We start from the raw sequence: 57,671 nt of genomic DNA, 5'->3' as shown, positions 1-57,671 counted from the left end.
AGCAGGATGACGACCAGGGCGGCCATCGAGAACAGCAGCTGCTGGAGCTGCTGCAGGGCGAAGGAGATGGGCAGCGCGGCCCGCGGGAAGTGCAGGGCGCGGACGAGGCCGAGGTTCCCCGAGATCGCGCGGGTGCCCGCCATGATCGAGCTCTGCGTGAACGTCCAGACGAACACACCCGTCACCAGGAACGGGATGTAGTCCTGCACGCCGTGGCTGGTGCCCAGCAGCATGCCGAAGATGAAGTAGTAGACCGCCGCGTTCAGCAGCGGGTTCATCACCTGCCACACCTGGCCCAGCTTCGCCTGGCTGTACTGCGCGGTGAGCTTGGCGGTGGCGAACGCGCTGATGAAGTGGCGGCGCGCCCACAGCTGGCGGACGTACGCGGGCAGCGAGGGGCGGGCACCGCTGACCGAGAGGCCGTGCCGGGCGGCCAGGGCCGCGAGGTCGGCTTCGGGTGGGGCCTGGGTGGTGCTGGGCGGTGTGTGGAGGGCCTGGGTCACATCCGCTGCTTTCGTTCGGGGGGGGGGGAGGAGGGGGTGGGGTGAGGCGTTGGGGTGCCGGTGCCGGTGCCGGTGCCGGTGCCGGTGCCGGTGCCAGTGCTGGTTCCGGTTCCGGTTCCGGGCTGGGGCCGCTGGCTGGGCTGGTGCCGGTCGGTCGGTCATGGCATTGGCCCGGGCGTGGCTCGGCGGTTCCTTACGCTTCTCTTCACGTTTTCTTACGTCGGGACGGGACCGTATCGTCGCAACGTGAGCGTAGGTCGAATGGGCGTCGGAACGCAACCGTTTCGTCGTGACGTGAGCGACGTAACGACGGGACGGTGGCGTTCCGACGCATTGCGTGGGGACGGGACCGTATCGTCGTAACGCCCTATGCTGGTCCGCATGACGACCAACCCCGACCAGCCGCAGACGCGTCCGCGCCGCCGGACCCCCGCCGGTGCGGCGGTACTCCGCGAGGACGTGACGGAGGCCATCCGGGCGGCCGTCTTCGAGGAACTGGCGGCCGTCGGCTACGCGCGGATGTCGATAGAGGGCATCGCGCGCCGCGCCGGCGTCGGCAAGACGGCGGTGTACCGGCGCTGGCGTTCCAAGCTGCACCTGGTGCTGGACGTGGTGTCGGCGGTCGCGGTGATGGGGTTGCCCACGCCGAACACGGGCTCCCTCGAGGGTGACCTGCGGATGCTGTACGAGGTGACCTCGCGCGCCCTGCGTCACCCCGTGGTCTCGCAGATCATCCCCGACCTGCAGGCCGAGGCGGCCCGCAACCCCGAGATCGCCGAGGCGCTGCAGAAGGCGTTGGAGCAGGGGCAGGAGGGAGTCGCCAGCAAGATCCTGGTCGGGGCGGAGCAGCGCGGCGAGGTGCGTGCGGGCCTCGACGACGAGCTGGCGCTCGACCTGATCTCGGGCCCGCTGTACTGGCGCACGGTGGTGGCGGCACGCGGCCGGAAGCTGCCCAAGGGCTATCTGGACTCCCTGGCCCGGGCCACGACGGAGGCGCTCAAAGCGCTGTGAGTAGGCTGCGCGCAGCGACCGCCGTTCGATCGGGGCGGCGTGGCGTCATCGCGCGCGTGCGGTGACCGGAGCAGAGACGGAACTGCCGTGAGAGTCGTGATCGCCGAGGACAACGCGCTGCTGCGCGAGGGCCTGGTCCTGCTGCTGACGTCGGCCGGACACGAGGTCGTGGCGGTCGCCGGCACCGGCCCCGAGATCCTGCCCGCCCTGCTGGAGCACCGCCCCGACGCCGCCGTCCTCGACGTACGGATGCCGCCGGACTTCCGCGACGAGGGACTGCGCGCCGCCCTCGCCGCGCGCAAGGAGATGCCCGGGCTGCCGGTGCTGGTGCTCTCCCAGTACGTCGAGGAGTCGTACGCCGCGGAACTGCTCGGCGGCGGCGCGAGCGGCCTCGGCTACCTGCTCAAGGACCGGGTCGGCCGGGTGGACGAGTTCCTCGACGCGCTGGAGCGGGTGGCGGCCGGCGGCACCGCGCTCGACCCCGAGGTCGTCACCGAACTGCTGACCCGGCGCCGCGACTCCCCGCTCGACTCCCTCACCCCGCGCGAGCGCGAGGTGCTGTCCCTCATGGCCGAGGGCCACGAGAACGCGACCATCGCCAATTCGCTCGTCGTCACGGAACGAGCCGTCCACAAGCACATCGGCAACGTCTTCCTCAAGCTCGGCCTGCCGCAGAGCGACAGTGGGCATCGGAGGGTGCTGGCCGTGCTGGCGTACCTGAACAGCACGCAGCGCGCTTAGTAGTGCTTCGTTACGTTGAGTGATCTCGGCTGATCGGGGGCAGCTTCCCGGAGTGAGGTTGGGGGAAGTGGAACGGCTCCGGGGCGAGTTGGCGGAGTTCGTTGCCGATGTGTTCGGGTCGTTTCCGCGGCGGGATCAGCGGCGGTGGGGCGAGTGTTATCTGCGGGGCCTGATGCTCGACGGCCGGCGCAAGTCGATCCAGCCGATGGCCGAGCGTCTGCCGGACGGGAACATGCAGGCCCTGCAGCAGTTCGTGAACCAGTCGCCGTGGGATCCGCTGCCGGTCAGGCAGCGGATCGCCGAGCGGCTGTCCGGAGTTGTCAGGCCCGAGGTGTGGGTGATCGACGATGTGTCGTTCCCCAAGTGCGGCAAGGCGTCGGTCGGGGTGGCCCGCCAGTACTGCGGAGCGGTCGGCAAGCGGGCGAACTGCCAGGTCGCGGTCAGTGTCCATGCCGCCACCGACACTGCCTCGTGCCCGTTGGAGTGGCAGTTGTATCTGCCGCGTGAGTGGACGGACGAGCCGGACCGATGCCGCAGGGCAGGAGTCCCCGACGACGTGGTGCACCGGGAGAAGTGGCGTCTGGCGCTCGGTCTCCTGGACACACTCGCCGAGTGGCAGTTGAAGGCGCCGGTCGTGGTCGCCGACGCCGGCTACGGCGTCAGCACCCCCTTCCGGCTCGGTCTCCAGGAGCGAGGGCTGTCCTATGTCCTGGCCCTGAACGGGAAGGAAGTCGCCCACCCGGAGGATGCTGAGCCGCACCAGCCTGCGTATGGCGGGCTCGGACCGCCCACCCTTGCCCGCTACCGCACCCCACCGCGAGCCGTCTGCGTCCTCGCCGGGGAGGCGGGTGCGGAGCGGTTCACCGAGGTGACCTGGAGGCAGGGCAGCAAAGGCGCGATGACTTCGCGGTTCGCGGTGCTGACAGTGCGGCCCGCGGGCAAGCAGTCCCTGGCCGCAGCGCAGGAGGCGGGCGGCGGCCGCAACCGGTGGGACGGCGTCCTGCCCGTCCAGACACTCCTCGTCGAATGGCCGGACGGCCAGGACACTCCGACGGACTACTGGATATCGAACCTGCCTGCCGCCACACCGGCCGCTGACCTGGTGCGGTGGGCCAAGATGCGCTGGCGGATCGAGCACGATTACCGCGAGCTCAAGCATGGCCTCGGACTGGACCACTTCGAGGGCCGCACCTGGCGCGGCCGGCACCACCACGTCACCCTCGTCACCGCCGCCCAGGCATTCCTCACCCTCAGGCGGCTCGACCCAAAAGTCCGCACACCGGCCTGACCCTCTACCAGGTCCTCGACGTTCTTCAGGACCTGCTGAGGTGCTGGACCGGTACCTGCACCACCTGCGGACGCCCCCTGCCCAGCCCTCGGAGCAGCCACAGACAGCCCACAACCTAACGAAGCACTACTAGCCGCTCAACCGCCGCGCGAGCTCCGCCAACTCCCCGACTCGCAGCACCCGTTCGCCGAACCCCGGCAACGGCACGTGCAGGGCCGCGGTCCACCGCTCCGGCACCCCGGCGATGCCGTACACCGCCCCGGCCAGCCCGCCGGTCACGGCCGCGACGGTGTCCGTGTCGCCGCCGAGGTCGATCGCGGCGCGTACGGCGGTCTCGTAGGAGGACGTGGTGCGCAGGGCCCAGACGGCGGAGCCGAGGCAGGGCCAGACGGCGCCGTTGAACTCGGTGGCCCGGTCGGGATGCCAGTCGGGGGCGAGGACGTCGGCATACCGCTTCCGGTGATCCGGATGGACCGCCGCGAGGGTGGCCGGGAGGGCAGCGAGCGGGTCGCCGCCTTCCATGGCGACGCGCACCAACTCGTGGAAGACGGCGGTGCCTTCCCAGGCCGCCCGGTCCCCGTGGGTGAGGGCGGCGATGCGGCGGCCCGCGTCCATGGTGGCGGCACGATCGCCGCTGCCGCTGCCGCTGCCGCTGCCGCTGCCGCTGCCGCTGCCGTCACGGTCGACGCGGGCGAAGTACACGGCGGAGGGAGCAGCGCGCATCAACGCCCCGTTCCCCGCCGCCCGTTGGTTCACCTGGAAGTGCAGTGCGGCGGCCATGTCCCAGGGATCGCCGCTGCTCAGGACGGCTTCCGTCTGCAGGCCGATGTCCTTCGGGTCGGCGGCCGCCCACCGCTGGAACCGTCCGAAGACGTCCGCGAGTTCGAGCCCGCCGCACTCCAGCAGGGACTCGCCGACGAGTACGGCCATCTGCGTGTCGTCGGTAGCCTCGCCCGGCTCCCAGCCGCCGCCCCCGCACATCTCGCCGCCATGGCCGGGGTCCGGGAAGCGAGCGGAGAAGGCTCCTTCGGGGCCGAACTCGAAGGGGGCACCCAGGGCGTCGCCCACCGCGGAGCCGATGACGGCGCCCAGGGCGCGCGCTGTGCGAAGGGACTCGGTCACCCCGCGAGGCTAACCGGCCGGGTAAGTGACGTTGCCGCCCCCGGCGTTCATCGGATCGGCCACGCCGAGCGTGACCGTGAGAGCTACCATCCGAACCGCGTAGGCACCTCCGCACACGCCGAGGCATTCCGCCGTGCGGTGAACAACCCCTGGGTATCGATGGCATCCCATCAGGTCGGACGGAGCGCCCCTTGGGCCAAGGCCCTCGGGGCGGTTCTCCTTGCTTTCCTCGCGGTCGTCATCGTGGCCTACGCCGTCGGTGAATCCCGTGAAGCGGACCGCGAGCGCTCGGCCTTCGAGGCGACCCGGGCCGACGCACAGCGATTCGCGGATGCCGTCATCGACGAGAACGGCGGCCCGCCGTACGACCGGCGGGACGCTGAGCGGGCCCTGGACTCCGTCGTCGGGAAGGGGCAGGGCCTGCTGTACGCGATGCGCTCCACCGAGGGGCGGACGCGCACTGTGCTCCAGTTCTCCCACACCTTCGAGCGCTCGCTGACGTTCCTGGGGCCGGCCCAGGCGACGGTCGACCGCTGCTTCACGGTGGTGTTCCAAGGGGCGGCCGCGCGGACCGAGGCAGAGATCATCGCGCACGACGCCGACGAGCCCTGCTCGGAAGTGGCCCAGTAACAGAGGCGCCTTGGAGGTACCGGAGGCACCGGAGACCGCAGTCCCGCGCCGCCTCCGGAAGCCCTCAGTCCCGCGCCGCGTCCGGATGCGACCGCACCCACCCCTCCCAAGCCGACGTGATCATGTCCTGTACATCGTGCCTGGCCTTCCAGCCCAGCTCGGTGGCGATGCGGTCGGCGGAGGCGACGACGCGGGCCGGGTCGCCGGGGCGGCGGGGTGTGACGGTCGGGGGCCGGTCGTAGCCGGTGATGGCATTGATCGTGTCGATCATCTCGCGGACCGAAACGCCTTCTCCGCGGCCGATGTTGAGGGTGAGGTCGCGGCCCGGCGAGGCCTGGAGGGCGCGGGCCGCGGCCACGTGGGCCTCGGCCAGGTCGACGACGTGGATGTAGTCACGGACGCAGGTGCCGTCGGGGGTCGGGTAGTCGTCACCGAAGATGCGCGGGGGCGCGTCCTCCGTGAGCTTCTCGAAGACCATCGGGACGAGGTTGAAGACACCGGTGTCGGCCAGCTCGGGCGTGGCCGCACCCGCCACGTTGAAGTAGCGCAGCGAGGCCGTCGACAGGCCCGTCGCGCGCCCCGTGGCCCGGACCAGCCACTCGCCGGCCAGCTTCGTCTCCCCGTACGGCGACATCGGCGCGCACGGCGTCTCCTCCGTCACCAGGTCGACGTCCGGCATGCCGTACACCGCCGCCGAGGACGAGAAGACGAAGGACCGTACGCGGGCGGCCCCGGTCACCGCTTCCAGTAGGACGCGCAGGCCCTCGACGTTCTCCCGGTAGTAGTGCAGCGGCAGGTCGACGGACTCGCCGACCTGCTTCTTCGCCGCGAGATGGACGACACCGGTGATGCGGTGCGCCGTCAGGGCGCGGGCGACGCGCTCGCCGTCCAGGGTCGAGCCGACCACCAGCGGCACGCCGTCGGGCACGCGCTCGATGATGCCGGTCGACAGGTCGTCGTACACCACGGCGGGTTCGCCCGCCTCGGTCATCGCGCGTACGACGTGCGCTCCGATATAACCGGCACCGCCGGTGATCAGCCAGGTCATGTTGCGGCCGTCCCCTTCGTCAGTAGGCCTGTGGTCGTCCGTGGTCGTCAGTGGTCGGTGTCAGTGACAGTGAAGCAGGCGGTGGAGTCTGGCGCGGATCACTGCCGTAACTCCGCGTAAACCTGGGGCCACGCGTAGTGCCAGCGCCCCTGAGTGTGTGGCGTACGGCTGTACGAGCACTACGGCGTGCCGGGTGCTGAACACGGTGCGACGGCGCAGCAGACCGGCGCCCGTGGTGGCGTGCGCCGTGACCTCGCGGTACGCACCGCCTCGGAAGCGCACGCGCAGGCGAAGATCCCACGTGCTCGTCCCGGGCATCCCGGGCACCCCGGCTATCCCGGGCACCTCGGATCGCCTGGGCACTCCGGACACCCCGGTCACTCCGGGCGCCCCGGAAAACGCCGTCCAGCAGACCGTCGTCTCGGCGGACCACACCCCGTCGGCCTCGCCTGCCCCGTCGGCCCCGCCCCCCGATGCCGTGAGCCCCACCGTCCTCGGCCCCGCCGCCCGCCCCGTCTCCCGGCACCGCCACTCCACCTCCAACGCCTCGGGGGCCGCCTGTGCCACCCGGCCGTACAGCTCGTGCAGGCGGAGCCGGAGGTGGGCGGCACGCGCGCGTGGGCGCAGTTCCGCGTCCACGGCGAGGGGGAGGAGACCTACGGGGCGGGTCAGCAGGGGCTCCAGGGTGACCTGGGGGAGGTCGGCGGACCAGGCGGGGGTGCCGTCGGGGGTGTGGGCGTAGGGAGGGAGGAGGCGGGCGGGGCGGGCGGCGAGGTCCCTGAGGCGGGGCAGGTCGCGGGGCTCGGGGGAGGCCAGGACGACGCGGCCGATGAGGCGGCCGGGTGCGGTGGGGTGGTAGGCCCAGTCGGACGCGTCGTACTCGGCGAGGTACGCCCGGGTGTGTGCCCACCACGTGTGTTGGTACTCGGCGTCGTGCAGGCCCAACTCGCGTACGTACATCCGCAGTTCGTGGTCGAGGAACTTGCCGCGCGCCGCCCGTGCCAGCTCCTTCTGGCCGGCGCCCAGCAGGATCTCGTACGCCAGCCGGCATGCCTCCGTGCGCGCCCGCCAGTTGGTGATGCCGGCGCGGTCCAGGGAGATCGACAGCCGGTCGGCGGAGCGGCGTACGTGCCAGACGTACACCTGGTTCGGGACGAGGGCGATGCGTGGCCCGGCGGCCAGTACGCGCGCGGTGAAGACGAAGTCCTCGTAGGGGAAGCGGCCTTCGGGGAAGCGGATGCCGTGGTCGCGCAGGAAGTCCGTGCGGTAGAGCTTGTTGACGCAGAGCGTGTCGTGGACCAGGCGAGGGCGCTGCGAGGGCCGCTCGTACACGGCGTGCGCGGCGTACAGGGACGCCTGCCACGGCACCGTGCGCCCCTCGGGCAGCTCCCGCCGCACGCACAGCCCACCCGCCACCTCCGCCGACGCCTCTTTCGCCGCCGCGAGCAGCGAGTCCACCGCGCCCGGCGGCAGGACGTCGTCGCTGTCCAGGAACATCACGTACGGCGATGTCACCCGGTCCAGCCCGGTGTTGCGCGGGCTGCCGCAGCCGCCGCTGTTGACCCGGCGCCGGACCACCTTCACGCGCGGTTCGGTCGCGGCGAGGCGGGCGAGAAGCTCCGCGCTGTCGTCGGTCGAGCAGTCGTCGACGGCGACGACCTCCCGGACGGCGGGCCCCTGCGCCAGTGCCGAGCGGACGGCCGCCGTCACGTGCGCGGCGTCGTTGTAGCCGATGACGACGACGCCGACCTGCGGCTCGCGCTCGGCGCGCCCGGCGTGTGCGGCGGGAGGGTGCATGGGGCCCGTTCTGGAATCAAGGGAATGGTGGGTTGTCGCCCGTGGGGCGGGACTTGGGGCCCGCTCCGGAAGACGGCCGGAACCGACGTCCGGTTCACTGTTCATCACGGCGGATCGTAAGCCGGGCGAACGCCATATTTGTGGTGATACGCCGTCAATGAATAATAAGAGTCTGCTAATAGCACAAAATCGGCCCTGTGAGGAACGTCGAACCGGGGCGGAAAACCGCCGAACAGAGGCGCAGGAAGCAGGGGAGGAGCGGCCGCGCGGCCTGCGCCGCAACCGGCGCCGGTGCCGCCGTCGCCCTCGCCGTCACCGTCCCCATGACCGTCACGCTCGGGATCGGGCTGTGGGGGCTCGACCGTGAGGGCATGTGGCGGGACGAGGGAGTGACGTTCCAGGTCGCCCGGCGGTCGGTGCCGGAGATCTGGCGGCTGGTGCAAGGCGTGGATGCCGTGCACGGTCTGTACTACCTGCTCATGCACGCCGTCCTCGCTCTTCACCCCGGCGAGGTCGCCCTCAGGCTGCCGTCGGTGCTCGGCGCGACCGCGGCGGCGGGGCTGGTCGCGGCGCTCGGGGTGCGGCTGGCGCGGCCGAGGGTGGGGCTCTGGGCCGGACTGCTGTTCGCGGTGACGCCGATGGTCGGGCACTACGCGCAGGAGGGGCGGTCGTACGCGCTGGTGACGGCCGGGGTGGCGGGCGCGACGCTGCTGCTGGTGCGGCGGGTGTGGTGGGCGTACGGCGTCGTCCTCGGGGCCGCCTGTCTGCTGCACGAACTGGCCGTCCTGGCGGTGTGCGCCCATGCGGTGACCCTGGCGGCGGGCCGTGCGCCGAGGCGGGTGTGGTTCGGGTGGGCACGCGCGGTGGCCGGGGCGGGCGTCGCCCTGCTGCCGTTGGTGGCCGTGTCCCGGGCGCAGGCCGGGCAGGTGGAGTGGCTGGCGGAGCCGGGGTGGGGGACTGCGGAACGCCTGCTCCGGGGCTTCGTCGCCGGGCCCACGGGGGTGGTGTGCGGGGCGTGTGTCCTGCTGATGGTGGTGGGGCTGCGGGCGGGGCGGGTCACGGAGGTCGCGTTGCCGCTGATGGCGGTCCCGCCGGTGCTCCTCGCCGCCGTGTCGCAGGTGCGGCCCGTGTACGACGACCGTTACGTGCTGTACGCGCTTGCGGGGGCGCCGCTGCTGGTGGCGGCGGGGGCGGACCGGGTGGCCGGGCTCGTGGCTCGCGCACACCCGTACGGCGGCCGGCTCCTGAGGCCGCTGACCCCCCTGGCCGGCACCCTCGCCATCACCCTCGCCTTCCTCCACCACCTCCCCCTCCACCGTCAGGACCGCTCCCCGGCGCACCGCCCCGACAACCTCGCCGCCACCTCCGCGTTCGCCGCCCGGCATCTGCGCCCCGGCGAGCCGGTGCTGTTCCTGCCGTCCATCGGGCGGCGTTCGGCGCTGGCATATCCGCGGGGGTTCCGGTCGGCCTGGGACGTCGCGTTGCGCCAGTCCGGACCGAGGTCGGGAACGTTGTACGGCCGTGAGGTCGGCGCCGGGGAACTGCGGCGCAGGCTGGACGCGGTCGACCGGGTCTGGGTCGTCGCCGAGCCGTACGCCCTGAACTCGCCCTGGTATCCACGCAACCCGACCGAGCGCGCCAAGCTGGACATCGTCGGCGAGGAATTCCGGCCCCTGACCGCCGGACAGCCCCGCGGCCCCCTACGGCTCTACGTCCGCCGCGCGTCGTCTCCGCACCCCGCCCCGGCCGCGCACCATTCCCGACACCCGTTCCGGCATCAGCCCCGACCCCACTCCCGGCCCGCGCATGACGCTCCGCCTGAGCACGCCCCGCTTACGCGCCCCGCCCCGCCTGCACACCCCGCCCCGCCTACGCACCCTGCCCCGGCGTCTCCTCCACCGCCGCCGCGTCCAGAGCCTCGGTGAGCTGGTCCAGTCGTGCCCGCAGCTCGCGGATCTCGTCCACGTCGAAGCCCGTCGCCGTGGCGATCCGGCGCGGCACCTGCAGGGCCCGCTCGCGCAGGGCGGTGCCCTCCTCGGTCAGCCGCACCTCCACCGAGCGCTCGTCACGCGCGCTGCGCTCCCGGAGCACCAGACCGGCCGCCTCCAGCCGCTTGAGCAGCGGAGACAGCGTGCCGGAGTCGAGACGCAGGTGTTCGCCGAGCTTCTTCACGGGCAGGTCGCCGTGCTCCCACAGCACCAGCATCACCAGGTACTGCGGATAGGTGAGCCCCAGGTCCTTCAGGACGACGCGGTAGACGCCGCCGAAGGCGCGCGAGGCGGCGTTCAGGGAGAAGCAGATCTGCTGGTCGAGGCGGAGCCAGTCGGCCGTGGGCGTGGTCGTCATGCCTCCAGGGTAGCTCGTGCCCCGTCATTTAGTTGTGTCCAATTGAATTGTGTGCTCTACTTGTCGCCGTGCGGCGGCCGCCAACGGAGCCGCCGGCACGTGACTTGAGAGGGATGGTTTCCATGGACGCGCTCTACACCGCTGTCGCCACCGCCACCCACGGCCGCGACGGTCGCGCCGTCTCCAACGACGGCAAGATCGACCTCAAGCTGGCCCCGCCGGTGGAGCTGGGCGGCAACGGCGAGGGCACGAACCCGGAGCAGCTGTTCGCCGCCGGCTACGCCGCCTGCTTCGGCAGCGCCCTCGGCCTCGTCGGCCGCCAGGCCAAGGTCGACGTGTCCGACGCCGCCGTCACCGCCGAGGTCGGCATAGGCAAGCAGGGCGAGGGCTTCGGTCTGAAGGTGACGCTGCGCGTGGAGCTGCCCGACACCCTGGACGAGGCGACCGGCCGCAAGCTCGTCGAGACCGCCCACCAGGTCTGCCCCTACTCCAACGCCACCCGCGGCAACATCGACGTCGACCTCGTCATCGAGTAATCCGCCCGGATCCGTCGAGCGACCCCGGCCGGGGTCGCCGCGTCACCCCGCCCGGAGCCGTCGGTCACCCGATCCGCGCCAGCACCTCACCCGTCTCCGGGCTCCAAGCCACGATCACGGCCTCCTCCGGCACCCGCTTCCACCGCGTCAGCAGCAGCCAGTGCGCGTGGTAGCGCCGGGCGACGGCCGTGCGCTCGGCCCGGGTCGACGTGGGGGAGAGGTAGGCGTGGACATCGGCGAGCCGGCGTTCCCGCTCCCGCTCGTCCAGGGCGGGGTCGGGCCAGATCGGCGCGGCGAGGTTCGGACCGTAGCCGGGGATCGAGCGAGGGGCGAAGTGCCCGTCGGAGATGACCACTTCGCCCTTCCCGACATGCCGTGCCGCCCACGCGTACGACGGCCAGAGCGACGGCTGCTCCAGCCCGACCGGATCCAGCACACGCGGCACCACCGCCCCGCCCTGCACGGTCAGGAACCCGACACAGGCCCCGGCGGCCGCGGCCCCGCCCAGCGCCCGGCGTGCCCTGCCCCAGGGCCGGGGCGCCGCCAGCTCCACCGCCAGCGCGAACTGCAACGGCACGAGGGTGAGCCCGAGGATCCTGCCGTAGGTGTAGTGGCCGCTGACCCAGCCGAATGCCACGAGCAGGCAGTCGAGGGCGAACAGCAGTACCAGCGGATCCCGGCGGGAGTTCCGCCACCGCAGCCACAGCGCCGGCAGCCCCAGCAGCGCCAGCCAGAACTGCCCGAAGAGCTGCTCGTACAGCCGCCGGTGCATCCAGTCCACGCTGTCGTCCGCTGCCAGCGCGAACACATCGAAGTACGGCCAGGACCAGGCGGCCAGCGCCGCCGTCCCCGCCGCCACCCCCCACCGCAGCACCACCGGACTCCGCCACTCGCGCTGCCACCCGGCGACGAACGCCACCGCCCCCAGCACGGCGGCCACCGCGGTGATCGGATGGACCAGCAGGATCAGCCCGTACAGCGCCCCGATCCCCGCGTACCCGGCAAGACCCGGCAGTCCACTCGGCCCCACGTACCGGACGAGCCCCTCCCTTCGCGCCCGCGCCCCCGTCAGTGCCCAGGCCCAGAAGGTCAGCCCGATGGCGCACGCCGACGGATAGCCGAGGTTCCCCGTCATCGACATCAGGCTCAGGTACCCGCTCCACCAGGCCCGCTCGGTTCCCCACAGCAGCGTCATCGCACCCAGCGCGAGCACCGGCGCCCACGGCCGCGGCGTCAGCACCCGCACGAAGCGGCCGATGCCGGTCAGCAGCACCAGTAGGTTCAGCGGCCCGGCCAGCCGCACCACTTCCCAGCCGCCCAGCCCGCTCAGCCGGGCGAACGCGCCCTGCGAGACGGCGTACGGCGAGTAGTACGGGCTGCCCGCGCCCGGCAGGTCCGCCATCGGGTGGCGCGGGTGGAGCAGGTTCGCCTTCAGGCGTTCCACCACCGCCGCGTGCTGGCCCGCGTCGCAGCACAGCGGCACGGCCCAGTACGCCAGCGATATCACCAGGAAGAACAGAAAGCCGAAGACCTGGTACGGCGTCGGTCGCCAGACGCGGCCGCCGCACAGCGCGGTCGCACCGCGCACCGCCCTCCGGACGAGAGTGTCGACGGCCGCCTTTCCGATGGGGGAGGTTGAGTAGGTTTGGGGCATTTGTCGTATGTTCCCGGTCGGGTCAACGACATTGCCTCACGTCACCTCATCGAGTGAGCGGCGATCGCGGGACCTAGTGAGCGTCCGTCAGCGACCTCGCGCCCGCCGGAGCGGGCACCCGCTCCGCCCCGAACGCCCCCTCCGATGCCCGCTCACCCAGCAGCACGGTCCGCACGACCCGCTCGGCGGCGTGTCCGTCGTCGAACTCGCAGAACCGCTCCCGGAATCCCGCCCGCGCCCGCGCCGACTCCCCGTCCTGCCACGTCCCGGACGCGAACAGCCACGCCAACTCCCGGTAGGAGCGCGAGACATGGCCCGGCGCGTCGGCCGTGATGTCGAAGTAGGCGCCCCGGCTCGCCGCGTACGCCCCCCAGTCGTCGGCGTGGATCACGATCGGCCGGTCCAGGTGGGCGTAGTCGAACATCAGGGCGGAATAGTCGGTGACCAGCACGTCGGCGGCGAGCATCACGTCCTCGACATGCGGCTCGTCCGTCGCGTCGATCAGCACCCCGCGCCGATGCAGATCGGCCAGCCCCATCCCGCGCGCGGTGCCCTTCGCCAGCGACGGGTGCAGGCGTACGACGAGCGTGTGGCCGGCGCCCAGATCCTCGGCGAACCGGGCGAGATCGATCCGGTCGACATGACCGCCCCGGCGGTAGTCGCGGCGGGTCGGCGCGTACAGCACGACGGTGTGCCCGGCGGGGACACCGAGCCGCGCACGAGCCGCCTCGCCGGCCTGCGGACCCGCGTTGACCAGCACGTCGTTACGCGGGCTCCCCGTCCGCAGCGACGTGAAGTGACACGGATACGCCCGCTCCCACACCAGCTCGGAGTGCCGGTTGGCCACCAGGCTGTAGTCCCAGCGGTCGGCCCGCCACAGCATTTTCGGCACGTCGAAACCGTGCCGGGCGCCGGGCTTGGTCAGCAGGTCGGCCGCCATGTACTTGAGCGGGGTGCCCTGGTGGGTGTGGAGATGGACGCTGCCGGGGCGCTTGGCCAGCGTGCCCGGCCAGTTGACGTTGTTCACCCAGTACGTGGCCCGAGCCATGACCTGGTGATAGCGCCACGAGCCCGGCGTCACGAAGTCGGTCCCCGGCGGCAGCGTGTCCACCGCGTCCTCCTGGACGACCCACACCCCCTTGATGTGCGGGGCGATCTCGCGGGCCTTGGCGTGGATCGCCGCCGGATCGCCCAGCACCCCGCGATGCGAGAACGCCGAGTAGACCGCCAGGTGCGGATCGAGCGGAAGCCTCGACTGGGCCGCGTACCAGGCGTGCCGGGCCCGCTGCGACGCCGCCCGCGTGACGCGCCGCTTGCCGCTGCCCGCCGCCCTGCGCAGATCGCGCAGCCCGCGCGCCACGGCGTACGACGCGTAGGGCGCCGTCGCCAGCAGCCGCATCTCCTTGCCGCGCCAGCCGTCCGGCGGGGTGAAGCCCTCGGGGAGGTGGCGGGCGTGGAAGGAGCGGATCTCGCGGTAGAAGTCCGGCCGGTCCGCGGGCGTCACCCGGTCCTCACGGGCCAGCACGAACAGCATGTGGTCCAGGGCCCGTTCGAACAGCAGCGGCCGCGCCCACGCCAGGTCCGGGCGCTCTTCGAGGAACGCGAACAGGCCCTCGTACTGCGGAAAGATGTCGAAGTGCCGCCGCCCCGGCGTCTTCGTGATCGCACCCTGTCGGCGCTGCCGGTACTCGACCCCGATCCGCTCCAGGCACACGATGCGGTCGGCCAGCACCATCGAGCGGTAGGTGACGGGCGCGTCCTCGTACAGGCCCGGCGCGTAGCGCAGCTCGTGCTTCAGCAGGAAGTCGCGCCGGTACGCCTTGTTCCAGGCGACCAGGAACAGATGCAGGTACTCGGGGTTCTCGCGGACGGAGAAGGTGTCCGAGCCGGCCGCTGCCAGCAGGTCCGCCGCAGTGCTGCGGCCGCCGCGGCCCCACCAGTGCGTGCGGACGTGGTCGAAGACCAGGATGTCCGGGTCGTCGCTCGCCTCCAGGCGCGCCGCCACCGCGGCCAGCAGGCCCGGCGTGTAGGAGTCGTCGCTGTCGAGGAACAGGACGAAGTCGCCGCTCGCCTCCTCGAGACCGGCGTTGCGCGCGCGTCCGAGGCCGACGTTCTCCGGCAGGTGCAGCACGCGCACGCGTGCGTCGCGCTCGGCGTAGGCGTCCAGGATGGCGGGGCAGCCGTCGGGGGAGCGGTCGTCGACGGCGATCACCTCGAAATCGCGGTACGACTGCCCGAGCACCGAGTCCAGGCACTCCCGCAGGAAGCCCTGCACCTTGAAGACGGGGACGATGATGCTGAAGCGGGGCACGTCAGTTCCTCACGAGGGTCGTCGCGGCGGGGGCGGGGATGCGCTCGGCGAGCGGGATCACCGGCGGGATCGCCTCGGGCGGCTCGCCGAGCAGCACCCGGCGTACGACCCGCTCGGCCGCCTGCCCGTCGTCGAACTGGCAGAACCGCTCCCGGAACGCGGCCCGCAGCGCCTTGGCCTCACCGTCCGCCCACGAGCCGTCGCGGAAGACCGCCGCCAGCTCGCCCGGCGTCCGCGCCACCCGCCCCGGCGGCGTCTCCATCAGGTCGAAGTAGACGCCCCGCAGCTCCCGGTAGACGTCCCAGTCGTCGGCGTACACGACGATCGGCCGGTCCAGGTTGGCGTAGTCGAACATGATCGACGAGTAGTCGGTGATCAGCGCGTCGGCGGCCAGGCACACGTCCTCGGAGGAGCGGTGCCCGGTGACGTCGATGATCCGGCCGGTGCCGCGCGCGGCGCCCTGGTCGTAGAAGTAGTGGGCGCGCAGCAGCACGACGTACTCGTCGCCGATCTCCTCGCACAGCGCCTCCAGATCGAGGCTGGTCTCGAAGCCGGTGGCGTAGTCGCGGTGCGTGGGCGCGTAGAGCAGGGCCTTCTTGCCCTCGGGGACGCCGAGTTCGCGGCGGACGCGGGCGACGTCGGCGGCGGTCGCCGTGTAGTAGACGTCGTTGCGCGGATAGCCGTACTCCAGGGGCTCGTGCGCGGACGGGTACGCGCTCTCCCACATCTCCGTGGAGTGCCGGTTGGAGGTGAGGTTGTAGTCCCAGCGGTCGACGCGGGCCAGCAGCTTGGCGAAGCTGCCGGTCGCCGCGGCCACCACGGGGTACGTCGACTGGTCGGCGCCCATCTTCTTCAGCGGGGTGCCGTGCTGGGTCGACAGGTGCACACTGCCCTCGCGCTTGACCACGGCGTCCGCGAAGTTGGCGTTGTTGATCAGGTACGTGGCCCGGGCGAGCACGTCCCAGTACGCACGGCTGCCGATGACCGCGTACTCCACGTCCTTCGGCACCGTGTGCGCCTGGTCCGCCTCGACCAGGAACACCGACCGCAGATGCGGGGCGAGTTCGCGTGCCTTGGCGTGGATCGCGGCCGGGTTGCAGACATAACCGCGGCCCCAGTACGCGCAGTACACGGCGAGGTTCGGGTCCAGGGGGCGGCGCAGCTGGAGCCGGTAGCGCAGCCGCGTGCGCAGTCCGCCACGCGGGCGTGGCACACCCGACGCCAGCCTCGCCGCCGCCTGGTTGGCCCCGCGCAGCGCCCGGAACGCCGCGTACGCCCCCTTCGCCAGCAGCCGGTGCTGCACACCGAGACTGCCGCCCGGCACCCGGAATCCGGCGGGACAATGCCGCCGGTAGAGCCCGCTCGCCCGCCGGAAGAAGGCACGCCGTCCACGCGGCAGCCGACGCGGATGCGCGGCCGTCTTCAGTACGGCGCCGAAGAGCTGCTCGAACAGCGCCGCGAACCGCTCCCCGGACAGCCCCTGCCCGGCCGCCCGCGTCAGCACCAGCTCGGCCTGGTCCAGCAGCTCGAAGTGGTGCTCGCCCGGCAGACCCAGCCGGCTGCCCTGCCGCCGCAGCAGATGCCGTACGACGACCTGGCGCAGCACCGCCATGCGCTCGGCGCTCAACGCGACCAGTCCGCCGAAGCCGATGTCGGTGAAGTGGCCGTCGGGGAAGGCGAGGTGCCGCTCGGCGAGGAAGGCCCGGCGGTAGGCCGCGCTCCAGGCCGGGAGCTGGACCCCCGTCAGCTCCGGCGCCTGCTCGGGTGAGAAGACCCCGCCCGGAGCCCGCGCCAGCAGCGGCGCGGCCGGGTTGGTCGGCTCGCCCACCCACCACGGCGTCCGCTCGTGCTCGAAGTGCAGGACGTCCACGTCGCCGGTCTCGCCCAGCCGGGCGTCCAGCGCCGCCAGCGCCCCCGGCACCAGCACGTCGTCACCGTCCAGGAACAGCAGCCACTCACCGATCGCCGCCCGCGCCCCGGCGTTGCGCGCCCCGGCCCGCCCGGCCGCCGGCGGCGAGTGCACGGGCGCCACCCGGCAGTCCCGCTCGGCGTACCCCGCGGCGACGGCCGCCGCCGCGCAGTCGGGGCCGTCGCAGACCGGGATCAGCTCGAAGTCGCCGAAGGACTGGGCGAGGACCGAGTCCAGCGCCAGGGACAGCCGGCCCGCGACCCCATGGGACGGAACGATGATGCTGAAGCGGGGCATACTGCCCTTTCTGTCGAGGTTCTTCAGGAGGCTGCCGAGGTTCCCCAGGACGCCGGGGCCGGCCCCGGCCCGATTCGACGACGGCCGGGCCGCCCGGCCGGACGCCAGGTGTTGGGCCGGCTCGGCGTGGGCCGCGACGGGCTGGAGGGCATAGGGGCTCCTCTTCCGTGAGAACGGCGTTCAGAGGTTCTCGGTGACGGTCAGGGGGTCCGTGGGCTGCGGCACGGCGGTGCGCGGGGAGCGCGCGGGCGCCGCGGCAGGCGACGGCACGGGGTGGCGGTTGCCGAGCGGCACGACGGCCGGCCGGCCGGTCTCGCCCAGCACCACATGGCGTACGACCCGCTCGGCGGCGCGTCCGTCGTCGTACGGGCAGAAGCGCTCGCGGAACGCCGACCGCAGCTGGGTGGAGCGCGAGCCGCGCCAGTGGCCGGTGGCGAAGATGTCGATCAGCTCGTCCTCGTTGCGCGACACCGCGCCCGGCGGGAAGGACCGCAGGTCGAAGTAGGTGCCGCGGGCCGCCTCGTACGCCTCCCGGTCGTCGGCGTGGATCACGATCGGCCGGTCCAGGTTGGCGTAGTCGAACATGATCGCCGAGTAGTCGGTGACCAGCGCGTCCGAGGCGAGGCACAGCGACTCCACGCTCGGGTGGGCGGTGACGTCGATGACCTGGTCGCCTGCCGGGGCGAGCGGGCCGCCGTGCCGGTGGTGGCCGCGGGCGAGGACGACGAAGCGGGGGCCCAGGCGGCGTGCGACGCGGTGCAGGTCGAGGGTGGTTCGCTGGGTGCGGCGGTAGTCGCGGTGGGTGGGGGCGTAGAGGATCACGACGGCGCCCTCGGGGACGCCGAGCGACTCGCGGATCCGGGTCACGTCCGCCGACGTCGCCTGCTGGAAGACGTCGTTGCGCGGGCTGCCGTACTCCAGGGTCGTGTAGCCGCCCGGGTACACGCGCTCCCAGGTCAGGGTGGAGTGGCGGTTGGCGGACAGGACGTAGTCCCAGCGGTCGACGTGGCCGAGGAGCTCGCCGAAGTCCGTGTCCCCGGCGGCGGCCGGGCGTTCGCGCAGATCCAGGCCCATGTGCTTGAGCGGGGTGCCCCGCAGGGTCTGCACCAGGACCTGGCCGGGGCGCTTGACCAGGCGGCGGTCGAAGTCGGCGTTGTGGACGAGGTACTTGGAGCGGGCGAGTGCCGTCCAGTAGCCGGCGCTGCCCGGGCGCAGCCGGCGGGTGCCGGTCGGCACGGCGTCGTGCTGCTCGGCCTCGGCGATCCAGGCGGTGCGGATGCGCGGGGCGTGTGTGCGGAACGCCTGCTCCAGGGCGCCCGGGCCGCAGCCGTGACCGCGGACGCCGTCGGCGGCGAAGACGGCGCGGTCGGCACGCACGGGGAGGCAGCGCTGGACGCGGTAGTGCAGCCGCAGGGCGCCGGCCCGCAGGCCCTTCAGTAGACGGCTGGTGAACCTGGCGGTACGGCGGGACAGTGCCGCCGTGCGTTGCAGGGCGTGGTAGGTGCGGTGCAGGCCCAGGCGGACGAGGGCGTAGTGGACGCGGGCGCGCGCCGGGACGGGGGTGCCGGGGGCGTGGTAACGGCGGTAGTACGTGCGGGCCTTGCGCAGGAACTCGGCGCGGCGGCGGCGCGGGAGGCGGTCGCGGCGGGTGAACACCACGATCAGGTGATCGACCATGCGGCGGAACAGCAGCGGACGCCAGCGAGCCAGTTCGGGGTTCCGGTCGACGTACGCGAAGACACGGTCGTACTGCTCGAAGATGTCGAAGTGGCGCGGGCTGGTCGTGCCGAGGATGCCGCCCCGGCGCCGCTGCCGGTAGTGCACGCACACCCGGTCCAGGGTCGCGATCGACTCCGCGGTCATCAGGACCGGGTACGTCCAGGGCGTGTCCTCGTAGTAGCCGGACGGGAAGGCGAAGCCCTCCTGCTCGACGAAGTCCCGCCGGTACGCCTTGTTCCAGGCGACCATCAGCATCCGCAGCAGCCCCGGGCGGTCCGCCAACCGGAAGGGCGCCGGGCCCGCTTCGGTGAGCCGGTCGGCGGCCTGGTTGCGGATCGTCTCGCCGGTCCAGTAGGTGCGCGCGTAGTCGTAGACCAGGACGTCCGGCTCGCCGGTCTCCTTCAGCCGGTCGGCGATCGCGTGCAGGGCGTCGGGGGTGAGGGTGTCGTCGCTGTCGAGGAAGACCAGGTAGTCGCCGGTGGCCTCGGCCATACCGGCGTTGCGGGCGGCCCCCAGGCCCCGGTTCTCGGCGAGGTGCACGGGGCGTACGCGCGGGTCGCGGGCCGCGAACTCGTCGATGATCGCGCCGCACGCGTCCGGCGAGCAGTCGTCGACGGCGATCACTTCGAGATCGGGGTACGACTGCGAGAGCACCGATTCCAGGCACTCGTGCAGGTACGCCTGAACCTTGTACGCGGGGACAATGACACTGAACCTGGGCAAGGGACATCCACTGGGTCGGCCGGGGCGGTGGGGCGCTGTCGCCTTGCCGGGAACGGCCAATGGAGTGACTTGGTTACGGGACCTACGGCATACGGGGGACCGTGAGTGAACGGCAGGGGGCGGACCGATGTCGGCCCGCCCCCTTGAGGCACCGTCCTGTACGGCTGCCGCCTTTCCCCGCGACTACTTGACCGCGCCCGCCATCACTCCGGACACGAACTGCCGCTGGAACGCGAAGAACACGACCAGTGGGATCACCATCGAGATGAACGCGCCGGGCGCCAGGATGTCGATGTTGTTGCCGAACTGGCGTACCTGTGTCTGCAGGGCGACCGTGATCGGCTGGCTGTCGGCGTCCGTGAAGATCAGCGCGACCAGCATGTCGTTCCACACCCACAGGAACTGGAAGATGCCGAGCGCGGCGATCGCCGGCCCGCCGAGCGGCATCACGACACGGAAGAACAGGCGCAGTTCACCGGCGCCGTCCAGCCGGGCCGCCTCCAGCAGCTCCCTCGGGATCTCCGCGAAGAAGTTCCGCAGCAGGAACACCGCGAACGGCAGCCCGAAGCCGACGTGGAAGAGGATCACGCCGATCAGGGAGCCGAAGATGCCGATGCTGCCGAACAGTTCGGCGATCGGGATCAGCGCCACCTGCACGGGCACGACCAGCAGGCCGACCACGCCCAGGAACCACCAGTCGCGGCCCGGGAACTCCATCCACGCGAACGCGTAGCCCGCGAGCGAGCCGATGATGACGACGAGGACCGTCGCCGGGACCGTGATCAGCACGGTGTTGAGGATCGAGTTGGTGATGTCGCTGTTGCCCAGCAGCTTGTCGTAGCTGTCGAAGGTGAGTTGGGAGGGCTTGCTGAAGACCTCCCACCAGCCGCTGGCGGTCATCTCCTCCGGCGGCCGCAGGGAGGAGATCAGCAGTCCGATCGTCGGGACCAGCCAGAACAGTCCGACGATGATGAGGAACACCCGCACCAGCCCGCCGCTGACGAAGGAGGCGAGCCGGCCGCCGAGGGACTGCTCGCCCTTGACGACGGTGAGCGGCTCGGGCGCCGCTTTGGTAAGCCTTCCGGCATCAGCGCTCATCGCCGCCCCTCCCGCCGCAGCCGACGGATGTTGAACCACATCACGGGAATCACCAGCAGCAACAGGAACACCGAGATCGCGCTCGCGACGCCCGGCTGGTCCTCGGAGAAGCCCTTGCGGTACAGCTCCAGCGCGAGGACGTTCGCGTCGTCCTGGGAGGAGCCCGGGGCGATGATGAAGACCAGGTCGAAGATCTTCAGGACGTTGATCATCAGGGTGACGGTGACGACCGCGAGGACGGGTGCGAGGAGTGGCACCGTGACCTTGCGGAACACCTGCCACTCGTTGGCGCCGTCGACCCGGGCCGCCTCCAGCAGATCGCGGGGGATGCCCGCGAGGCCGGCCGCGATCAGCACCATCGCGAAACCGGCCCACATCCAGATGTACGACCCGATGATGGCCGGCGTGACAAGGGACGGGCCGAGCCAGTCCAGGCCGTTGTACGGCTCCTTGAAGTTGTCCGCGGGGAGCCGGAGCCGGGCCCCGTCGGCGGCGGCCGGCAAGGTGAACGTGCCGTCGTCCGCCGCGTTCGTGGACGCCACGACCTTGCCGTCCTTCACGGCCTCGATCTTCATCCCGGCATAGCCCAGCTCGGACGCGTCGACCCCGCCGAGCGTCCCGACACCCTTGCCGCGCGTGAAGTCCTGCCAGGTGGTGCCGGTGATGCCGTCCGGGTCGGCCTTGGCCTGTACGGCGGTCCTGGCGCCGTCCGGCATCTGGTCCGGGGCGACGCCGACGAGGGGCAGGACGACCGGGGTGCCTGCGCTGACGGTGGCCTTGGTGATGAAACCGCCGCCCGGCGCCGCCTCCAGCGGCGACTCCCGGCCCGGGTGCGCCTTCGGGAACGCGGACGCCTGCGCGAAGGTGTCGTGCACGCCCACCCACACCGCGTTCGCGACGCCCTTGTCCGGGTCCTGGTCGTAGACGAGCCGGAAGATGATGCCCGCCGCCAGCATCGAGATCGCCATCGGCATGAAGACGACCAGCTTGAACGCCGTGCCCCAGCGCACCCGTTCGGTCAGCACCGCGAAGATCAGACCGAGCGCGGTGGCGACCGTCGGGGCGAACACCACCCAGATGATGTTGTTCTTGAGGGCGGTGCGGATGCCGTCGTCCGTGAAGAGGGCCTCGTAGTTGTCGAATCCGGCGAAGCCGCCACCGGACTGGTCGTAGAAGCTGCGGACGACCGAGTACCCGATCGGGTAGACCACGAGCGCGCCGAGCAGCACGAGGGCGGGCAGCAGGAACAGCGCCGCCATCGTCCTGCGCGTGCCGGTCACACTCTTGCGCGACCTGGGTGCGCCAGGGGCCGGCGGGGCCCCTGCCGCTTCCGCGGACGACACGGCGTCAGTTTCCGTACGCCGCGGCCGCGTCGGCTTCCAGCTTCCGCTGCGTTCCCGCGATGTCCGTCGGGTTCTTCAGGAAGTCCTGCAGCGCCTTCCACTCGCCCTTGCCGGGCGTGCCGCCGAAGGCCTGCGGGGCCTGGTCGGACATGTCGAAGCGGAAGTCGTCGCCGGAGTCGATGAGCGCCTTGGCGATCTTCTGCTGCACCTCGTTCGGATACGCCGAGTTGTCCACGTTCTTGTTCGGCGAGAGGTAGCCGCCGAGCTTCGCCTGGATCGTCGCCGCGTCCGGGGAGGCGAGCCAGGTGGCCAGGGCCTGCGCGGCCTTGGAGTCCTGGAGGATGACGGCCGCGTCGCCGCCGGAGACGACGGGCGCGGTGTCGCCGACGGCCGGGAACGGGAACACCTTCGCGTCCGTGCCGACCTTCGCCTTCGCCTGGACGATGTTGACCTGCGCGAAGTCGCCCTCGTAGACCATGCCGGCCTTCGGCTGGTCGCCGCCGGTGAAAGTCTGGGTGACGGACGCCGGGAAGTCCGTCTGCAGCGCGCCGGTCGCGCCGCCCGCCACGTAGTCCTTCTTGCCCCACACCTGGGCGAGCGCGGTGAGCGCGTCCTTCACGGACGGGTCGGTCCACTTGATCTCGTGCTTGGCCAACTGGTCGTACTTCTTCGGGCCCGCCTGGGAGAGGTAGATGTTCTCGAACCAGTCGGTGAGGGTCCAGCCCTCCGCGCCGCCGACGGAGAACGGGGTGACCCCGGAGTCGTAGACGGTCTGCGCGGTGGTGAGCAGCTCGTCCCACGTCTTGGGCTCGGTGGCCCCCGCGTTCTCGAAGACCTGGGTGTTGTACCAGATCAGGGACTTGTTGGCGGCCTTGTAGTAGACGCCGTACTGCTTGTTGTCGACCTTGCCGATGTCCTGCCAGCCCTGCGAGTAGTTCTCCTGGAGTTCCTTGATCGCGTCGGCGCCCAGGGGCTTGGCCCACTTCTTGTCGACGGCCTGCTTTATGGCGCCGGGCTGCGGAAGCATCGCGATGTCCGGCGGCTGACCGCCCGCGACCTTCGAGCCGAGGAAGTTGATGATCGGGTCCTGGGCGGGCACGAAGGTCACCTTGGCGCCCGTACGCTTCTCGAACTCCGCGAGGACCTGCTTGAAGTTGGCCTGCTCGGCGCCGGTCCATACGGCGGCGACCTCGAGGGATTCGCCGTTCAGCTTGGGAAGGGTGACGGCGCCGGCGGTCTCCTCGTTGCCGGAACCGCCCTGTTCGTTGCCATCGTCGTCGCCATCGCCGCCGCATGCCGTGAGCGAGAGAGCGAGGGCTCCCGCGAGTACGGCCGCCGCGGCCCTGGCGGCCCTGCCTGTCCGGTTCTTGCTGCTCGTGCTGCGCATCACTGCCCCGTTCTTCGTGCCTCGTCGAACGTTCGAGCGCTGTCCCGTTTGATCTGGTCTACGCCCTGGGGTGGGGGGCGGCAAGACCGCGTCCGCTGTCAAGCGGGGGATCGTGACGGCCTCGTGACCAAGGACCCCGCACCCCTGCTATCGGCACCGACGGACTCGCCCTCAAGCCCGGCTGCTTGGCCGGCCGAGGCGGGCCCCGCACAGCACCGGCCTCACAGCAGCGAGGGAACCGCCGTGGCCGAGACCTCCCGTGCCGCCCGCTCCAACGCACTGGCCAGCAACGCCAGATCCGTAGGGCCGTTCCCCAACTCGCGCACCGGACGCCGGGCCGGCGGATCGCCCATCCGGTGCCACTCCAACGGCACCACCGTGGGCCGCAGCGTCGCCGTCCGCGGAATACGCCCCGTGACCCGCCCGCCCTGGAACGGCACCGCTCTGCCGTCCGCCCAGGCCAACCGCCCGCGCCCCGGCGCCGGTTCGTCCGGCCCCGCGGCGACCGCGTCCAGCGTCACCCGCAACGTCGCCAGGCGCGCCGGCTCCGACTCCGCCGTACGGCCCCCGATCCCCGCGGCGGCCACCAGATGCACGCCGAGCCGCTCGCCCTCGCGGGCCACGGCCTCCAGCGCCCGTATCACCGAGCCCGCAGCGGGCCTGCCCGGCGAGCCGAGCGCGGGCGAGACCAGCGCGTCCAGGTCGTCCACGACCACGACGAGCCGCGGCAACGGCGGCGGCACGGCCTCGGCCTGCCGGCGCGCCGCCCCCGGCCGCAGCCGGATGGTGGAGCTGGGCGGCGTGTCGAGATCGCCCGTGAGGTCACCGCTCCCGGTACCGGCCCCCGTCCCCGCCGCGCGTTGCGCGACCATCCGGCTCGACAGCTCACGGCCCGTGTGCCACTCGGTGAAGTCGGACCGCCCGAGCAGCTCCGCGCGCCGTTTCAGCTCGGCACTGAGCGACTGGGCGAACTCCCGCATGCGCACCGGGTCGTTGGCGGTGAGGTGGGTGGTGACATGCGGGACGTCCGTGCACACCCGCAGCCCGTCGCCGTGGGCGCCGCCCGCGCTCACCGTGTCCCGGCCGTCCATCAGCACGATGCTCAGCCGGTCCGGCCGCTCGGCCGCGGCGAGCGAGGCGACGACGGCCCGCAGCAGTTCCGTACGCCCGCTGCCGGGCGGCCCCTCGATCAGCAGGTGCGGCCCGTCGGCGCCGAGGTCCGCGCTGACCGGCCCGCGCGGCCCGGCCCCCAGCACGGCACACGCCCGCCCGCCGAGGGCCTCCGCGTCATCGCCCGCGTCGGCCCATCGCGCCATCAGCGATGCCGGTGTGGCCCGGGCCAGCCCCAACTCGTCCAGCAGCCGCGCCGCCTGAGGCAACGGCACGGACACGCGCGCGTGCCGCTCCCCGGCAGCTCCCTCGGTCCGCAACGGCGCCAGCGCCCGCGCGAACCGCTCCGCCCAGGCGAGCGAGACGGCGTCCACGGCGGCGACGGTGCCGTGCCCGACGGGACCGTGGCCGGGGTCGGATGCGGAGGCCGGCGCGGATCCGGCCGGGCCGTCGCCGACCGGGCCGTCAGCCACGCGCCCGGGGCCCACGGCGCCCGGATCGGCGCCGCCGCCCCGCGCCACCCGCATCAGCCGCAGCGCCGTCGCCACATCGCCGCTGAGCAGCGCGACCGCACCGCACTCCCGGAACACCGGCGACACCGTGCACGCCGCCTCGTAGGTCTCCGTCACCGGCGAGGCGGGCGACGCCGCAGCCGTCTCGGCCAGGCACACGACATGGATCCCGGCCCGCGGCCCCTCCAGCGTCAGCCGCGCCACGGCCTCGCGCACATCGGCACCGCCGGGATCGCCGTCCACGACGACCACGCTGTAGGGCCCCGCGAATCCGTCCGCCCCGTCGGCGGGGTCGTCGTCCCGCGCCCAGGAGGGCCGCCGGACGGCACGCCGGTCGGCGAGCTGCCCGTCCGCGCCCCGCGCCGCACCGCCGGACCCCGCCCCGGCGGGCGTCTCCGCCGCCAGGTCCTCAAGGCGCCGCAGCAATTCCTCCGTACGCGCCGTCGCCTGCTCGCGGTCGTAGGCCAGCAGAAGGCGGCAGTCCTGGCCGTGTCCGGGACGGACCTGCGGGAGCCAGCCCAGCCAGGACCACTCGGCGGTGCGCTCCTCCAGGGGACGGGAGCGGTCCGCGCTGATCAGGACGACCTCCAGGGCGTCCGGCGAGTGCAGCGCGGCGAGCTGGGCGATCACCGCGCGGGCCAGCCCGGTGAGCCGCTCGCGCGGGCCGGCCAGACCCAGCGCCCCGACCTCGCGCAGATCGGCCGTCACCGGCACCGCGGGCAGCAGTCCCGAGCCGTCGGGCGCGGACCGGTCCGCCGTGCCGAGCCGTACCGTGAGCGCCTCCGGGTGACCCGGTGCGCGCTCCCACAGCCGGGGTCCGGGGCCAAGGGCCGTCAGCAGCAGGGAGGCGGGGTCCGGCCAGGTCTCCGGCACGCGGGGCCCGTTCGTCGTCGAGGGGAGCTCGGTCGCCTCGGCCCGCTCGTCATCGTCGTACGCCTCATGCCGTGCCGTCCCCTGCTCTCCGCGCCCGCCGGCCAGCCGCCGCGCCCACTTGGAGAGTCCTCCGCGCCTGCGCACGCCCGGCGGCACGTCCGTGCCCCGCAGCGGGGTGCCTTTACGGCGGCTGCCGTGCGCCGGGGCGCCGTCGCGGCCGGCCTCGCCCGACGTGCCGTCGGCGCCGTGGCCCTCGGCGTCCCCGCCGAAGGCGCCCACCTCGAAGCCCGCGCCGTGCGTGTCGCCGCCGCGCGGTGCCGTGGGCGGCCGCTCGGCCCCGCCGTGCCGTTCGATCCGCGGTGCCCCGCCCTGGAGCGGCACGACGGCCTGGTCGACCGGACCGTGCTCCTGAGCGGCCGACCGGCCTCGCGAGGCCCCGGACGCGTCGCCGCCGTCCGCCACGCGCGTGTGCGCCACCGTCGAGGCATCCGCCGAGGGCTTCGCCGGGCCGTGGCTCCCCGGGCGGGGGTCGAGCCCGTCGTCCCCGGCGGGGACCCGCACATGCCCTTCCCCGTCCGGCTCCGTCCGCACCCGCGCCCCCGGCCCTCCGGCCGGAGCCAGCCGCAGCGTCGACTCGCCGATCCGCAGCAGCGCCCCCGGCGCGAACCGCACCGGGCGGGTGGTCACGCCGGTGCCGTCCAGCGTCGTGCCGTTCGTGGAGCCGAGGTCGGCGACCGAGACGCGGCCGTCGGCGGCGACCGTGACCGCGCAGTGGAACCGGGAGACGTCCGGGTCGTCGAGCGGGACGTCGGCGTCGGCGGAGCGGCCGATGCGGATCTCGCCGCCGTGCAGCAGATGCACCCCGCCCGCGTCCGGGCCCGCCACGACATGCAGCTGGGTCGGGGCGTCGTCCAGCTCGGGGTGCGGCTCGGGCGCGGGCGGGGCGCCCAGGAACAGCACCGCGCCGTCTATCAGCGGGGGCTCGCCGAGCGTGCTGCGGTGGTCGTCGAGCCGCTCCGCGCCCGCGTACAGCACGACGGGGCCGTCGCCGCCGGACACCGCCGAGGCGAGCGCCGACGCCACCGTGGCCAGGGCCGTGCCCGCGGGCGCCGTGACCAGCACGTCGCAGTTCGCGGCGCGGCCCCTCGCCGGGGCAGGCGGGGCCAGCGGGTCTACGACGGTCAGCCGGATCTGCATCGGCGTCAGCGGTCCCTTCTGCGCGGGCGCGGACCAGGGCCCGTCCGACGGATCTCCCCACCCCACACGAGCACTTCGGCCAGTACTGCACGCATCCTCGCACCTGCCACTGACAACGCGCCCCCCGCCCGAAGGCAAGTGATCTTGATTGGTCGGCTCTGCCCGCAAAAGTGCCTGACAAGTGCACTGCCGGCGATCACTTGAGATCGCTCACGTCCGCTTGCGGCAACCACGAGACAGAGCCGAGCGTCTTTCCTTCGAACATGTACGGGAAGCCGTACGTAAGACGCACAGAATGACGACAGGCCGGTGCCGTGGGGGACGGCACTACAGTGGATCGGAACGTAGGCAAGCAGCAGGGAGCGCGACGTGCGGCCGGTAGGCAGCAAGTACTTCCTCGAGGAGCCGCTCGGTCGTGGCGCCACGGGGACCGTCTGGCGAGCGCGCCAGCGGGAGACCGCGGGCGCCGAGGCGGCCGTGCCGGGGCAGCCCGGCGAGACCGTCGCGATCAAGGTCCTCAAGGAGGAACTCGCCAGCGACGCGGACATCGTCATGCGGTTCCTGCGGGAGCGCTCCGTCCTGCTCCGGCTGACCCACCCGAACATCGTCCGGGTCCGCGACCTGGTCGTCGAGGGCGATCTGCTCGCCCTGGTCATGGACCTCGTCGACGGCCCCGACCTGCACCGCTACCTCCGCGAGAACGGCCCCTTCAGCCCGGTCGCCGCCGCCCTGCTCACCGCGCAGATCGCCGACGCGCTCGGCGCCAGCCACGCAGACGGCGTCGTCCACCGCGACCTGAAGCCCGCCAACGTCCTGCTCAAGCAGAACGGCGGCCAGATGCACCCGATGCTGACCGACTTCGGCATCGCCCGCCTCGCCGACTCCCCGGGGCTGACCCGCACCCACGAGTTCGTCGGCACGCCCGCGTACATCGCGCCCGAGTCCGCCGAGGGCCGCCCGCAGACGTCCGCCGTCGACATCTACGGCGCCGGAATCCTCCTCTACGAGCTGGTCACCGGCCGCCCGCCGTTCGGTGGCGGCTCCGCCCTGGAGGTCCTCCACCAGCACCTGAGCGCCGAGCCGCGCCGCCCGTCCACGGTCCCCGACCCCCTGTGGACCGTCATAGAACGCTGCCTGCGCAAGAGCCCCGAGCAACGGCCCAGCGCCGAGAACCTCGCCCGCGCCCTGCGCGTCGTCGCCGAGGGCGTCGGCGTGCACGCGAACTCCGCGCAGATCGCGGCGGCCGAGGGCGTCGCCGCGCTGCTCGCCCCCGACCCCTCGCCGGCCACCGTGCCGGGCTCGGCCGACCCCACCCAGGTCATGCAGCACGGCGCGGGCGCCGGGGCGTACGACCCGAACGGCGCGACCAGCGTCCTGCCGCACACCGGTGCCCCCGGCCCGGCGGGCGCCGCCGACCCCACCGCCGTACTGCCGAACACGGGCGGCCCGGGCGCACGCGGTGCCGCGGACCCGACGGCCGTCATGCCGTCGATGCCGCCCGGACCGCCAGGACAGCAGCCGGGGCAGCCCGGGCCCGAGGACCCGCACCCCTGGCAGAACCAGCTGCGCGCGGCCCGGGACCGCAACGAGCAGACGCAGGTCCAGTACCTCGACCCCAACCAGGACCCGCTGCGCCGCCGCCCCCAGCGGCAGGTCGCCCGCCCGCAGCAGCAGCCCCATCCCCAGCAGCAGCGGCCCCCGCAGGGCCGGCCGCCGCAGGGGTACGGCCAGCCGCAGCAGCACCAGCCGCAGCCGTACGCCCCGCCGCGCCAGCCGCAGCAGCAGCCCCAGCGCTACGCCCCGCCGCCCGCGCCGGAGCCGCAGCGGCCGCAGCGCGAGCCGCGTCAGCCGCGTCAGCGCAGCGCCAACCCGATGCGGATCCCCGGGCTCGGCTGCCTCAAGGGGTGCCTGTTCACGATCGTCATCCTGTTCGTCGCGGGCTGGCTGATCTGGGAGCTGAGCCCGTTGCAGGACTGGATCGGCACGGGCAAGGGCTACTGGGACCAGCTCACCGACTGGTTCAGCACCGTGACCGGGTGGATCGGGGAGCTGGGCGGAGGCTCGGGCACCACCTGAGCCAAGGCTCCGGCACCGGCCGGATGCGGCAAGGCCTCAGCTGGGTTGGTGATTTGTCGACACCTCGCGGGTGATTTCCGTCTCCGGAGTGAAGGTTGGCTCCTTGAACGCGTAGTTTTATCGACCGGGGGTCCCGGTTTTGTCGGCTGACATTCCGGGGGGCGTCCCCCCGGAATGACGCAGCAGCGACAACACGCGTCGGTAGGAGCAGTCTTGGCACGGAAGATCGGCAGCCGGTACACCGCCAACCAGATCCTGGGGCGGGGCAGTGCCGGCACGGTGTGGCTGGGTGAGGGGCCCGAGGGGCCCGTCGCCATCAAGCTGCTGCGTGAGGATCTCGCGTCCGACCAGGAGCTCGTCGGACGCTTCGTGCAGGAGCGGACGGCGCTGCTCGGCCTGGAGCACCCGAACGTGGTCTCCGTACGCGACCTGGTCGTCGACGGCAACGACCTCGCGCTGGTCATGGACCTGGTCCGCGGCACGGACCTGCGCACCCGGCTCGACCGCGACCGGCGGCTCGCGCCGGAGGCGGCGGTGGCGATCGTGGCCGACATCGCGGACGGGCTGGCGGCGGCGCATGCGGCCGGGGTCGTGCACCGGGACGTGAAGCCGGAGAACGTCCTGCTGGACATGCAGGGCCCGCTGGGGCCCGGCGGCTCCCACCCCGCCCTCCTGACGGACTTCGGTGTGGCGAAACTCATCGACTCACCGCGCCGCACCCGCGCGACGAAGATCATCGGTACGCCGGACTACCTGGCGCCGGAGATCGTGGAGGGTCTGCCGCCGAGGGCGGCGGTCGACATCTACGCCCTCGCCACGGTCCTGTACGAGCTGCTGGCGGGCTTCACGCCGTTCGGCGGCGGCCACCCGGGTGCGGTGCTGCGCCGCCACGTCACGGAGACGGTGGCGCCGCTGCCGGGCATCCCCGACGAGCTGTGGCAGCTGATCGTGCAGTGCCTGGCGAAGGCGCCGGCCTCGCGGTTGCGGGCGTCGGAGCTCGGGGCGCGGCTGCGGGAGCTGCTGCCGATGCTGGCCGGGATGCCGCCGCTGGACGTGGACGAGCCGGACTCGGAGCCGACGGAGGAGGAGTCTCCGGTCGCGCAGGAGGCGGCGCCGGCGGGGGAGCGGGTGCGGCGGCGGGGTGCGGTGCCGCTGGTGCCGGGCGCCAAGCCGGCCGACTCCAACCGTGACACCCATACGTCGATGAGGGTGCCGGCTCCGGACGAGCTGGCCGGCGGTGCGCGTGGCACGGCACGGGTGCCGAGGGCGGCGGGGGCGCCGCGTCCGGGGTCCGCCCGCCATCGGGCCGCCACGCGGCGGCGGCGGGTGGCGTTGGGGGCGGCGGCGGTGGCGCTGGTCGCCGCGGCGGGTGTGGGGACGTGGCTGGCCACGTCGGGCGACGACGCGGACGCGACGCCCCAGGACACGAACAACTCGGCCCCGGCGGCTCCCTAGCTCCTCTCGCCCCCGCCGCCCATACCCGTCCCGTCCTCCAGGGGCTCCGCCCCTTCGACCCCGGCCCCCTTTCTGGGGGCAGCCGCCCCCAGACCCCCGCTTCGGCCCTTGAGGGGCCTCGTCCTCAAACGCCGGACGGGCTGGTGGGTGGGGCCAGGGACGGCGGGATCTCGTCCTCGAACGTCGGAACGGGCCGAAAGACGCGTCCGCGTCGAAGAGGTGCGCCGCCGGGCGCCACGTCAGCCCGCAGCACCCGGAGCTCCCCGCTTGGCGGAGCCGTTACGCTGGAGGCGTGGCAGTCGTCGATGTATCCGAAGAGCTCAAGTCCCTCTCCTCGACCATGGAGTCGATCGAGGCCGTTCTGGACCTCGACAAGCTGAGGGCAGACATCGCCGTGCTCGAGGAGCAGGCGGCCGCGCCGTCCCTGTGGGACAACCCGGACGAGGCGCAGAAGATCACCAGCAAGCTCTCCCACCTCCAGGCGGAGGTGCGGAAGGCCGAAGCCTTGCGCGGGCGGATCGACGATCTCTCCGTGCTCTTCGAGATGGCCGAGGAGGAGGACGACCCGGACACCCTTGCCGAGGCCGAGTCCGAGCTCGCCGCCGTCAAGAAGGCGCTGGACGAGATGGAGGTCCGGACGCTGCTGAGCGGGGAGTACGACTCCCGGGAAGCGCTCGTCAACATCCGCGCCGAGGCCGGTGGCGTCGACGCCGCCGACTTCGCCGAGCAGCTGCAGCGCATGTACCTGCGCTGGGCCGAGCGCCACGGCTACAAGACCGAGCTCATCGAGACGTCGTACGCCGAAGAGGCCGGCATCAAGTCGACCACCTTCTCCGTGCAGGTGCCGTACGCCTACGGCACGCTCTCCGTCGAGCAGGGCACCCACCGGCTCGTCCGTATCTCGCCCTTCGACAACCAGGGCCGCCGCCAGACCTCCTTCGCGGGTGTCGAGGTGCTCCCGGTCGTCGAGCAGACCGACCACGTCGAGATCGACGAGTCGGAGCTGCGCGTCGACGTCTACCGTTCCTCGGGCCCCGGCGGCCAGGGCGTGAACACCACGGACTCCGCGGTCCGGCTGACCCACATCCCCACCGGCATCGTGGTCTCCTGCCAGAACGAGCGGTCGCAGATCCAGAACAAGGCCACCGCGATGAACGTCCTCCAGGCCAAGCTGCTCGAGCGGCGCCGCCAGGAGGAGCAGGCCAAGATGGACGCGCTCAAGGGCGACGGCGGCAACTCCTGGGGCAACCAGATGCGTTCGTACGTCCTGCACCCGTACCAGATGGTCAAGGACCTGCGCACCGAGTTCGAGGTCGGCAACCCGCAGTCCGTTCTCGATGGCGAGATCGACGGCTTCCTCGAAGCCGGAATTCGCTGGCGCAAGCAGCAAGAGAAGTAACTTTGTCGACAAGGCAACTGCCGCCACCTCGGCGGCAGTTGCCTTTTCTGTGCCTGCATGTCTGGGTTTTACATCACACTCACAGGCTCCAACCCCTGGCATAGCCCCCGTATTTGGACATGGCGCAAGTAAACGGCCTTGACGAGTCTTTGAAAAATGGGAAGGGTAAAGCGTGGCATGCGTATCTCTGGGGCGCATGTGAACCGGGGGAGCTCAACTGCAGCACTACCTCCGTCGATCACGGCCCCCGAGCGCCCGCCTCACCGACGATTCAGCTACTGGGGGTAGCAACCAGATGACTAAGAAGACGCGGATCCGTATCGCGCGCCTCGCGGCCGGCGCCGTGATCGCGGCCGGTGCCTCGCTGACCGCTGCGGGTGCCGCTTCTGCTGCGGAGACGGACGACGGCTGCGTGCTCGGTCTGTTCTGCGGACCCGAGGACCCGACCGAGCCGCCGGTTCCCACCGACCCGCCGACCGACATCCCCACGGACATCCCGACGGACATCCCGACGGACATCCCCACGGACATCCCGACGGACCCGACCGTGGAGCCGACCGAGCCCACCGAGCCGACGGAGCCCACCGACGAGCCGACCACCGACCCGGGTGACGGCAACAACGGCGGCGGCAACGACGACGGCAACAACGGCAACAACGGCAACGGTGGCGGCAACAACAACACCGACCCCGACGGCGGCACCTCCCCGCAGCAGGAGGGCTCCTCCGGCCTCGCCGACACCGGCTCGAACACCGGCACCGGCACGGGCGCCAGCACGTCCGCCCAGGGCGGCGGCGCGGAGCTCGCCGAGACCGGTGCGGCTCAGACCACGTTCCTGCTGGTCGGCGCCGCCACGATGATCGCCGGCGGTATCGGCTTCCGCATCCTGCCGCGCCTCGCGGGCGGCCGCGGCGGTGCGGCTGCCTGACGGTAGCCGTTGATACACGCCGTGTGACACAGGTCGTACGGCCGAGGGGCCCGGAGCGCGTTTCGCTCCGGGCCCCTCGCCATGTCCGCGTTTACGGTAGGTGCGCCGCCCTACGCCGTCTGGTGCGCGAGCAGCGCGACCGCTGCGATCAGCACCACCAGCAGGGCGATCAGTGTCATGGGGTTCAGCCCGGCGAACAGGTTTTCGTGCTGCAGCCGCTCTCGGTTCGCCCGGCACACGGGGCAGCGGCCCTCACTCACGGGCGCGGCACAGTTCGCGCACACCAGCCGGTCGTACGTCATGCGCCACCCTCCTAGCGTGTTCCCTCCGGGGGTTCAACGGGCTCGGCCTCGAGAACGTTCCCCTCCTCTACTGTGCCAGGTTCCTGCGGAAGCTGCGCCGGGTCGCTTCCGGAGGGGTGGCTCAGGGGGGATTCGCGGCTGCGGCGCCGTTGGGGTTGATCGCGCCCACGCGGCGGAGCCGCATATCGACACAGCCCCGCGCCCCTTTCAGGGGCGCTGTCCCGCTGTCCCTCAAGAGCCGAACCGGAATAAAAGCGCACAACGCCTACGCAACCCATCCTGGCGACTGCGCCCCGCCCTCCGGTTCGCGTATGGTCACGCTCATCTACCCCCGGCGACCCGTGGTGCATCCGTGATCCGATTCGACAATGTCTCCAAGGTCTACCCCAAGCAGACCCGCCCCGCACTCAGGGATGTGTCCCTGGAAGTGGAGAAGGGCGAGTTCGTGTTCCTCGTGGGGTCCTCCGGCTCCGGAAAGTCCACCTTCCTGCGGCTGATCCTCCGCGAGGAGCGGTGCAGTCACGGGCAGGTGCACGTTCTGGGCAAGGACCTCGCGCGCCTGTCCAACTGGAAGGTGCCGCAGATGCGCCGCCAGCTGGGGACGGTGTTCCAGGACTTCCGGCTGCTGCCGAACAAGACGGTCGCGGAGAACGTGGCCTTCGCGCAGGAGGTCATCGGCAAGTCGCGCGGCGAGATCCGCAAGTCCGTGCCGCAGGTGCTCGACCTCGTCGGGCTGGGCGGGAAGGAGGACCGGATGCCGGGTGAGCTGTCCGGTGGTGAGCAGCAGCGCGTCGCCATCGCGCGGGCCTTCGTCAACCGGCCCAAGCTGCTCATCGCCGACGAACCCACCGGTAACCTCGACCCGCAGACCTCCGTCGGCATCATGAAGCTGCTCGACCGGATCAACCGGACGGGCACCACCGTGGTGATGGCCACGCACGACCAGAACATCGTGGACCAGATGCGCAAGCGCGTCATCGAGCTGGAGCAGGGCCGCCTCGTCCGCGACCAGGCACGCGGCGTCTACGGCTACCAGCACTGACCGCACCGTCCACGGAAAGGCTCAACCAGACGCCATGCGCGCCCAGTTCGTACTGTCCGAGATCGGTGTCGGTCTCCGTCGCAATCTGACGATGACGTTCGCCGTCGTCGTCTCCGTCGCCCTGTCGCTCGCCCTGTTCGGCGGGTCGCTCCTGATGAGCGACCAGGTCACCACCATGAAGGGCTACTGGTACGACAAGGTCAACGTCTCGGTCTTCCTCTGCAACAAGAGCGACGCCGAGTCCGACCCCAACTGCGCCAAGGGCGCGGTCACCGAGGACCAGAAGAAGGAGATCCTCGCCGACCTGGACAAGATGTCGGTCGTCGAGAAGGTGACGTACGAGTCGCAGGACCAGGCGTACAAGCACTACAAGGAGCAGTTCGGCGACTCCCCGCTGGCCGCCTCGCTCACGCCGGACCAGCTGCAGGAGTCGTACCGGATCAAGCTGAAGGACCCGGAGAAGTACCAGGTCGTGGCGACCGCCTTCAACGGGCGGGACGGCGTGCAGTCCGTGCAGGACCAGAAGGGCATCCTGGACAACCTCTTCAAGCTGCTCAACGGCATGAACTGGGCGGCGCGCGCAGTGATGGCGCTGATGCTGGTCGTCGCGCTGATGCTGATCGTCAACACGGTGCGCGTGTCCGCGTTCAGCCGGCGGCGTGAGACCGGGATCATGCGGCTGGTCGGTGCCTCGGGCTTCTACATCCAGGCGCCGTTCATCATGGAGGCCGCGGTCGCCGGGCTCATCGGCGGGACGGTCGCCTGTGGGTTCCTGGTGATCGCGCGGTACTTCCTCATCGACCACGGACTGGCCCTGGCCGATCAGCTGACACTGGTCAATTTCATCGGCTGGGACGCCGTCCTGACCAAGCTCCCGCTCATCCTCGCGACCAGCCTGCTGATGCCGGCGTTGGCGGCGTTCTTCGCGCTGCGCAAGTACCTGAAGGTGTGACCAACGCCAATGGGGCCGTACGGGCAACGGACCGTACGGCCCCTTGCGTTGTCCTAGACTCACCGGCATGTCAGGTCGTGACCTGTTCTGTCAGCCCCGCCGCTTCGGCCGCGGGGCCGCCCTGACATTGGTCTTCGCGAGCGTGCTCGTGGCCGGCGCCGCGACCGGCTCCCTGCCCGGCCCTGACCGGAAGCCGTCCGACGGCGCCGCCCGTTCGGACGCCGCCGCGGTCCGGCACCAGGACATCGCCGACGTGGCCGCCGAGGCCATGGCCGCCGGCAAGTCCCCCATGGAGGCCGCCGAACGTGCGGTCAGCCGCAGCGGGGACCGCTGGGGTGCCGTCTACTCCGAGGGCGAGTACGAGGAGTTCGAGGAGGCCCTCGACGGCGAGTACACCGGCGTCGGCCTGTGGGCGCGGCGTGAGCGGGACGGCCGTATCGAGGTGACCAGGGTGCGGGCGGGGTCGCCCGCGGCCACCGCCGGGATCCGTGCGGGCGACCGGCTGCGCAGCGTCGACGGCGCGAAGGTCGACGGGCGTCCGGTCACCGAGGTCGTCTCCTTACTGAGGGGCGACGCGACGGACGCGCCCGCCGGTACGGCCGTCAAGGTGGGGCTGGAGCGCGGCACGCGCGCGTGGGACCTCACTCTGCGCCGGGCCGTCCTGTCCACCGACTCGGTCACTGTTCGAGAACTCGCCGGCGGTGTCACCGTCATCCGGATCGCCTCCTTCACCAAGGGCTCCGGCGACGCGGTCCGCTCCGCCGTACGGCAGTCCCCGGCCGCCGCCGGCATCGTCCTGGACCTGCGGGGCAACTCCGGCGGTCTGGTCACCGAGGCCGTCACCGCGGCCTCCGCCTTCCTCGACGGCGGCCTCGTCGCCACGTACGACGTCGACGGCGACCAGCGTGCCCTGCATGCCGAGCCCGGCGGCGACACCACCAGACCGCTGGTCGCGCTCGTCGACGGCGGCACGATGAGCGCGGCCGAGCTGCTCACCGGTGCGCTCCAGGACCGCGGCCGCGCGGTCGTCGTGGGCACCCGCACCTTCGGCAAGGGCTCGGTCCAGATGCCGAGCCGCCTCCCGGACGGCTCCGTCGCCGAGCTGACCGTCGGCCACTACCGCACCCCCTCCGGCCGCGCCGTCGACGGTACGGGGATCACTCCCGACCTGGACGCCGACCGGGGCGTCCTGGAGCGGGCCGAGACGGTCCTCAGCGGTCTGGGCGAGTCGTAAATCGGCTTTCCCCGCACCCCCTCCGTAGTGCGAAAATGGACGGCACTATGAGCAAGGGAATGTACGTACCGAAGGAGTCCCAGCCCAAGCAGGGCGGGGCGGCGGCCGCGAAGGCCAGGGACGGCGAGAAGGGCGGCAAGCGCAAGATCGTCGCCCAGAACAAGAAGGCCCGGCACGACTACGCGATCATCGACACCTATGAGGCCGGCCTGGTGCTCATGGGCACCGAGGTCAAGTCGCTGCGTGAGGGTCGGACATCGCTGACCGACGGCTTCGTCCAGATCGACCGGGGCGAGGCGTGGCTGCACAACGCCCACATCCCGGAGTACCACCAGGGCAGCTGGACCAACCACTCCGCGCGCCGCAAGCGCAAGCTCCTCCTGCACCGCGAGGAGATCGACAAGCTGGAGGCGAAGTCCCAGGAGACGGGTCACACGATCGTGCCCCTCGCCCTGTACTTCAAGGACGGCCGCGCGAAGGCCGAGATCGCCCTGGCCCGAGGCAAGAAGGAGTACGACAAGCGGCAGACCCTGCGGGAGAAGCAGGACCGGCGGGAGTCGGACCGGGCGATCGCGGCGGCGAAGCGGCGGCAGCGGGGCGTCTGACGGGCGGGAATACAGTGGCATCGGCGTGCGTTGGTCCCGTACGATGGCACTGCACCTCACAGCGGGTGCGCGCCCCCCTCCGGCTCCGTCCGGTGGGGATTGAAAAAACAACATGGGGATGATCGGTTTCGACAGCGGCTGTTGAAACAGGGGAAGCGTGTCGAGGAAGCGGCAATGATCTCGTAAACCATATGTCGCAAAAAATAATCGCCAACACCAAGCGCGATTCCTTCGCCCTCGCTGCCTAAGTAGCGACTTGCGAAGTGTCAGCCCGGGGCTGTTCCCGACCCGGATCCTGGCATCAGCTAGGGAACTAAACCTTGATCCCGGTCACGGGGTGAAGAGGGAAATCTAACAGTGACTGGGCCCGTCGGCGACTTGTTCGCGTGATCGCCGGGGCCGAGAAAATCACAGCGGACTGCACACGGAGAAGCCCTGATTCTGCACCGTTGGACGCGGGTTCGATTCCCGCCATCTCCACGATCGGGAGGTTTCCGAACCTCCTAACCCATGTGGGCAAAGGCCCCGTCGCCTCCGGGCAGCGGGGCCTTTGTCATGCCGGTACAGATGAGAACGGGGACGATGACGCAGTCGGACGAGCCGTACTACGTCCTGTACGACGACGATTTCGGGCTCAGCGGCCTCGCCGGAAGGTCCGGGTCCGCACTGCCCCTGCCCTTGCCCGAGGGCGATGCGGAGGGGGACGAGCAGGTCGGGGAAGATGCCCGGAGGCTGCTGGAGTCGTCACTGCCGGACGACATGATCCGAACGCTGTGGCTGGCCGCCGACGGGGAGCGGTTTGATCCGGCCGCCCGGGGCGCGACCGTGCGTGACTGGCTGCGCGGCTGGTCGCAGGCGTATCCGGCGCGGCCGCCGAAGCCTCCGAAGAGTTTCGTGAAGTACCGGAGCACCATGATCGTCGGACCTCGTCGGCCCGTGCTGGTGGAGGAGGAGATGCGGGACGCCGTACTCGCCGAGATCGGGGCGGTCGAGGCGGATCTGGCGCGGGCGGTGCCGCTGCCGGACATCGTCCCGGTGTTGCGGCGGGCCGTCGCCGAGGTCGGCGCCGATCTCGGCTTCCGGATGCTGCTGCGGATCCTGAAGGCGCACTCCGTGCGGGTCGACAAGGGACGCTACGACCGGTACGTGGAGCTCAGCGAGCCCTTCGACTACTGCTTCGCGGTCATCCACGACGGCCTGGAGGTCGACTGGCCACCCCTCGACCCGGCCCGTCGCGACAATGACTGGGACTTCGGGTTCTCCGAGCTCACCGGGCGGTTCACGCACTGGTCCGACAGCGCGGCATCCGAGATCGTGCGCCAGGAGGCCGCCGCCGACGCCGTCCGGGAGCCGCCGGGCAGCGGGGCCGCCGTTCTGCTGGAGGACGTGACACGGCTCCAGGCCTCACCCCTGTCCACCGACACGCTCACCACGTTGTGGCTGGCCGCGTGCGACTGCGGCTTCCAGCCCGACCGAGTCGGCATCGACATACGGCAGTGGCTGGAGCAGATCGCCGAGGCCTGCAGGGAGCAGCTGAGGGAGATCGCGCCCGCCTACCGGCCCGGCCCGGATCCGACGCCGACGCGGGCGGAACTGACGGACGAGGTGCTGCGCGAACTGCGAGACCTGGCGCCCGAGTTGGCTTCCATTACCCTGCAGCCCCACTGGCAGAACATACCGGGCGCCGCCGTGGTGCGGGCGCTGGAGCAGGTCGTCGCCCAGGTCGATCCCGACCTCGGCTTCCGCCTGTTCCTGCGGGTTCTGCTCGCGCTGTGGATGCCCCTCACCAAGGAGCGGTACGCCCGCTACCAGGCGCTCGGGGAGCGGTTCGGCTATGGCAAGTTCCATGTCTCCCTGGTCGACGGGCTCATCCAGAGTGAGCTGTGACACTCCTGTGACCGGAGGTGTGGGTTCCACCACAGCCTGTGAGGTCGGTGGTTGGTGAGGTGAGCGGATGCCTACCAGCCCGCGTACCGTCCCCGCCGTTCCGGCCGTCCTCGCCGGTGTCCTGCTGCTCGCCGCCTGTGGTTCCGAGAGCGCCGCGCCGGGCGGTGACGGACGGGTCCGTGCCGAGGCGTTGTGCCCGTCGGAGGTCGCGGAGTACGGCGGTGTGCCGTCGACGGGCGGGGCGTCGGCCGGTGGGGTGTCGGCCGGGGTGTCGGCCGGTGGGTCGTCCGACGGGGGCCGCCCCTCCGGTACGCCGACACCGCTTCCCCTGCCCTCGCCCGACGCGACGGCCGAGAGCGAGGTGAAGGTCACCGCGCTGTATGCCTGGGGGAACGACAGCGGCTGCGAGTCCGACTTCTCCGCCGACTTCGAGGTCACCAACAGGGGGACGAAGAAGGCCACTTACACCGTCACCCTCGGGTTCTTCTCCTCGTCCGGAAGCATCGTCGACCACGTCGAGCGGACCGTCGCGCCGGTCGCGCCGGGGCGGACCGTCGAAGGGATCGCCGGCCTCGGGCGGTCGCTCGGGGACACGCCCGATGTGTCGAACGTCAAGGTCGAGAAGGTGCGCAGCGTTCCCGCCGACGAGGCGCCGTCCGCCTCCGGCCCGTGCCCCGCCTCCGGGCTGCACGTCTACGCGGACCAGGGGGACGCCGCCATGGGCCTGCGCGTCGTCGGCCTGCATCTCGTCAACTGCGGCACCCGGCCCTACGAGCTCAACGGCTACCCGGAGCTCGAAATCCTCGATGAGGACCACGACGACGTCGACAGCGTGCGGATCCTCCACGGGACCGACCGGATCAGCACCGGCACCGGTGGCACGGGCAGCCCGCAGCGCGTCGTTCTGCGTCCGGGCGAGGCCGCGCAGGCGGCACTGGCATGGCGGAACACCACCCAGTTCGGCGAACCGGTGAACGCACCGTACCTCCGCGTGCGGGCCAAGCAGGGGGCACGCCCCGTGACGGTGGTGCCGGAACTGGACCTGGGGACGACGGGGAAGCTCGGCGTAGGGCCGTGGATGCGGGACGAGACGTACCGGGATCCTGCGGCGGCCGGCACGCCGCGTCCGTGATCGGCTTCCTCGTCGTCCTCGGGTGGGCGGTCGTGCTGTGTCTGCTCGCCCTTTCGCGTATCGCGCCCGGGATCAAGGTGCTCGTCCTCACCGCGCCTCCGGTGGCCGCGGTGGTGTGGCTCCTGGACGTGGTGCTCGAAGAGCGTGCCGTCGCGTTCGTGGTCGGTGCGGTGTTCCTCGTCGTACTGATCGCGTTGAACGGGCTCCTGGCCCATCCCCGCCTGCCGACCTGGACGAAGACGACCGTGTTCGGCACGGTTCCGGTGGCGGCGCCGGCCTGGCTGCTGGTCGTCACGGCGGACGACACCCTCAAGGACCCCGGCGAGGACCCGTGCTCCATGCACTACGGCGGCGTCGGCGTCTCCAAGGCGTTTCCCCCGCAGGCGTACTGCTCGTGCGGCAGTTCCGTATGGACACAGCGCCCTCCGGGTGAACCGCCATGGCGGGTACGCCCGTTGCGGCGTACCCGGAGAAGTTCGCGGCGGGCGGGATCGTCGCCGGAGCGAGGGGCGATTTTCAGTCAATTCATTCGCGGCTTTCACTCGCCCCTCGCTGACCCTTCACGGATCCCGCACAAGTGTTCCCCGTGCATGGCGCGGAAGTTGGACCCATGGGGACCCACAGGCCTCGTCCGGCGCGTTCGCGCCACCCGTCTCGGACCCTGAATTCGCCATTGTCCTGTCCCGTTCAGGTGCACGTATCGTGACCACCGCGCCCGGTGGATCCTGACCAGTTCCGCCATCGCGCACCTCAACCGGCGACCCGGGGGACGCCGTGGCCGATCCGTCCTTCGTACAGGCACCCCCTTCTGCCCACTTCCGCGATGAAGGGATGCTTCTGTGCGCCCCAGACGAGGGTTCCTCAGAGCCCGATCACAACCGTCCAGACTCCTCAGACCTGTCATCTCCTCGGCCGTGGCCGTGGCCGTGCTGAGCGGCCTGGCGGCCCAGCCCGACCTCCTGGACCGGTACGCGCGTGACGCCGCCGACGCGATCCCCGTGGCCGACAGCTACGACGGCTTCGACGCCAAGGGCGCCGAGCAGCTGCGGCAGGACCAGTGCCTGATGACCGACGCGCTGCGCGTGGGCGGCCCGGGCATGTTCACCACCGCCCAGGGCGCGCTCGACCAGACCCCGGACAAGCTGCACACGGCGGCGAACCGGGAGTACTGGACCGACACTCCGCTGGCCACGGCGTTCGAGCAGGACAAGGACGCCGCCGGCAAGGAGGGCGACGCGCTCTACGCGCGCCTCCAGGAGTGGAAGAAGCCGGTGTCGGGGCTTCCTACCCCGGGCGGCTTCAAGAGCGTGGCGGACTTCCGGGACCCGCCGGGGCTGCCCGGCAGCGACGAGAAGAGCTTCCACGACCAGACCGGCCTCTCGCAGTGGATCCATGACCAGTTCTGGAAGCAGGAGAGCGACCTCTACCAGGACCCGACTCCGAAGGCCGACGAGGCCACGGTCAAGGCCGTCAAGGACCTCGGCACCCCGCTCTACGGCACGTCACCGGACCCGTCGCTGCCCACGCCCGAGTGGTCCCAGGCATTCGCCGAGTATCAGGCGTGGGACGACCTGGTCGACGACGGCCTGGAGCCGACGGGCGCGGACAACGCGCGGCTCTTCCTGTCGTCGGGCGGGTTCCCGCGTACCGCCGCCGAGCCGGGAACCGTCGAATACCGGCTGGCCGTCGAGGACCTGAAAAGCCGGTTCGCGGCGTGCGCGTGGCGCGGTCCGGTCGACCCGAGCAAGGTGCTGGGCAAGCAGGTGGCCGCAGCGTCGTCGGAGTGGCAGCAGGAGATCTCCGGTCAGGCCGCGCAGCGCAACCAGATCCTGAACTCCAACCGTGACGCGGTGAAGGCGCTCGCGACGGGCTCGAAGACGCTCGGCGAGATGCTGGGCCAGTCCTGGATCGCCGACCATCTGACCCGCTGGCAGAACTACTGGTCCGCCGGCGGCCCCGGCTGGATCGGCGACAGCCCGATGGTCATCCACGCGAACGGCGCCTCCGGCAAATGCCTTGAGGTGGGCGGCGGGGCCAAGACCAACGGCTCGATCGTGCAGATCTACACCTGCAACGGCACCGCCGGGCAGAAGTGGCAGATCAGCGGCGACGCGCTGGTCAACGTCAACTCCGGCAAGTGCCTGGACGTGAAGAGCGCCGGCACCGCGAACGGCACGGGCGTGCAGATCTGGACCTGCAACCAGAGCGCCGCCCAGAAGTGGGAGTACGACACCCACGGCACCACCCGGCTGCTCAACACGGGCACCGGCAACTGCCTCGACCTCGCCACCTACGACAACAGCCGCGACGCCCGGATGTGGGACTGCAAGGGCACCACCCCGCAGAAGTTCGACATCGTGCCGTCCGGCCACCAGGGCACCGACAGTCTGGACTACCCGACGTCGGCCCAGTTCGCCAAGGCGAAGGCGGGTCTCGCGGCGGCCCAGGCCGCGTCGGCCAGGCACCTCACCACGCTCAAGGCGCAGGCGGCCGCGGCGAAGAAGGCGGCCACCGACTCGGACGCGGCGCAGCAGGCCGCGTACAAGATCGCCGATCAGGCGGGTGCCCCGCGGGGCCGGGGTCTGCTGGTCGGCCAGCAGAAGGCGCAGGTCACGAAGGCGTCCTCGGCCGCGCTCGACGCGTTGGTGAAGGCCGGTGAGACCGCCGACGCGGCCACCCGCGCCTCCGCCGCGGACAGCAGGACCATCGCCGCGCGCGCGGTGACGCAGACCGCGGCGTCGAAGGCGGCGTTCCGTACGGCCGCCGCGCAGTACGCGCGGGAGCAGGCGAAGGCCGCCGCTGACGCGGCCGCCGTACAGGCGCAGACGGCGAAGGCCGCCCGGGACCTGGCCAAGGCCAAGCTCGGTGAGACGCAGAAGGCGGAGGCGGACGCGAAGGCGGCGGCCGCCGACGCGCGCGCCCACCGGCTGAACGCGGAGAAGGAAGAGCAGACGGCGAAGGCGGAGAAGGAGACCGCCAGGCAGAAGCAGGCCGAGGCCGCCCAGCACCGGCAGAGCGCCGAGGGGTACGCGACCACGGCCAAGAACGCCAAGGACAAGGCGGAGGCCTCCGAGACGACCGCGCGTGAGCGTCGTCAGGACGCCGAGGCGGCCCGGGACAACGCGAAGGCCAAGCGGGACGACGCCTGGGACGCCGAGAGCAGGGCCGACACGGCGCGTGCGAAGGCGGACGCGAAGGCGGCGTACGCCGACGCGCACGACGCCGATGACCAGGCGACCGCGTCGCGGGCGGCGGCGGACGAGGCGGACAAGGCCGCCACGGAGGCCGAGTCGGCCGCGGTATCGGCCCGTGCCGAGGCGAACGCGGCGTCGCGGGCGGCGGCCGACGCCGACGCGGCGGCGACCCGTGCCGAGGCGGCGGCCAAGCGGGCCCGTTCGGAGTCGGACGCGGCGAACGCGGCCAAGCTGCGCGCGGACGCGGCGGTCCGTACGGCGACGGCCTCGGCGGCCGACGCCATCAAGGCCTCGCAGGTGGCGGCCGATGCGGCCCGTACGGCGGACCGACTCGCCGACGACGCCGAGAAGCACGCGGCCGAGGCGAAGGCACACGCGGATGTGGCCCGGGCCGAGGCCGGGAAGGCGGTCGCGGGTGCGGCGGAGGCCGTCGGTCACGCATACACGACCGCGCAGGCGGCGGAGGACGCCCGCAACTCCGCGCAGCAGGTCGCGACGCCGGCGAACGACGCGATCCAGCTGGGCTCGCCGTATGTCACGACCGACTCGGCGGCGGGACTGGCGGTCCTGACGGGCCAGTCGACGAAGACGATCGCCCAGCAGCAGGTGGCGGTCGCGGAGGCGCACGAGGCGAACGCGGCGAAGGTCGCGGCCCAGGCGCAGAGCACCGCGAACGCGGCCACGGGTGACGCGAAGGCGGCCCTGGTGCTGGCCGGCGAGGCCGCCGGATTCGCGGCCCAGGCCCGCAAGTCGGCCAAGGAGGCGATGGGGTACTCGGCCGAGGCGGCGACGTACGCGGCCGAGGCGCAGAAGTCACTGGCCCGCACCATCGAGTACGACCGCCAGGCCACCGAGGACGCGGCAGCGGCCGACCGGGCCGCAGGCCGGGCCGAAGGCTACGCCAAGGACGCCCGTGCCTCCGCCGACCAGGCGGCCCTGGACGCGGCAGCGGCCCACCAGGCGGCGTCCGAGGCCGAGCAGGCGGCGAAGGACGCCCGCGCGGCGGCCGACCGGGCGGACGCCGAGGCCACGCTCGCGGAGGAGGCGGCGAAGGACGCCCAGAAGTATGCGGACTCGGCGCAGCAGGCGGCGGACGAGTCCGAGCGCAAGGAGGCGAACCAGCAGGTCTCCGAGGGCGGCGGAACCGGTGTCGACGGTGTCTTCTACGTCGTGGACAAGTACACCGAGGCGGGTCCGGCCAAGCAGCTCAACAAGTGCGACTACGTGCCCCAGGGCTGCACGGTGACGTACGAGCTGAACCTGAACATCACGGTCAGCTACTACTACTGTGCGAACCCGGACGTCCCCGCCACCGACACCGGCTGCCCGAAGGCGGACTGGGTCTACCTCGACACGGAGACGCTCCCGAAGCAGAAGCAGGAGTGGACCCACCACTTCAGCTTCGGTGAGATCACCCGGATCGGCTGGCAGAACCTCTTCGGCGAGAAGGTCGGCGCGGTCCTGTACGAGATCGTGCTGGGTGACGTCGCCCGGTGCTACCACGGCGACAAGTCCAGCTGCGCCTGGGCCGCCACGCTCCTCATCCCGCCGACGAGGGCCGCGCAGCTCGCCGATGCGGTCAGGCTCGCCGGGCGGGTCGAACAGGCCGTCAAGACCGGTGAGAACGCCGCCCAGGTACTCGCGGATCTGAAGAAGATCTACGGGGAGAAGGGCGCCCTGGAGGTCGGCAAGGCCACCAGTGCGGCCGGCATGGGGCTGCGTATCGCGAACGCGGTGGCGGAACGGGCCAGGATCGCCCGTGGCACCCTCGACGCCAAGCTGGTGGACAAGCTCAAGGACGCCGGCGTGAAGTTCGACCGGGCGAACACGATCTGGGTCATCGAGTACGCCAAGCCCGGTGTGCCCGTCGCCTGGCTGGAGAAGGGCACCGTCAACGCGGGCCTGACCCACATCATGTTCCGGCACGCCGGAGAGTTCGCGAACGCGGGGATCCGGGTGGAGGACATCCCGGCCGTCGTGAAGACGGCCCTGACCCAGGGCACGAGGGTCGGCACCCAGGGCGCCGGCAGGCCCATCTTCGAGGTCACCTTCAACGGCAAGGTCCATCGCGTGGCCGTTAGCGTGGGCGACAACGGATACGTGATCGGAGCGAACATCGCATGACCCTCGAAGCACCCCGGCACCTGCTGGTGCAGGCGCGGGGCGAACCGTCTCCGCTGTACGAGGCGGAGGATCCGTGGGCCGTTGAGGACCTCGGCGCCTACACCCGTGACGTCCCGCTGGACGATGACCTGTCAGCTCTGCCGGCAGAGTTGGCGGACGCGCTGCGTTCCTGGTCGCTGTCCCGCCCGCCGGGTGGTTTCACCTCCCGTGCGGACCTGCGGGGGCACGTCAAGCAGGGGCTGGCCCTCGCCCAGCGGCTGGCCCGGCAGCTCGGTCCGTCGTGGTCGGTGCGCTACTGGGACGAGGGCCTCGGGACGGCGAAGTGGGTGTGCTGGGGCTGCGACCGCCTGCACTGGGAGCGCGACAGCCACGGCACACCCCCGCACCCGGTCGACATCACCGTCGAAGGCGAGTACCAGGTCGCTCCACTGCGCTCCGACGGGTTCGGGGACTTCGTCCCCGATGATCCGGCCGCCGCACTGGCCCTGTCCGACGGTCTCGTCGCCGATCTGTACACCTGGGCGAAGAGCATCGACGCGACGGTGAACCTGGACCTGCGGGACCGGGTGGACGGTAAGTACGACGGCGAATGGGAGCGGCTGTTCCACGAGGGCGCGGAGCTGGCGCGACGCGTCGCGCACGAGCTGGGCCCGGCCCGGAAGGTGACGTACAAGGGCGTGGCCCATGGCGGTCTGGCCGCGCTGACGTCGGTCACCTGGCAGGGGGACCAGCGGGTGTAGCCGCGTGAGGGACGGGGTCGCAGGACCCCGTCCCTTCGGCGCTCACGCGAGCTCCCGCGGTGCCGTGCTCGCCCGTTCCGTCATCCGCGGCGGCAGCAGCGTGGCCTCGGGTACGGTCGTGCCGCCGAGCTTCTTCATCAGCAGCTCCACCGCCCGGGTGCCCACCTCGGCGGAGGGCAGGGCGACCGAGGTGACCGGGACACGGATGTTCTCGGCGAGTTCGTCGGGGCAGATGGCGGTGACCGACAGATCGCCCGGCACCCGGAGCCCGAGTTCCTCGAAGGCGTCGATCAGCGGCTCCAGGACGGCCTCGTTGTGGACCACGACACCTGTCAACGCCGGTTGTTCGCGCAGCAGTTGCTCGGCGACCGTGCGGGCCGCCGCCGGTGTCGCCTCGCAGGGGTGCACGGCGGAGGAGAGCCGGTTGCGGTCCGCGGCGGCCGTGAAGCCCTGCACGACCCGCTGGGCGAAGGCCGTCTGCCGTACGTACACCTCGGGCGGCGAGCCCACCAGCGCCACCACCCGGTGTCCGAGCCGCGCCAGATGCTCCACGCAGGCCTCGGCCGCCGCCCTGAAGTCGAGGTCGATGCAGGTCAGTCCGGCGGAGTCGGCCGGGAAACCGATCATCACCGACGGGCGGTCCAGGTCCCGTAGGAGGGGCAGGCGGGGGTCGTGGAGCTGGACGTCCATCACGAGCAGCGCGTCCACCAGCGCCGAGTCCGCGACCCGCCGCAGCCCGTCCTCGCCCTCCTCCTGGGTCAGCAGCAGTACGTCATGGTCGTACCGTCGCGCCGTCGTCACCACCGACACCGCGAACCGCATCACCACCGGCACGTTGATCCCGGCCCGCAAGGGCACGACCAGGGCCAGCACGTTGGTCCGTCGGCCGGCCAGTGCGCGGGCGCCGACGTGCGGGCGGTAGCCGAGCAGGCGGGCGGACTCCTCGACGCGGCGCCGGGTCTCCTCGGAGATCGGGCGCTTGCCGCTCAGCGCGTACGACACCGTGCTGGGGGAGACCCCGGCGTGCCGGGCCACGTCAGTGATCTTCACCATCAGCCCAGCTCCACCGTCAGGAACCCGGTCCCCGCCTGCGCCCGTGCCTCGCGCTCCCCGGCGGCCAGACCCCAGGGTGCGGACGGGTCACCGCACGAGGCCCGCAGTGTGTCGCCCTCCCGTACGACCGTGAAGGCCACCTCCCCGACCCGCACCGTCACCCGCGCGCCCCGCCGCAGCCCGTACGCCCGCAGCGTGACCCCGTCGGCGTGGTCGTAGTCGGGCCGGTCGTCCACCGCGCCCACCGGGATCACCGCGCCCGGCCGCACCAGCAGCGGCACGCTGTCGAAGCCGTGCGTCTCGCGCACCCAGCGCGGGCCGGTCACCGTCTCCCCACTGAGGTAGTGGGTCCAGGTGCCCTCGGGGACGTAGTACGCCACGTCCCCCTCGTCGCTGAACACCGGCGCCACCAGCAGGTCCGGGCCGAGCATGTACTGCCGCTCCAGATGCGCGCACCCGGGATCGTCCGGGAACTCCAGCACCATCGCCCGCATCATCGGCACGCCCTCGGTGTGGGCGGTGCGGGCGGCCTCGTAGAGATAGGGCATCAGGCTCAGCTTGAGGCGGATGAACCGCCGGGCCACGTCCACGGATTCCTCGTCGAACTGCCACGGGACCCGGTACGACGACGACCCGTGCAGCCGACTGTGCGAGGACAGCAGGCCGAACGCCAGCCACCGCTTGAACAGCGCGGGGGTGGGGGTGCCCTCGAAGCCGCCGATGTCGTGGCTCCAGTACCCGAAGCCGGAGAGGCCCAGCGAGAGGCCGCCGCGCAGCGACTCCGCCATCGACTCGTACGTCGCCTCGCAGTCGCCGCCCCAGTGGACGGGGAACTTCTGGCTCCCCGCCGTCGCCGAACGGGCGAAGACCACCGCCTCCTCCTCGCCGCGGTGCTTGCGCAGGACGTCGAAGACGGTGCGGTTGTAGAGGTACGTGTAGTAGTTGTGCATCCGCTCCGGGTCGGAGCCGTCGGACCAGGCCACGTCGAGCGGCACCCGCTCGCCGAAGTCCGTCTTGAAGCAGTCGACGCCCTGTGCGAGGAGCGCCTCCAGCTTGGCCGCGTACCAGTCGCGGGCCGCCGGGGAGGTGAAGTCGACCAGCGCCATGCCGGGCTGCCACAGGTCCCACTGCCAGACGCTGCCGTCCGGCCGCTTCAGCAGGTGCCCGAGCGCCTTGCCCTCCGCGAACAGCGGGGAGCGCTGGGCTATGTACGGGTTGATCCAGACGCAGACCCGCAGGCCCTTCGCCTTCAGCCGGGCCAGCATCCCCTCCGGGTCGGGGAACACGCGCGGGTCCCACTGGAAGTCGCACCAGTTGAACTCGCGCATCCAGAAGCAGTCGAAGTGGAAGACGGAGAGGGGAAGTTCGCGCTCCCGCATACCGTCCACGAAGGACGTCACCGTCTCCTCGTCGTACGACGTCGTGAAGGACGTCGACAGCCACAGGCCGAAGGACCAGGCGGGCGGCAGCGCCGGGCGGCCGGTCAGCGCCGTGTACTTGCGGAGGATGTCCTTCGGGGTCGGACCGTAGATGACGTAGTACGTCAGCTCCTGTGTCTCCGCGCTGAACTGCGCCCGGGAGACGACCTCCGAGGCGACCTCGAAGGAGACCTTGCCCGGGTGGTCGACGAAGACGCCGTAGCCCGCGTCCGTCAGGTAGAAGGGGACGTTCTTGTACGCCTGCTCGCTGCAGGTGCCGCCGTCGGCCTGCCAGACGTCGACGACCTGCCCGTTCTTGACCAGCGGCCCGAAGCGTTCGCCGAGGCCGTAGACGGACGTGCCGACACCGAGGTTCAGCTGTTCGCGCAGGTAGTGCGCGCCGGTCGCGTCCCGCATGATGCCCATGCTCTTGGGGCCGCTGGAGGTGAGCGTGCGGCCGCCGGCGAGGAACTCGACCTGCCAGGAGCCGGTGCGGGCGACCCGGACCGACAGGGCGCCGGAGGTGAGGGTCGCGTGCTCCTCGTCGTACGAGATCTGCGGTGCGGTCCCGTCGGACTCGGTGAGCTCGAACTCGGGGCCGCGGGGCTGCTCGCCCGCGAAGTGGGTGAGGGTGAGGCCGATGACGTCGGGCATCGGGGTGTGGGCGTTGATCGTCATGACCGGTCCCGTCATCAGGTCGCCGCGTGTGCGGATGGGCCGGGTCGGCGCGTGGATCTCCAGTGCGCCGTCCGACTCCGTGACGTCGAGGACCTCGGCCGGGTGGGCCGCGGTGACGCCCTCGCGCAGCAGCCAGTAGCCGTCGGTGAACTTCATGTGGGGGTCCTTACTTGACTGCGCCTGCGTCTACGGTGATGCCCCGCTGCGTTCGTCGAGCCGTTTCGTCCAACCAGTTCGTCCGACCGGTTCATCGAATCGTTTCGACGGATAGTGTCGAAGCGCTTCGATTGCTCGTTGTCGAAGGTATGTGTGGGCTGAGGGTGCGTCAATGGCCCCGGCGGGAATGGGGCAACCATGACGATGACGACGACGGCCGCCAGGGCGCCGATCGTGGCGGGGAGTCCTTTGCTCGGCTCGATGAGCGACCTGCTGAACGATCCCCTCGCCGCCTACTTGCGAGCCCGCCGCGACCATGGCGACGTGGTGCGCTTCCGCGCCGGGCCGCCGGGGCTGCGGTCCGACATCTACGTGGTGTTCTCCGCCGAGGGCGCCCAGCAGGTGCTGGCGACACAGGCCGCCAACTTCCGCAAGGACAACGTCTTCTACGAGGAGCTGCGCCAGTCGGTCGGCAACGGGCTGCTCACCAGCCAGGACGACACGTACCTGCGCCAGCGCAGGCTCGTACAGCCGCTGTTCACCCGGCGCCGGGTGAACGGATACGCGCAGCAGGTCGCCGAGGAGGCGGTCGCGCTGGCCGCCGAGTGGCGCGCGGTGCCGGGCGGGACCGTGGAACTGGTGGGTGAGATGCACCGGTTCGCGCTGCATGTCGTCGGCCGGATCCTGTTCGGGACGGACGTGAAGAAGGCGTTCGAGGTGATCGAGCGCACCCTGCCGCCGCTCCAGGAGTACTCGCTCAAGCGCGGCTTCTCGCCGCTCAAGGCACCCCGCACCTGGCCCACCCCCGCCAACCGCCGCGCCGCACGCCTCCAGTCGGAGCTGCGCGCGCTGTGCGACGGCATCATCGACAGCCGCCGGGACCGGGACGACCGCGACGACCTGGTCACCCTCCTGGTGCACGCCGAGAACGCCGAGGACGGCAGCCTCGACGCCGACGAACTCCGCGAGCAGGTCCTGATCTTCCTGCTGGCCGGCCACGAGACGACCGCCACCGCGCTCGCCTTCGCCCTGCACCTCCTCGCCCGCCACCCCGAGGAACAGCGGAGGGTGCGGGACGAGGTGGACGGGGTGCTCGGCGGCCCCGGCGGACGGGCGCCCACGGCCGAGGACATGGAGGAGCTGCCGTATCTGACGATGGTGCTGAAGGAGGCGATGCGGCTGTATCCCTCCGCACCCGTGATCGGCCGCCGCTCGGTCGCCGACGCGGAGGTGGACGGCGTACTGATCCCGGCCGGTGCCGACCTCCTGGTCAGCCCCTGGGTCACCCAGCGCCACCCCGCCTACTGGCCGGACCCGGACCGCTTCGACCCCACCCGCTTCACGCCGGAGGCGGAGGCGGGGCGTCCGCGCTATGCCTGGTTCCCCTTCGGGGGCGGGCCGCGGGCCTGCATAGGGCAGCACCTGTCGATGCTGGAGTCGGTGCTCGGGCTGGCGGTGCTGTTGCGGGAGTTCGAGGTCGAGGACGCGGAGGTGGGGGAGGTGCCGGTCGGCGCGGGGATCACGCTGATGGCCAAAGGGCCGGCTCGTGCGCGGGTCGCTCCGCGGGGTTAGGCGGTCGGGGGGTGCCGCGGTGGGTCGTTGGTTGTCTGCGGCGCCGTCGGGGCTGGTCGCGCCCGCGCGGCGGAGCCGCATATCGATTCAGTCCCGCGCCCCTAGGGGCGTTGCTGCGAGGGCGACTAGCAGTGCGGCGGCCGCTGCCGTGATCGGTACTCCGTACCCCGCCGTCGGCGAGAGGTGCTCCACCGTCCAGCCTCCGATCGCGCTGCCGGCCGCGATGCCGCCGAGAAGGGCGGTCACCGCCAGCGTCATGCCCTCGTTGAGGCGGCCCTCCGGGGTGCGGTGCTGGACCAGGGCCATGTTGGTGATCATGGTCGGGGCCGTGGCCATGCCGGCGATCAGCAGGGCGGCGGACAGCAGGAGGAGCGAGCCGGTGAGGGATGCGGCGAGCAGGGGCAGGGTCAGCAGCGTGGTCATCGCGGCTATGCACCAGGGGTAGCGGTGCTCGGGGGGACCGGAGAGCCTGAGGCGGCCGAACCACAGGCCCGCCGCGCAGGACCCGGCCGCCTGGAGCGCGAGCACCGCACCCGCCGCCGTGCGGTGGCCCTGCGCGTCCGCGAACGCGATCGTGACGACCTCCGTCGCGCCGAACACCGCGCCCATGGCGAGGCAGACGGCCATCAGTGAGGGCATGCCGGGGGCGCGGAGCGGCGACCGCGCCGGCCCGTCGGCCGTACGGCCCCGAGGCGGCGGCTCGGTCGACCGCTGGGACGCGAAGAGCAGCACGCCCGTCACCAGGAGCACCACCCCGACCAGCGTCCCCGCTTCCGGGAAGAACGTCCCGCACAGGAACGCCGCCAGCACCGGGCCCAGCATGAAGCACAGCTCGTCGGCGGCCTGTTCGAAGGAGTTCGCGGTGTGCAGGGACTCGGCGTCGCCCTTCAGCAGATGGGCCCAGCGGGCGCGGGACATGCCTCCGGTGTTGGGGGTGGTCGCGGTGGCGGCGTACGCGGCGAAGAGGGTCCAGGCGGGGGCGTCGTAGCGCACGCACAGCAGCAGCGCGAGGCTGCCCAGCGCCGCGAGGAGCGTGGCCGGCACCGCGACCCGCGCCTGGCCGTACCGGTCGACGAGCCGCGCGGTCCAGGGCGCGACCAGCGCGGTCGCCGCGAGGCCGGTCGCGGTGACGGCGCCGGCGAGGGCGTACGACCCCCGCGAACCGGCGATCATCACGACCGCGCTCACGCTGAACATGCCCATGGGCAGGCGGGCGATCAGGTTCCCGACGGTGAAGGCGCGGGCGCCGGGGCGGGCGAAGAGCCGGCGGTACGGGCCGGGCGGGCGGCGCCCCTCGCGTCCCTCGCTCCTCGTCCGAGGGTTGAAGTCGACGGCCACGAGGGAGTCGGCGGTGACGGTGAGCAGAGGAGATGCCGGGGGTCTCGCGGCTCTCGTGGTTCTCAGGGCTTTCTCGTACGGCTGTTGCGGCATGGGTCCACCGTCGCCCGCGGTGGATCAAGGGGTCCAACACCTGCTCGGCGCGGATTCACGCACTCGCGTTGTAAGTTCGCCGCATGCCCGCTTCCGCTCCCGCGCACCTCGACCCCCGCCTCCTGCGCGCCTTCCTCGCCGTGGCCCAGGAACTGCACTTCACGCGGGCCGCGGCGCGGCTGTACGTCGCCCAGCAGGCGCTCAGCCGGGACGTACGGCGGCTGGAGCGGGAGCTGGGCGCCGAGCTGTTCGTACGGACGACCCGGCAGGTCACGCTGACGGCCGACGGCGAGCGGCTGGTGCCGTACGCCCGCCGCGCCCTCCAGGCCCAGGACGACCTGCTCGCCGCCTTCGGGCAGGCCCGCCCCCTGCTGGTGGACCTGAACTCGCCGGGCATGGCCACCGGTCGCAGGATCCTGCACCGGGCCCGCGAACTCGCCCCCGAGCACGAGTTGATGGCCCGCTACGAGAGCGGTCTGTCGGGTGCGGCCGGCGAGCTGGTCGCGGGGCGGCTGGACGCGTCCTTCGGACGGTTCGCGGGACTGGATCCGGCGCTGCGGGCGGGCCTCGACCATCAGCCGGTGCGCTACGAGCCGATGGCGATCCTGCTGCCCGAGGGCCATCCGCTGGCGGATCTGGACCAGGTGCCGCTGGCCGCGCTGGCCGGCGAGACCGTGTACGCCGGTGCCGGCAACCCCCGCACCCCGGAGTGGACCGACCTCGCGCACCGGCTGTTCGACGGACGCGGCATCGAGGTCGCCGCGCCCGCGCCGCTCGCCGTCGGCGCCGAGGAGTTTCAGCGGATCATGGCCAAGACACGGACCCCCGTGCTCGCCGTCGTCGAATTTCCGGCCATGCCCGGGGCGGTGCTGCGCCCGTTGACCGACCCCGTGCCCCTGTCACCGGTTTCACTGGTGTGGCGAAAGGGCCTGGTGCACCCCGCATTCGACGCCCTTCGACGGGCGGCGGCGCAGGTCGCGGCCGAGGAGGGGTGGCTGCGGCGGCCTGCCGGGGGATGGATTCCAGCCATCGATTTGGACACGATGAACGTCCGCAACTGACACTCGGCAAACACAAAACCTCCGCGTGCGCTACATTCTTGGCCTGAGCACGTTGTGGTAATGGGGGGCGCTCGGCCGGGTGGGGGCTCGGTACGGCGACGGGTGCTCAGTGTCGCGCGCGCACCCAGAACGGTCCCGTGGGGGGATGTGCGTGCGCGTGAAGAAGTGGCGAGAAGACGCCCAACCGGAGTGGCCCGAGGCCGCATCGGGGTCCAGGGGCGGTTCTTCCCCGGCGGGCTCGAAGGGCGACACCCAGGCCTTCCCGGCGACCGGGGAGACCGAGGTCCCTGATGGGGGCCGTCGTACCCGTTCTGAGACGGGGACAGGACAGACGGAGAGACTCCGCGGTGGCGGGCGTGCCTCCTCGGACGCCCGTGCCTCGTCGGACGCCGACGAGACCGCGGTGCTTCCGGCGGTCGGGAGGATAGCGGACGAGGGTCGTTCGACCATGAAGTCGGACGGCTGGTCGGCCTTCGAGCGGCCGTCGGCCTCCAGAAGGAACGACCCGTCCCCGGCGCCCAGGACCGCCGCCTTCCCCGCTGCCGCTGAGACGACGCGTACCCCCGTGGTCCGTGACCCGTGGGCGGAGGCCGAGGAACCGGAGCAGACCGCGCACGCCGAGGCGCGCCCCGACGCCGGCGCCACCCACGATCCGCACGAGGTCACCATCCAGCTCGACGGCGTCGGCCTGCAGCTGGACAACATGCTGCGCGCGGCCAAGGACGGCCCGGGCGGCGGCGAAAGCTCCGACGGGCCGGTGTTCGTCGACGAGTCGGGCCGCCGCAGCCGCCTCTACCGCCGTATCGGCATGGCCGTGGGCCTCGCCTGCGCGGTCTACGCCGTGGTCATCGTCGCCACCCTGCTGTCCGGCACCTCCGACGCGCCCTGGCTGCCGGTGGAGCGCCCCAAGGAGCAGCCAGCCGGCCAGGTCGACACCCCGCCGCTGCCCGCGGAGTCGGCACCGCAGCCCTCCGGCACCGGCAGCGTCTCCCCGGGCACCTCCCCGACGGCCAGTACGGACACGACCGTGTCCCCGGGCGCCGACGCCACATCGCCCGGCGCGTCCACCAGCGCCGACCCCGACGCGTCCGCCGACCCGAAGCCGACCCCCACCAAGACCACCAGCAACCCGGGCACGAACCCCACCCCGGACCCCGAGCCGACCACCGAGCCCACCGTCCCCGACCCCGACCCGAGCCCGACGGACGGCGGCGGCCCCACCGAGGAGCCGACCGATCCCGCGACCACCGGCGAACCCGCCACCGGGACGGTCGCGAACGGCCCGAGCGACCCCAGCCCCATCGCGCAGGAGCCGGACATCTCCGCTCCCGCACCCGCCGCCCCGTCCCCGGAGTACACCCTCTGATGGCATCCCGCACTCGCCGTCACGGGCCCGCGAAGGGAGCCCCCGACGGCTCCCGGCGCCGCCGCGTGCCCATGCGCCTGCTTCTCCCCTCGCTCGTCCTCGTCGCGCTGATGGCGATGCTGATGCTGCGCGGCTACGTCCACAGCGAGATCCTCGCCGACTACCGCGTACGGCCCGCCGCGGCCAACGACAAGGTGCCGCAGGAGATCCTCAAGGGCGGCCCCGTCATCGACACCCGGGACGGCAGCGCGAGCACGCTGCGGGTGCCGGACAACAGCGTCGTCCTCACCTTCGACGACGGCCCCGACCCCGAGTGGACGCCGAAGGTGCTGGACGCCCTGAAGCGGAACGAAGCGCACGCGGTCTTCTTCATCACCGGCACGATGGCCTCCCGCTACCCGGACCTCGTGCAGCGCATGGTGGACGAGGGGCACGAGATCGGCCTGCACACCTTCAACCACCCCGACCTGTCCTACCAGTCCAAGAAGCGCATCGACTGGGAGCTGTCCCAGAACCAGCTCGCGCTCGCGGGCGCGGTCGGCATCCGCAGCTCCCTGTTCCGGCCGCCGTACTCGTCGAAGTCCGTGAACATGGACAACAACTCCTGGCCGGTGACCGAGTACATCGGCAGCCGCGGCTACATCACCATCGTCAACGACACCGACAGCGAGGACTGGCGCAAGCCGGGCGTCGACCAGATCATCCGCAACTCCACGCCCAAGCCCGGCCAGGGCGCGATCGTCCTGATGCACGACTCCGGCGGCGACCGGCATCAGACGGTCCAGGCGCTGGACAAGCTCATCCCCCAGCTCAAGGGCAAGGGCTACGAGTTCCAGAACCTCACCGAGGCCCTGAGCGCGCCCAGCGCGCACACCGAGGTCACCGGTCTGGAGCTGTGGAAGGGCAAGGCCTGGGTCTTCCTGGTCGACGCCTCCGACAACATCACCGCGATCCTGGTCGTCGGCCTCGCCGCCATCGGCTCCCTCGTCATCGGCCGCTTCGGCCTGATGCTGCTGCTCTCCGCCATCCACGCCCGCCGCACCCGTCGCCGGGACTTCGTCTGGGGCCCGAACGCGCCGGTCACCGAACCGGCGTCGGTGCTGGTCCCGGCGTACAACGAGGCCAAGTGCATCGAGAGCACCGTGCGGTCCCTGATGCGCAGCGAGTACCCCATCGAGATCATCGTCATCGACGACGGCTCCAGCGACGGCACGGCCCGGATCGTCGAGGGGCTGGGACTGCCGAACGTCCGCGTCATCCGCCAGCTCAACGCGGGCAAGCCCGCGGCGCTCAACCGCGGCCTGGCGAACGCCCGTTACGACCTGATCGTGATGATGGACGGCGACACGGTCTTCGAACCGTCCACCGTCCGCGAACTCGTCCAGCCCTTCGCCGACCCGCGCGTCGGCGCGGTCGCGGGCAACGCCAAGGTCGGCAACAAGGACACCCTCATCGGCGCCTGGCAGCACATCGAGTACGTGATGGGCTTCAACCTGGACCGCCGTATGTACGACGTCCTGCAGTGCATGCCGACGATCCCGGGCGCGGTCGGCGCCTTCCGCCGCTCCGCCCTGGAACGGGTCGGCGGCATGAGCGACGACACCCTCGCCGAGGACACCGACATCACGATGGCGATCCACCGCGACGGCTGGCGCGTGGTCTACGCCGAGAAGGCCCGGGCCTGGACCGAGGCGCCGGAGTCCGTCCAGCAGCTGTGGTCGCAGCGCTACCGGTGGTCGTACGGCACCATGCAGGCGATCTGGAAGCACCGGCGCGCCCTGGTGGACCGGGGGCCGTCGGGTCGTTTCGGCCGGGTCGGCCTGCCTCTCGTCTCCCTCTTCATGGTCCTGGCCCCGCTCCTGGCCCCGCTGATCGACGTGTTCCTCATCTACGGCCTGGTCTTCGGGCCCACGGAGAAGACGATCCTGGCCTGGTTCGGCGTCCTCGCCATCCAGGCGGCCTGCGCGGCCTACGCGTTCGTCCTGGACCGCGAGCGCCTCACCCCGCTCATCTCGCTCCCGCTCCAGCAGATCCTCTACCGCCAGCTCATGTACGTCGTCCTGCTCCAGTCCTGGATCACGGCCCTCACCGGCGGCCGCCTGCGCTGGCAGAAGCTGCGGCGCAAGGGCGGGGTGTCCGCACCGCCGACCGTGCCGACGCAGCGCCGGCAGGTCATGGACGAGAGGCCGGTCCGATGAACCCTCCCTCCTACGACCCTTCGCTCTACGGTCCTTCGATGACGACGGGGGCGACGACCGGCGCCGCGGCCGGGACGGCAGCAGGAGCGGTGCCGACAGCGGACCCGGTCCTGCACGCGACCGCACCCGCGCCCACCCCGCCGGCCGACCCGGCGAAGCCCGAGCAGGCCGCCCGGCCGGCCCCGGCCCGCGACCGCTACTTCGACCTGCTGCGCGCCCTCGCCCTCTTCCGCGTGGTCCTCTACCACCTGACGGGCTGGGCCTGGCTCCCGCTGGTCTTCCCCTCCATGGGCGTGATGTTCGCCCTCGCCGGCAACCTCATGGCCCGCTCCCTGAAGCGCCCGCCCGTGCAGGTCATCCGGGGCCGCATACGCCGCCTCCTGCCCCCGCTGTGGCTGCTGGGCGTGGTCGGGGTCACCGGCATGGTGATCCAGGGCTGGGGTCCGGACGCCGACGGCCACCCCGGCTGGTGGTGGATCCACCTGGCCTACTGGATCGTCCCGCTCAGTGACC

Annotated in this window: 41 protein-coding genes and 1 other RNA gene (2 of these 42 only partly in view); 25 read left to right on the top strand and 17 right to left on the bottom strand. The window is 71.9% G+C overall.

Annotation, left to right across the window (positions count from 1 at the left end):
- Positions 1-503, bottom strand: the 5' portion of a protein-coding gene (locus ABD932_RS29865; protein ID WP_345017276.1) for an ABC transporter permease. 418 nt of this gene lie to the left of the window's left edge; 503 of the gene's 921 nt are visible here — the first part of the coding sequence; the start codon lies at positions 501-503; its stop codon lies beyond the left edge, outside the window.
- Between the two features lie 369 nt (positions 504-872).
- Between ABD932_RS29865 and ABD932_RS29860 the strand changes: the two genes are divergently transcribed.
- From ABD932_RS29860 to ABD932_RS29850, 3 genes are all read left to right on the top strand, one after another.
- Positions 873-1,514, top strand: coding sequence for a TetR/AcrR family transcriptional regulator (locus ABD932_RS29860; protein ID WP_126392654.1), 642 nt, complete (start codon positions 873-875; stop codon positions 1,512-1,514).
- Positions 1,515-1,601: 87 nt separating this feature from the next.
- Entirely contained in the window at positions 1,602-2,255 is a 654-nt protein-coding gene (locus ABD932_RS29855) for a response regulator transcription factor (RefSeq protein WP_345017273.1), read from the top strand.
- A 52-nt stretch (positions 2,256-2,307) separates the two neighbouring features.
- The gene (locus ABD932_RS29850; RefSeq protein ID WP_345017271.1) at positions 2,308-3,543 is read left to right on the top strand and encodes an IS701 family transposase; all 1,236 of its coding nucleotides are present in this window, start codon (positions 2,308-2,310) and stop codon (positions 3,541-3,543) included.
- Between the two features lie 129 nt (positions 3,544-3,672).
- Here the strand turns inward: ABD932_RS29850 and ABD932_RS29845 are convergent, their stop codons facing one another.
- Positions 3,673-4,665, bottom strand: a complete 993-nt coding sequence (locus ABD932_RS29845) for an ADP-ribosylglycohydrolase family protein (RefSeq protein WP_345017269.1) — start codon at positions 4,663-4,665, stop codon at positions 3,673-3,675.
- A 159-nt stretch (positions 4,666-4,824) separates the two neighbouring features.
- Here ABD932_RS29845 and ABD932_RS29840 point away from each other — a divergent pair, with 159 nt between their 5' ends.
- Positions 4,825-5,295, top strand: a complete 471-nt coding sequence (locus ABD932_RS29840; RefSeq protein WP_345017267.1) for a hypothetical protein — start codon at positions 4,825-4,827, stop codon at positions 5,293-5,295.
- 64 nt (positions 5,296-5,359) lie between these two features.
- Here the strand turns inward: ABD932_RS29840 and galE are convergent, their stop codons facing one another.
- On the bottom strand, positions 5,360-6,343 hold the full coding sequence (gene galE / locus ABD932_RS29835; protein WP_345017265.1) for a UDP-glucose 4-epimerase GalE: 984 nt from the start codon (positions 6,341-6,343) through the stop codon (positions 5,360-5,362).
- 60 nt (positions 6,344-6,403) lie between these two features.
- Positions 6,404-8,140: a glycosyltransferase gene (locus ABD932_RS29830; RefSeq protein ID WP_345017263.1), complete on the bottom strand. Its 1,737-nt coding sequence runs from the start codon at positions 8,138-8,140 to the stop codon at positions 6,404-6,406.
- A gap of 197 nt (positions 8,141-8,337) precedes the next feature.
- On the opposite strand from ABD932_RS29830, the gene ABD932_RS29825 reads away from it, so the two are divergent.
- Positions 8,338-10,065 carry a glycosyltransferase family 39 protein gene (locus ABD932_RS29825; RefSeq protein ID WP_345017261.1) on the top strand — a complete coding sequence of 576 codons (1,728 nt, stop codon included), beginning with the start codon at positions 8,338-8,340 and terminating at the stop codon, positions 10,063-10,065.
- Here ABD932_RS29825 and ABD932_RS29820 read toward each other — a convergent pair.
- Complete coding sequence (locus ABD932_RS29820) at positions 10,010-10,486, bottom strand: MarR family winged helix-turn-helix transcriptional regulator (protein ID WP_345017259.1); 477 nt, start codon at positions 10,484-10,486, stop codon at positions 10,010-10,012. The two genes, ABD932_RS29825 and ABD932_RS29820, sit on opposite strands and share 56 nt — an antisense overlap.
- A 122-nt stretch (positions 10,487-10,608) precedes the next feature.
- Here ABD932_RS29820 and ABD932_RS29815 point away from each other — a divergent pair, with 122 nt between their 5' ends.
- Entirely contained in the window at positions 10,609-11,022 is a 414-nt protein-coding gene (locus ABD932_RS29815; protein ID WP_126392648.1) for an organic hydroperoxide resistance protein, read from the top strand.
- A gap of 64 nt (positions 11,023-11,086) precedes the next feature.
- Here the strand turns inward: ABD932_RS29815 and ABD932_RS29810 are convergent, their stop codons facing one another.
- From ABD932_RS29810 to ABD932_RS29775, 8 genes are all read right to left on the bottom strand, one after another.
- Entirely contained in the window at positions 11,087-12,676 is a 1,590-nt protein-coding gene (locus ABD932_RS29810) for a hypothetical protein (RefSeq protein ID WP_345017257.1), read from the bottom strand.
- A gap of 73 nt (positions 12,677-12,749) precedes the next feature.
- On the bottom strand, positions 12,750-14,987 hold the full coding sequence (locus ABD932_RS29805; RefSeq protein ID WP_345017255.1) for a bifunctional glycosyltransferase/CDP-glycerol:glycerophosphate glycerophosphotransferase: 2,238 nt from the start codon (positions 14,985-14,987) through the stop codon (positions 12,750-12,752).
- Between the two features lies 1 nt (position 14,988).
- Positions 14,989-17,193 (bottom strand): CDP-glycerol glycerophosphotransferase family protein, encoded by a 2,205-nt coding sequence (locus ABD932_RS29800; protein WP_345017253.1) that lies wholly within the window; start codon positions 17,191-17,193, stop codon positions 14,989-14,991.
- A 180-nt stretch (positions 17,194-17,373) separates the two neighbouring features.
- Entirely contained in the window at positions 17,374-19,635 is a 2,262-nt protein-coding gene (locus ABD932_RS29795) for a bifunctional glycosyltransferase/CDP-glycerol:glycerophosphate glycerophosphotransferase (protein WP_345017250.1), read from the bottom strand.
- Between the two features lie 183 nt (positions 19,636-19,818).
- Positions 19,819-20,733: a carbohydrate ABC transporter permease gene (locus tag ABD932_RS29790; protein ID WP_345017248.1), complete on the bottom strand. Its 915-nt coding sequence runs from the start codon at positions 20,731-20,733 to the stop codon at positions 19,819-19,821.
- Positions 20,730-22,013: a carbohydrate ABC transporter permease gene (locus ABD932_RS29785; protein ID WP_345017246.1), complete on the bottom strand. Its 1,284-nt coding sequence runs from the start codon at positions 22,011-22,013 to the stop codon at positions 20,730-20,732. The genes ABD932_RS29790 and ABD932_RS29785 overlap by 4 nt, the downstream gene beginning before the upstream one ends.
- Positions 22,014-22,080: 67 nt before the next feature.
- A complete protein-coding gene (locus tag ABD932_RS29780) occupies positions 22,081-23,463 on the bottom strand; it encodes an ABC transporter substrate-binding protein (protein WP_345017244.1) in 1,383 nt (460 codons plus the stop codon).
- Positions 23,464-23,684: 221 nt separating this feature from the next.
- Positions 23,685-27,155: an FHA domain-containing protein gene (locus ABD932_RS29775; RefSeq protein WP_345017242.1), complete on the bottom strand. Its 3,471-nt coding sequence runs from the start codon at positions 27,153-27,155 to the stop codon at positions 23,685-23,687.
- Between the two features lie 369 nt (positions 27,156-27,524).
- On the opposite strand from ABD932_RS29775, the gene ABD932_RS29770 reads away from it, so the two are divergent.
- From ABD932_RS29770 to ABD932_RS29755, 4 genes are all read left to right on the top strand, one after another.
- Positions 27,525-29,231 carry a serine/threonine-protein kinase gene (locus tag ABD932_RS29770; RefSeq protein WP_345017240.1) on the top strand — a complete coding sequence of 569 codons (1,707 nt, stop codon included), beginning with the start codon at positions 27,525-27,527 and terminating at the stop codon, positions 29,229-29,231.
- Between the two features lie 213 nt (positions 29,232-29,444).
- Positions 29,445-30,686, top strand: a complete 1,242-nt coding sequence (locus tag ABD932_RS29765; protein ID WP_345017238.1) for a serine/threonine-protein kinase — start codon at positions 29,445-29,447, stop codon at positions 30,684-30,686.
- A gap of 292 nt (positions 30,687-30,978) precedes the next feature.
- A complete protein-coding gene (gene prfB, locus ABD932_RS29760; RefSeq protein ID WP_345017236.1) occupies positions 30,979-32,085 on the top strand; it encodes a peptide chain release factor 2 in 1,107 nt (368 codons plus the stop codon).
- Between the two features lie 295 nt (positions 32,086-32,380).
- The gene (locus ABD932_RS29755; RefSeq protein ID WP_345017234.1) at positions 32,381-33,013 is read left to right on the top strand and encodes an LPXTG cell wall anchor domain-containing protein; all 633 of its coding nucleotides are present in this window, start codon (positions 32,381-32,383) and stop codon (positions 33,011-33,013) included.
- A 110-nt stretch (positions 33,014-33,123) separates the two neighbouring features.
- Here the strand turns inward: ABD932_RS29755 and ABD932_RS29750 are convergent, their stop codons facing one another.
- The gene (locus ABD932_RS29750; RefSeq protein ID WP_345017232.1) at positions 33,124-33,315 is read right to left on the bottom strand and encodes a hypothetical protein; all 192 of its coding nucleotides are present in this window, start codon (positions 33,313-33,315) and stop codon (positions 33,124-33,126) included.
- Between the two features lie 352 nt (positions 33,316-33,667).
- On the opposite strand from ABD932_RS29750, the gene ftsE reads away from it, so the two are divergent.
- The 10 genes from ftsE to ABD932_RS29700 all read left to right on the top strand — a co-directional run bounded on the left by ftsE (position 33,668) and on the right by ABD932_RS29700 (position 46,225).
- Entirely contained in the window at positions 33,668-34,357 is a 690-nt protein-coding gene (ftsE, locus tag ABD932_RS29745) for a cell division ATP-binding protein FtsE (protein WP_126392634.1), read from the top strand.
- 34 nt (positions 34,358-34,391) lie between these two features.
- A complete protein-coding gene (gene ftsX / locus ABD932_RS29740) occupies positions 34,392-35,309 on the top strand; it encodes a permease-like cell division protein FtsX (protein ID WP_345017229.1) in 918 nt (305 codons plus the stop codon).
- Between the two features lie 67 nt (positions 35,310-35,376).
- Positions 35,377-36,543, top strand: a complete 1,167-nt coding sequence (locus ABD932_RS29735) for a S41 family peptidase (protein WP_345017227.1) — start codon at positions 35,377-35,379, stop codon at positions 36,541-36,543.
- 59 nt (positions 36,544-36,602) lie between these two features.
- Positions 36,603-37,148, top strand: coding sequence for an SsrA-binding protein SmpB (gene smpB, locus ABD932_RS29730; protein ID WP_345017286.1), 546 nt, complete (start codon positions 36,603-36,605; stop codon positions 37,146-37,148).
- A 114-nt stretch (positions 37,149-37,262) separates the two neighbouring features.
- Positions 37,263-37,631: a transfer-messenger RNA gene (ssrA, locus tag ABD932_RS29725) on the top strand.
- Between the two features lie 99 nt (positions 37,632-37,730).
- Positions 37,731-39,035, top strand: coding sequence for a hypothetical protein (locus ABD932_RS29720; protein WP_345017225.1), 1,305 nt, complete (start codon positions 37,731-37,733; stop codon positions 39,033-39,035).
- A gap of 67 nt (positions 39,036-39,102) precedes the next feature.
- On the top strand, positions 39,103-40,167 hold the full coding sequence (locus ABD932_RS29715; RefSeq protein WP_345017223.1) for a DUF4232 domain-containing protein: 1,065 nt from the start codon (positions 39,103-39,105) through the stop codon (positions 40,165-40,167).
- The gene (locus ABD932_RS29710; RefSeq protein ID WP_345017221.1) at positions 40,164-40,832 is read left to right on the top strand and encodes a hypothetical protein; all 669 of its coding nucleotides are present in this window, start codon (positions 40,164-40,166) and stop codon (positions 40,830-40,832) included. Before ABD932_RS29715 ends, ABD932_RS29710 begins: the two co-directional genes overlap by 4 nt.
- Before the next feature lie 249 nt (positions 40,833-41,081).
- The gene (locus tag ABD932_RS29705) at positions 41,082-45,485 is read left to right on the top strand and encodes an RICIN domain-containing protein (protein WP_345017219.1); all 4,404 of its coding nucleotides are present in this window, start codon (positions 41,082-41,084) and stop codon (positions 45,483-45,485) included.
- Complete coding sequence (locus ABD932_RS29700) at positions 45,482-46,225, top strand: hypothetical protein (protein ID WP_345017217.1); 744 nt, start codon at positions 45,482-45,484, stop codon at positions 46,223-46,225. The genes ABD932_RS29705 and ABD932_RS29700 overlap by 4 nt, the downstream gene beginning before the upstream one ends.
- 42 nt (positions 46,226-46,267) lie before the next feature.
- Here ABD932_RS29700 and ABD932_RS29695 read toward each other — a convergent pair whose 3' ends face one another.
- Together ABD932_RS29695 and yicI are read right to left on the bottom strand one after the other, a co-directional pair.
- Positions 46,268-47,278: a LacI family DNA-binding transcriptional regulator gene (locus tag ABD932_RS29695; protein WP_345017215.1), complete on the bottom strand. Its 1,011-nt coding sequence runs from the start codon at positions 47,276-47,278 to the stop codon at positions 46,268-46,270.
- Complete coding sequence (gene yicI, locus ABD932_RS29690; protein ID WP_345017213.1) at positions 47,278-49,530, bottom strand: alpha-xylosidase; 2,253 nt, start codon at positions 49,528-49,530, stop codon at positions 47,278-47,280. Before yicI ends, ABD932_RS29695 begins: the two co-directional genes overlap by 1 nt.
- 198 nt (positions 49,531-49,728) lie before the next feature.
- Here yicI and ABD932_RS29685 point away from each other — a divergent pair, with 198 nt between their 5' ends.
- Positions 49,729-51,102: a cytochrome P450 gene (locus ABD932_RS29685; protein ID WP_345017211.1), complete on the top strand. Its 1,374-nt coding sequence runs from the start codon at positions 49,729-49,731 to the stop codon at positions 51,100-51,102.
- A gap of 87 nt (positions 51,103-51,189) precedes the next feature.
- Here ABD932_RS29685 and ABD932_RS29680 read toward each other — a convergent pair whose 3' ends face one another.
- On the bottom strand, positions 51,190-52,533 hold the full coding sequence (locus ABD932_RS29680; RefSeq protein WP_345017209.1) for an MFS transporter: 1,344 nt from the start codon (positions 52,531-52,533) through the stop codon (positions 51,190-51,192).
- Positions 52,534-52,616: 83 nt separating this feature from the next.
- Between ABD932_RS29680 and ABD932_RS29675 the strand changes: the two genes are divergently transcribed.
- From ABD932_RS29675 to ABD932_RS29660, 4 genes are all read left to right on the top strand, one after another.
- On the top strand, positions 52,617-53,594 hold the full coding sequence (locus tag ABD932_RS29675) for a LysR family transcriptional regulator (RefSeq protein ID WP_345017207.1): 978 nt from the start codon (positions 52,617-52,619) through the stop codon (positions 53,592-53,594).
- A gap of 448 nt (positions 53,595-54,042) precedes the next feature.
- A complete protein-coding gene (locus ABD932_RS29670) occupies positions 54,043-54,960 on the top strand; it encodes a hypothetical protein (RefSeq protein ID WP_345017205.1) in 918 nt (305 codons plus the stop codon).
- Positions 54,960-57,158, top strand: a complete 2,199-nt coding sequence (locus tag ABD932_RS29665; RefSeq protein WP_345017203.1) for a bifunctional polysaccharide deacetylase/glycosyltransferase family 2 protein — start codon at positions 54,960-54,962, stop codon at positions 57,156-57,158. Before ABD932_RS29670 ends, ABD932_RS29665 begins: the two co-directional genes overlap by 1 nt.
- 38 nt (positions 57,159-57,196) lie before the next feature.
- A protein-coding gene (locus tag ABD932_RS29660; protein WP_345017201.1) for an acyltransferase family protein crosses the window boundary here: on the top strand, positions 57,197-57,671 show its 5' end (the start). 845 nt of this gene lie beyond the right edge of the window; 475 of the gene's 1,320 nt are visible here — the first part of the coding sequence; the start codon lies at positions 57,197-57,199; the stop codon falls past the right edge of the window.

Origin of the sequence: Streptomyces shaanxiensis, assembly GCF_039537145.1 — a bacterium.
In the GTDB taxonomy this organism is placed as follows: domain Bacteria; phylum Actinomycetota; class Actinomycetes; order Streptomycetales; family Streptomycetaceae; genus Streptomyces; species Streptomyces shaanxiensis.
The sequence above is the reverse complement of the archived record's forward strand: the minus strand, read 5'-3'. Positions and strand labels throughout refer to the sequence as shown.

What these genes read in the sequence shown, in the direction of transcription:
- ABD932_RS29860 (WP_126392654.1), top strand. Translation starts at nt 873, where the DNA reads ATGCTGGTCCGCATGACGACCAACCCCGACCAGCCGCAGACGCGTCCG.
- ABD932_RS29840 (WP_345017267.1), top strand. Translation starts at nt 4,825, where the DNA reads ATGGCATCCCATCAGGTCGGACGGAGCGCCCCTTGGGCCAAGGCCCTC.
- galE (WP_345017265.1), bottom strand. Translation starts at nt 6,343, where the DNA reads ATGACCTGGCTGATCACCGGCGGTGCCGGTTATATCGGAGCGCACGTC.
- ABD932_RS29830 (WP_345017263.1), bottom strand. Translation starts at nt 8,140, where the DNA reads ATGCACCCTCCCGCCGCACACGCCGGGCGCGCCGAGCGCGAGCCGCAG.
- ABD932_RS29820 (WP_345017259.1), bottom strand. Translation starts at nt 10,486, where the DNA reads ATGACGACCACGCCCACGGCCGACTGGCTCCGCCTCGACCAGCAGATC.
- ABD932_RS29815 (WP_126392648.1), top strand. Translation starts at nt 10,609, where the DNA reads ATGGACGCGCTCTACACCGCTGTCGCCACCGCCACCCACGGCCGCGAC.
- ABD932_RS29810 (WP_345017257.1), bottom strand. Translation starts at nt 12,676, where the DNA reads ATGCCCCAAACCTACTCAACCTCCCCCATCGGAAAGGCGGCCGTCGAC.
- ABD932_RS29800 (WP_345017253.1), bottom strand. Translation starts at nt 17,193, where the DNA reads ATGCCCCGCTTCAGCATCATCGTTCCGTCCCATGGGGTCGCGGGCCGG.
- ABD932_RS29790 (WP_345017248.1), bottom strand. Translation starts at nt 20,733, where the DNA reads ATGAGCGCTGATGCCGGAAGGCTTACCAAAGCGGCGCCCGAGCCGCTC.
- ABD932_RS29780 (WP_345017244.1), bottom strand. Translation starts at nt 23,463, where the DNA reads ATGCGCAGCACGAGCAGCAAGAACCGGACAGGCAGGGCCGCCAGGGCC.
- ABD932_RS29775 (WP_345017242.1), bottom strand. Translation starts at nt 27,155, where the DNA reads ATGCAGATCCGGCTGACCGTCGTAGACCCGCTGGCCCCGCCTGCCCCG.
- ABD932_RS29755 (WP_345017234.1), top strand. Translation starts at nt 32,381, where the DNA reads ATGACTAAGAAGACGCGGATCCGTATCGCGCGCCTCGCGGCCGGCGCC.
- ABD932_RS29750 (WP_345017232.1), bottom strand. Translation starts at nt 33,315, where the DNA reads ATGACGTACGACCGGCTGGTGTGCGCGAACTGTGCCGCGCCCGTGAGT.
- ftsX (WP_345017229.1), top strand. Translation starts at nt 34,392, where the DNA reads ATGCGCGCCCAGTTCGTACTGTCCGAGATCGGTGTCGGTCTCCGTCGC.
- ABD932_RS29735 (WP_345017227.1), top strand. Translation starts at nt 35,377, where the DNA reads ATGTCAGGTCGTGACCTGTTCTGTCAGCCCCGCCGCTTCGGCCGCGGG.
- smpB (WP_345017286.1), top strand. Translation starts at nt 36,603, where the DNA reads ATGTACGTACCGAAGGAGTCCCAGCCCAAGCAGGGCGGGGCGGCGGCC.
- ABD932_RS29720 (WP_345017225.1), top strand. Translation starts at nt 37,731, where the DNA reads ATGACGCAGTCGGACGAGCCGTACTACGTCCTGTACGACGACGATTTC.
- ABD932_RS29715 (WP_345017223.1), top strand. Translation starts at nt 39,103, where the DNA reads ATGCCTACCAGCCCGCGTACCGTCCCCGCCGTTCCGGCCGTCCTCGCC.
- ABD932_RS29700 (WP_345017217.1), top strand. Translation starts at nt 45,482, where the DNA reads ATGACCCTCGAAGCACCCCGGCACCTGCTGGTGCAGGCGCGGGGCGAA.
- ABD932_RS29695 (WP_345017215.1), bottom strand. Translation starts at nt 47,278, where the DNA reads ATGGTGAAGATCACTGACGTGGCCCGGCACGCCGGGGTCTCCCCCAGC.
- yicI (WP_345017213.1), bottom strand. Translation starts at nt 49,530, where the DNA reads ATGAAGTTCACCGACGGCTACTGGCTGCTGCGCGAGGGCGTCACCGCG.
- ABD932_RS29685 (WP_345017211.1), top strand. Translation starts at nt 49,729, where the DNA reads ATGACGATGACGACGACGGCCGCCAGGGCGCCGATCGTGGCGGGGAGT.
- ABD932_RS29680 (WP_345017209.1), bottom strand. Translation starts at nt 52,533, where the DNA reads ATGCCGCAACAGCCGTACGAGAAAGCCCTGAGAACCACGAGAGCCGCG.
- ABD932_RS29675 (WP_345017207.1), top strand. Translation starts at nt 52,617, where the DNA reads ATGCCCGCTTCCGCTCCCGCGCACCTCGACCCCCGCCTCCTGCGCGCC.
- ABD932_RS29670 (WP_345017205.1), top strand. Translation starts at nt 54,043, where the DNA reads ATGAAGTCGGACGGCTGGTCGGCCTTCGAGCGGCCGTCGGCCTCCAGA.
- ABD932_RS29665 (WP_345017203.1), top strand. Translation starts at nt 54,960, where the DNA reads ATGGCATCCCGCACTCGCCGTCACGGGCCCGCGAAGGGAGCCCCCGAC.